We start from the raw sequence: 57,671 nt of genomic DNA, 5'->3' as shown, positions 1-57,671 counted from the left end.
GTTCGTACCGCCGTTGCAGGTCCACAGCTCGGCCAGGGCGCCGTCGGCGGTGGAGGCGCCGGTGACGTCCAGGCACAGGCCGGACTGGACGCCGGTGATGCTGCCGTCGGAATTCACCCGCCACTGCTGGTTGGCGCCGCCGTTGCAGTCCCAGATCTCCACCTTGGTGCCGGCCGCGGTCTGGTTGTCGTAGGCGTCGAGGCACTTGGTGCCGCCGTAGACGGTGATACGGCCACCGGACGCGCGGGTCCAGGCCTGGTTGACCCCGCCGTTGCAGGTCCAGATCTCTGCGGCCGAGCCGTTGGTCAGCGAGTTGTCGTACGCGTCCAGGCACTTGCCCGCCCCGACCGCGTGCACGGGCGCCGCGCCGGGCAGTGTGGTGGTACCGCCGGAGACGCGGTACATCACGGTGCCGTGCGCGGGCACCGAGGCGCTGATGGCGCCCGAGGTGCTGGACTTCGCCCCGCTCCACAGGTCGGTCAGGCCGTAGCTCGAAGCGCCGCTCTTGCCGATCGCGGCCGCGCTGGTGGTGATGGTCGCGGTCGATCCGGTCTCGTTGAACAGCACGACCGAGACGTCGCCGCCCGCGAGCGGCCTGGCCAGCACGTCGAGCCCGCCGCCGGCGACCTGGACGCCCTGGGCGCCCAGCGAGTCCTGGTCGACGGCGATGACGGCCTTGTTGGTCAGGATGGACAAGGTGGCGGAACTGGCGCTGAGGAGATTGCTGCCGTCGATGAGCGGGGCGGCCATCTCGGACCAGAGGGTGAATTCCGTGCGGTCCTCGACCGTGGTCATGCCGTTGCCGGTCTCCAGCATGTCGGGGTCGTTCCAGTGGCCGGGTCCCGCGGCCGCGGCGAGGGCCAGGTTGCTGTGGAAGATCGACAGCATGCTGCCGTAGGAGGCGTTGATGTCACCGGTGGTGCGCCACAGGTTGCCCACCCCGGCGCCCCAGTTCTGCACCGTCTCCTGGCCCCAGTCGCACAGGCTGTAGACGATCGGGCGGCCGGTGGCGGCCAGCGCGTCGCGCATCGCGGTGTAGCGGCCCAGGGCCGGCGCCCCGGTGTTGTTGCAGTTGTCGTACTTCAGGTAGTCCACGCCCCAGGACGCGAAGGACTTCGCGTCCTGCGTCTCGTGCCCGAGGCTGCCGGGGTAGCCCGCACAGGTCGCGGTGCCCGCGTCCTCGTAGATGCCCAGCTTGAGTCCCTTGGAGTGCACGTACGCGGCGGTACCGGAGATCCCGTCGGGAAATTTGGTGAAGTCCGGCTGGAGGTTGCCCGCGGCGTCCCTGGAGTGCTGGAGCCAGCAGTCGTCGATGTTGACGTACGTGTAGCCGGCCGCGGCCATCCCGGAGGAGACCATCTTGTCGGCGGTCTGCTCGATCAGTGCCTCGGAGGTGTTGCAGCCGTAGGCGTTCCAGTCGTTGAAGCCCATCGGCGGTGTCAGCGCCAGGCCGTTGCCCAGCGCGGCCGCGGGGGCGGCCGTCAGGACGGCGGCCAGCGGCACGCCGGGCAGCAGCAGCGCCGCGGCCAGGGCGAGGCCGCCGGCGCCGGACAGCGTGCGGCGGACGGTTCCGGGTGTGCGAAGCCCTCGAGATCTCACGGTGCGTCTCCTGGAGGTGGGGGGTGGAGGTGCAGGCCGCGGCGGTCGCTGGGGACAGATAACTCGTGAGGGTTTCGGTGCGTCAAGATGCGCGGAAAGGTTTTCAAAGTATTGTTTGTGCGCGCAGATCCCGGTCGACCCCGCCCCGAGTCAACATTTCCGGACAGGCTCTGACGCCGAGTGGGCCACTGACCTGCCGGGGTCGCCCGATCGGCGGCTTGTTACCTTTTCCGGTATGAGCCGATCGCGTCCCGGTGCCGAGGTGCACGCGTGGCAGCCCGCGGTGGCCGGGATCAGCGAGGTCCTGCACGCGCGCTTCGACGAGCACGCCTATCCGGTGCACACCCACGACACCTGGGACCTGATGCTGCTGGACGACGGCGCCGTCGACTTCGCGCTGGACCGCACACGGCACGGCGCGACGGACGCCGGGCGGGTGGTGCTGCTGCCACCCGGCGTGCCGCACGACGGGCGGTCGATCGGCGGCCTCGGCTTCCGCAAGCGGGTGCTGTACCTGTCGACCGCGGTACTGCCGGAGCGGCTGGCGGGACCGGCGGTGGACGGGCCGATCCTGCTCGACCCGGCGCTGCACGACCGGGTGCACCTGCTGCACGGGGCGCTGCGGCACGAGGAGGACACGCTGGAGGCCGAGTCGCGGCTGGCCTTCGTCCGCGAGCGGCTGCTGACGCACCTGGACGCCCGCAGGCCGCCCCGGCAGGAACGGACGGACCACCGGTTGGCGGTACGGCTGCGCGAACTGCTGGACTCCCGGGTGCGGACCGGCCTGTCGCTGGACGAGGCGACCGAGGTGCTGCACGCGCACCCCACGCACCTGATCCGCTGCTTCACCCGCGCCTACGGGCTGCCGCCGCACACGTATCTGACCGGGCGGCGGATCGACCGGGCCAGGGCGCTGCTGCTGGCGGGCGAGCGGCCGGTCGACGTGGCGGGCGCGGTCGGCTTCTACGACCAGGCGCATCTGAGCCGGCACTTCACCCGCCACATGGGGGTGCCGCCGGCCCGCTTCGGGCGGCGCGGCGCGTAGCTCTCACGCGCGCACCGCCGGAAGCCGGCGTACGAGTCACGGGTCACCGGTTACGGGTCACCGGTTACGAGTCAGCCGGTGGCGATGGCGGGGTCGCTCACCCCCGGCCTGCCGTTCTCCACGTGCCCGGCCAGGCGGCGCAGGAAGCCGGGGTCGTGGTCGGCCGTGACCGTGAGGTCGTACCAGCGCCTGCTGCGGTGGAGGTCGACGGTGCGGGTCTCGCGGCGGCCGGCCCGGACGGTGCAGGTCTCGTGGTGGCCGTCGTAGGAATTGCGGACGGTGAGGCGGACGTCGTCGCGGCCGGAGTTGGTGAAGGTCAGCTCGATCCGGCCGGCGGCTGCCTCGTGACGGGCGGTCACCTCGGGTCCCGCGTGTGCCGTGGAGCCCTTGAAGGCGCGCAGGAACCCCGCCGGGCCGTACGCCGTCAGGTCGTAGCTGCCGCCCTGGGCGGTGGTGTCCCAGCTGCCGGAGAGCTTCCTGCCGGCCTCCGCGGTGTAGGTCCACGGGCCGTCGGCGCGGCCGGCGGCGGTGACGTGGAAGCACACGCCGGCCGCGGCCCCGCCGCCGAAGGTGAGGGTGACGGTCCCGCTGGAGGGGGCCACGGCCGCGTCGACCTGCGGGGCGTAGGGAAGCGGGCGCGTCGGGCGGCTGCCCTTCTCCTGCACCGGCAGCACCTGGTGTGCGGGCGGCACCGGCACGTAGCTGTCGTGCCGCTCGCGGTCCGGCGGCTGGTAGGCGTCGGTGCCGGGCAGCGGCGCGGGCCTGCCGTGCGTGAGGCCGAAGTCGAAGGCCGAGGTGAGGTCGCCGCAGACGGCCCGCCGCCAGGGCGAGATCTGCGGCTCGTGCACACCGAAGCGGCGCTCCATGAAGCGGACGATCGAGGTGTGGTCGAAGACCTCGGAGCAGACGTAGCCACCGGTGCTCCACGGTGAGACCACCGTCATCGGCACCCGCTGGCCGAGACCGTAGGGGCCGGCCGCGTAGGTGCCGTTGCCCGGGAAGACCTCCAGGCCGGTGCTGACGGTGGAGGCGCCGCGGCCTTCGGCGGGCGGGGGAAACGGCGGCACGACGTGGTCGAAGTAGCCGTCGTTCTCGTCGTAGGTGATGAACAGCGCGGTCCTGCTCCACACCTCGGGGTCGGAGGTGAGCGCGTCGAGGACCTGCGAGATGTACCAGGCGCCGTAGTTGGCGGGCCAGTTGGGGTGCTCGGAGAAGGCCTCGGGGGCGGCGATCCACGAGACCTGCGGCAGCCGGCCGGCCTTGACGTCCGCGCGCAGGATGTCGAAGAAGCCGTCGCCGGCTTTGGCGTCGGTGCCGGTGCGGGCCTTCTCGTAGAGCGGGTCGCCGGGCTGGGCGTTGCGGTAGTTGTCGAAGTACAGCAGCGAGTTGTCGCCGTAGTTGCCACGGTAGGCGTCCGGGATCCAGCCCCAGGAGTTGGCGGCGTCCAGGCCGTCGCCGACGTCCTGGTAGACCTTCCACGAGACTCCGGCCTTCTCCAGGCGCTCGGGGTAGGTGGTCCAGTTGTAGCCCAGCTCCGAGTTGTCCAGCACCGGGCCCGCGCCCTTGCCGTCGTTGCCGGTCCAACCCGACCACATGTAGTAGCGGTTGGGGTCGGTGCCGCCGATGAAGGAGCAGTGGTAGGCGTCGCAGACGGTGAAGGCGTCGGCCAATGCGTAGTGGAACGGAATGTCGTCGCGGGTGAGATACGCCATCGTGCCAGCGGACTTGGCGGGGATCCAGCGGTCGTAGCGGCCGTCGTTGAAGGCGGCGTGGCTGCCGGTCCACTCGTGGTTGAGGCCCTCGATGAACTGCAGGCCCAGGTCCTCGGCGTCCGGGTGGTAGGGCAGTACGTCTTTGCCGGCCCCGTCCGGCTGGTACCAGACCGGCTTGCCGTTCGCCAGCCGCACCGGACGTGGGTCGCCGAAGCCGCGCACTCCGCGCAGCGAGCCGAAGTAGTGGTCGAAGGACCGGTTCTCCTGCATCAGGACGACGATGTGGTCGACGTCCTTGATGGTGCCGGTGCGGCGTCCGGCGGGGATGGCGGCGGCGCGGCTGATGCTGCTGGACAGGGCGGTGAAGCCCGCGGTGGCGCCGGCGATCTGCAAAAAGCGCCGCCGGGTGGGTTCTGCCATGGCTCGGAGTACCTCTTCGCATGGGAAGGTGCGGGGGCGTGCGGGGTTGCCCCCACAGCAGCGACCTCGGGCGACCTGCCCGTGTCGCCCGGGTGAAAGCCTGCGGTACGGGTCGCGAACAAGCCGACTCCCCTGTGCGGAAAGCGGAACCGGCGGCCCGGAGGGCGCGCGCCGCGGTCGGCGGCGCAGGTGCCGCCATCATCCGACGCGGTCACTGTCGCCGACCCCGCCGCCTTCCGACGCGGTCACCGGCGCCGGTCCGCCACCATCCGACGCGGTACGGACAGGCGGCGTTCAACCGCACGTCGCCGTGGGGCGCGAGTCTTCACACATTCGCAGCCCATGCACCAAGGAGCAACGATGGTCGCACATCTGGACACCCCGGAGCCGTCGGGAGACCGCCTGACCCGGCGTACCGCGGTCGGTCTGCTGGGGACGGCGGGGGTCGGCGCGGTGGCCGTGCCACTGCTGAGCGCGGGCCCCGCCGCGGCGGCGCCGGCCGGCGCGCCCGCCTTCCACCCCACCCCCGACGCCGGCGGCGCCTCCCCCGTACAGGGGCTGCATCTGACCTTCGGCAAGGACCCGTCCAGCCAGATGGTGGTGTCCTGGCTGACCGACGGCCCGGTCAACCGCCCCCGGGTGCTCTACGGAACCCTGGAGCACGGCCTGGGCTCCGGTGCCTCCGCGCACACCCGGATCTACACCGACGGCAAGTCGGGCCGGGCGGTCCACGTCCACCACGCGCCGATCAGCGGCCTGCGCCCGGACACCGACTACTACTACCTGGTCTCGCACGACGGTGCCACGCCGGACAGCGGCACCTTCCGCACCGCGCCGCGCGGCCGCCGGCCGCTGACCTTCACCAGCTTCGGCGACCAGTCGGCGCCCCAGGTGACCTGGGGCGCCGACGGCACGGCGGCCTTCGACGCGAACTCCACCCCGGCGACCAAGGACATCGTCACCGGCATCGAGCAGGTCGCGCCGCTCTTCCACCTGCTCAACGGGGACCTGTGCTACGCCAACCTGGACGTGGACCGGGTCCGCACCTGGAACAACTTCTTCACCAACAACACCCGCTCCGCGCGCTTCCGGCCGTGGATGCCCGCGGCGGGCAACCACGAGATCGAGTCGGGGAACGGCCCGATCGGCCTGGGCGCCTACCAGACGTATTTCGACCTGCCCTCGACCGAGAGCGACGACGAACTCGCGGGCCTCTGGTACGCGTTCACCGCCGGCTCGGTGCGGGTGATCGTGCTGCAGAACGACGACGTCGCGCTGCAGGACGGCGGCGACGTCTACGTCCACGGCTATTCGGGCGGACGCCAGCTGGCATTCCTGGAAAGGGAGTTGAAGGCGGCCCGGCGTGACAGCGACATCGACTGGGTCGTCGTGGCGATGCACCAGGTGATGATCAGCTCCTCCGACGCCAACGGCGCCGACCTGGGCCTGCGCGCGGCGTACGGACCGCTGTTCGACCGCTACCAGGTCGACCTGGTGGTGTGCGGCCACGAGCACAATTACGAGCGGTCGCTCGCGGTGCGCGGGGTCGTCGGCGGCAGCGAGACGCTGACCCCGAACCCGGCCTCGCCCAGGACCGACGACATCGACACGGGTCTGGGCACCGTCCACATGGTGCTGGGCGGCGGGGGTGTCTCGGGCACCACCAACCAGGCCTTCTTCAAGGACGGCACCGCGAAGGTGATCACCGCGGTGGCCGCGACCCGTCCCGAGGGCGGCAAGCGGGCGGCGACGTACGTCAAGGAGGAGGCGGTCTGGACGGGCGTGCGCGACATCGAGCACCCCTACGGCTTCGCCGCCTTCACGGTGGACCCGGGCCGCTTCCCCGGCGACACCACCCGGATGCACGTGACGTACTACAACGTGAACAAGCCGCACGGCGAGTTGTCGGTCTTCGAGAAGTTCACGCTGCACCGCAAGCGGTCGGACGGGCGCGACTGATCCCGCCCGCACCTGGGCGGCAACACAGAGGACGGCCCGCGGGAAATAATCCCGCGGGCCGTCTTCCGTCGTTATGTATACCCGGTATGATACCGGGTATACAAAGGGATGGGGAGGTCGATCCGATGAGCGTGCGCCATGCTTTGCTCGCCCTGCTGAGCGAAGGACCGAAGTACGGCCTGCAGTTGCGCCAGGAGTTCGAGGCGCGGACCGGGGAGGTCTGGCCGCTCAATGTCGGACAGGTCTATTCGACGATGCAGCGCCTGGAGCGCGACGGGCTGGTGGAGTCCGACCAGGACGAGGCCGCCGAGGCCGGTCCGCAGAAGGCCTACCGCATCACTCCGGCCGGCGGCGCCGAGCTGGCGTCATGGCTGCGCACCCCGCCGTCGCCCGACGCGCCGTCGCCCGACGCGCCGCCGCGCGACGAGCTGCTGATCAAGGTGCTGGTCGCGCTGCGGCTGCCCGGGGTGGACCTGTCCGGCCTCCTCCAGGCCCACCGCAGGGCCACGATCGAGCGGATGCAGCAGTACACCCGGCTCAAGGAGCACGCGCTCGACGATCTGTCGCTGCTGCTGGTCGCCGACGCGCAGCTCTACCGCCTCGAAGCGGTGGTCCGCTGGCTGGACGCGACACAGGCCAGGCTCAGGCACCACAGCTACGGCCCGCCGGACCGCGCCACCGGCACCCTGCCCGCCGCGCCGCCGGCCGCCGGGCCCGCGCCGTCCGCCGCGCCGTCCGCCACGCAGTCCGCCGCGCCCGGCAGTACGGGGGCCGTACGGTGACCGCACCGCTCGAACTGCGCGGGGTGTCCAAGACCTACGGCGAGGGCCCCGCCGCCGTCCAGGCGCTGATCGGCGCGGACCTCACCGTCGCCGCCGGCGAGATGGTCGCCGTGATGGGGCCGAGCGGGTCGGGCAAGTCCACCCTGCTGACCATCGCGGGCAGCCTGGAGGAGCCGACCGGCGGCGAGGTCCTCATCGAGGGCACCGTGCTGTCGGGGCTCAGCCGCGACGACCGGGCCAGGCTGCGCCGCCGCCACATCGGCTACGTCTTCCAGGACTTCAACCTGCTCGCCGGACTCACCGCGGTGGAGAACATCACGATGCCGCTGGAGCTGGACGGGGTCAGGAGCCGGCAGGCCCGCCGGCAGGGCCTGGCGGCGCTGGAGGAGCTGGGGCTCGCCGACCGCGCCGACAGTTTCCCCGACGAGCTGTCAGGCGGGCAGCGGCAGCGGGTGGCCCTGGCCAGGGCACTGGTCGGCGAGCGCCGGCTGCTGCTCGCCGACGAGCCGACCGGCGCGCTGGACTCGCACAGCGGCGAGGGCGTGATGCGGCTGATCAGGTCCGCCTGCCACGGCGGCGCCGCGGCCGTGCTGGTCACCCACGACCCCCAACTGGCCTCCTGGGCCGACCGGGTGGTCTTCGTGCGGGACGGCGAGATCGTCGACTCGACCACTCCGCTGCCCGGTCCCGAGTCGCTGCTGACCCCCGGCGGCCCGCTGACCGGCGAGGAGAGCCGCTGATGACCGCCACCCACCCGGGCCCGCGGCCGACGACCGGCGGGCTGCCGTACGGCCCGAGGCACGGCGGGCTGCCCGCCAGGGTCGCCGTGCTGCGCTGGTCCTGGCGGCTGCTGCGCCGCGAGTGGCGGCGCCAGGTGCTGCTGCTCGCGCTGATCACCACGGCCGTAGGCGCCGCGGTGTGCGGGCTCGCCGCCGTGCACGCCTACGTCCGGACGCCGGCCGGCACCTTCGGCTCCGCCTCGCAGTTGCTGCACCTGGGAGGCGGCACCCTGCCGTCTCGGGTCGCCGCCGCGCGCAAGGACCTGGCGCCGGTCGACATCGTCGCCCACCGCCCGGTACCGGTGCCCGGTTCGCTCGACCCGCTCGACCTGCGAGCCGAGGACCCGCACGGTCCGTACGGCGCAGGGCGGCTGCGGCTGGTGTCGGGGCGCTATCCCGCCGGTCAGGGCGAGATCGCCCTGACCGCGTCGGCGGCCGACCTGCTGCACGCGCGCACCGGCGGCACCGTGGACCTCGGCGGGCGGCGGTTCGCCGTCGTCGGCCGGGTGGAGAATCCCGGCCTGCTCGGCGACACCTTCGCGCTCGCCGCGCCCGGCACCGGAAGCGCCGCGGGGACGACCGTGGCCGGGCCGGCCGCCGCGTCCGCCGACGTCCTCACCGACGCGTCCGCCGACGCCGTGGACGCCTTCCGCAGGTCCGCGCCGGACCGGGCAGCACCCGTCATGGTCCAGGTGCGGGGAGACTTCGGCCGGGCCGCGGCCGACACCCTCATCCTCGCGCTGGCCACCGTGGCGCTGCTGCTGATCTCCCTGGTCGCCGCGGCGGCCTTCGCCGTGGTCGCGCAGCGCAGGCTGCGGCAGATCGGCATGCTCGGCACGATCGGCGCCACGGACCGCCAGCTGCGGCTGGTGCTCGTCGGACACGGCACGCTGACCGGCGTCCTGGCGGCCGGCTGCGGCGCGGTGCTGGGCGGTGCGGCGTGGCTGGCGCTGGCCCCGCACCTGGAGTCCGCCGCCGACCACCGCATCGACCCCTTGGCACTGCCCTGGCCGCTGCTGGCCGTGCTGCTGGTGATCGGGGTGCTCACCCCGACCGCCGCCGCGTGGTGGCCGGCCCGTGCGCTGGCGCGTATCCCGACCGCCCAGGCGCTTTCCGCCCGCCCGCCGCGGCCGGTGCCCGCCCGGCAGTCGGTGTGGGCCGCCGCGCTGCTCACCGCGGCGGGGTCCGGGGCGCTGGTCGCCTCGCACCGCACCAACGGCCTGCTGCTGGTCGTCGGCCTGGTGGCGGCGGTCCTCGGTGTGCTGCTGCTCAGCGCGCCCGCCGTCCGGCTGATGGCCGCGGCCGCGGCGCGGGCGCCCTTCACCACCCGGGTGGCGCTGCGCGACCTGGGGCGGCACCAGGCCAGGTCAGGTGCCGCGCTGGCCGCGATCACCCTGGCGATCGGCCTGCCGGTGGCGATCAGCGTGCTGGCCCCCGTCAACCAGCACACGGCCGGCACCGGCAATCTGTCCGCCCGCCAGCTGATGATCCGCTCCGGCGACCGGGACCCGGTGATCCCCGCGCTGTCCGCAGAGGCGGCACGGGCGCAGCAGGCGGCCGTGCGGAAGTGGGCCGCCGGTGCCGGCGCCACCGCTGTCCCGCTGGAGATGGCGTACGACCCGGCGGTCCCGCGGACCACCGCCCAGAGCGGCGTCGAAGGGCAGCCGGTGGTCGAGACGGGCCACCGGACCGGGGCGAACACCTGGGCCGGCGTCCCGCTGTACGTCGCCACCCCGGCGGCGGTGCGGGCCTTCGGCCTGGGCACGGCGGCGGCCGCCGCACCCCACGCCGAGATCCTCACCTCGATGCCCGGTTCCGAGCAGCTGGCCGTGCTCGGCACCGAGGGCCGCGACCGGGCCCGCAGCGCCTCGCCCACGGCGCACCTCGCGGGCAGCGCGTACACGTCGGTGCCGCGGGCCTTCCTCACCCCCGGCGCGGTCCGGGCGCGCGGCCTGCGCACCGTCACGGCGGGCTGGCTGGTCACCGCCCCGCACGACCTGACCGGCGACCAGCGCGCCGCCGCGCGCGACATGGCGGCCCTGAACGGCCTGTCGGTCGAGGTGCGCGACCGGCAGGACGGGCTGCGCACGGTGCGCTGGGCTTCGGTCGCCGCCGGCGCCGCTCTGGCACTCGGCGTGCTGGCCATGACGGTCGGGACGCTGCGCGCCGAGTCCACCGACGACCTGCGCACCCTCACCGCGACCGGCGCCACGTCACGGACCCGGCGCGCCCTGACCGCCGCGACGGCCGGCTGTCTCGCGCTGGCGGGCACCGTCCTCGGCACGCTGGGCGCCTATCTGGTCCTGCTGTCCGCCTTCGGCGACGACCTCGGCTCGCTCGGCCATGTCCCCGTCGTGCCGCTGCTCATGGCCTTCCCCGGCATCCCACTGCTGGCCACGGCCGCCGGCTGGCTGTCGGCGGGCCGCGAGCCTCCCGGCCTCGCGCGGCGGCTGCTGGAGTGAGGCGGGGGTGGTCCCGGCCGACACAGCCGCGCGGGTAGCTGTGTCGGCCACCGCCATGCGTCACCCGGCCGGGTGACACCTAGCCTGCTGGAGCCGCACGGACGGCGTGCGGGCGGACGGCGCTGATGCGGGGCGGGCGGGGCATGAGGGATCACCAGGACGTCGGTGTCGAGGTGCGGGGCGGCACGCTGGCGGTACGCCGCTGGCCCGGGGCACCGGGCGGTGGCACGGTGCTGGCGGTGCACGGCATCGCGAGCAACGGGCTGTCGTGGACCGCGGTCGCCGAAGCCCTCGACGGTGTCGAGGTGATCGCCCCCGACCTGCGCGGGCGCGGGCACAGCGGCGACGTCAAGGGCCGCAGCAGCATGGCCGCGCACGCCGACGACCTGCTCGCGGTGCTCGACCGCTTCGGGGCGGACCGGGCGGTGCTCGCCGGCCACTCGATGGGCGGTTTCGCCGGCTGCGTCGCCGCCCGGCGCGACCCGCACCGCTACCGGGCCCTGGTGCTGGTCGACGGCGGTCTGGGCTTCCCCGTCCCGGGCGACATGGACATCGACCAGGTGCTGCACGCGGTGATCGGCCCGGCGATGGCCAAGCTCGACATGGAGTTCGCCGACCGCGCCGCCTACCACGCCTTCTGGGCCGCGCACCCGGCCTTCGCCGAGCTGACCGGCGAGGCGGTGCGGACCTATCTCGACCGCGACCTCGTCGGCGAGGAGCCCCGGCTGCGGTCGGCGTGCCGCCCGGCGGCGATCCGGGAGGACGCCGAGGACGAGCTGCGCAATCCCGCGGTCTTCGCCGCGATCCACGAACTGCGCGTCCCCGCCCGGCTCCTGTGGGCCGAGCGCGGCCTGCGCGACGAGCCCACCGGGCTCTACCCCCCGGCCGTCATCGAGTCCGCCGCCCTCACCACGGCGTCACTCCACTTCGTGCCCGGTGTGAACCACTACTCGATCCTCCTCGGCCGGCGGGGGGCATCCGTGGTCGCCTCCCACATCCGCGCCGCGCTCTAGGTCAGGCGGGGGCACCATGGTGCCCGCCGACATGCCGTCCCGCCGAGGTACATGTCTCGGCCACATGTCCGCCCGGACCCCGCACTTCTACGGTGTGCGCAACATTCCACCTTTCCGGGAGCCGGTCGCCATGCGTCGCAGCAGCACATCGAGCACGAACCGAAGCAGATCCGTCCCCGCGCTTGCGCTGCTGGCCGCCGCCGTCCTGCTCGCGGGGGCGGCGGGGTGCAGCAAGGCGGGGACTGCCGGGAGCTCCTCGGACGGCGGCGGCAAGGGCGGCAGTGGCGCCGTCGACGTCGGCCTGGTCTACTCCCGCACCGGGCCGCTCGCCGCGTACGGCAAGCAGTACCTCGAAGGCTTCGAGGCCGGTCTTGACTACGCCACCCACGGCACCGGCAAGGCGGCCGGGCACGAGATCCGCGTCACCGAGCAGGACGACGCGGGCGACCCGGCCAAGGCGGTGGCCGCGGCCAAGACGCTGATCGGCAAGGGCACGAAGATCCTCGCGGGCACCACCGACTCCGGGGTGGCGCTGCAACTGGCGCCGCTGGCCGCGCAGAACCGCGTGCTGTACGTCGCGGGGCCCGCCGCGACCGACGCGCTCACCGGCCTGAACGCGTACACCTTCCGCTCCGGGCGGCAGTCGTACCAGGACATCCTCACCGCGGGCTCGCTGCTCGGCGACTCGCGCGGCAGGAAGGTCGTGGTGCTGACCCAGAACTCGGCCTTCGGGCAGGCGAACGTGGCCGCGGTCAAGCGGGTGCTGGGCCAGGGGCAGGGCGCGAAGGTCGACTCGGTGCTGGCGCCGCCGAGCGCGGGCGACCTGACGCCGTTCGCGCAGCAGGTCAGGTCGAAGAAGCCGGACCTGGTGTTCGTGGCGTGGGCCGGGGCGAGCGCGCCGGCGCTGTGGACGGCGCTGGACCAGCAGGGTGTGGTCACCTCGACCAAGGTGGTGACCGGACTGGCCGGCACCGCGTCCTACCCGCTGTTCGGCGCCGCCGGGTCCAAGGTGTCGTTCCTGGCGCACTACTTCCCCGGCGCGGGGAACAACCCGGTGGACAAGGCGATGCTGGACGGCATCACCAAGGCCGGCGGCACCCCCGACCTGTTCAGCCCGGACGGCTTCACCGCGGCGCAGATGATCGTGCACGCGGTGGAGTCGGGCAGCGCCACCGACCCGGCCGCGATGGCGAAGGCCCTGGAGGGCTGGTCGTTCCAGGGGCCCAAGGGCGACGAGCAGATCAGGACCGCGGACCACGCGCTGCTGCAGCCGATGTTCACCGCGAAGCTGACCGGGACGGGCGCCGCCGCGAAGCCCGAGCTGGTCAGCCGGCTGCCGAAGGACGCGGTCACCCCGCCGTCCAAGCAGATGGCGGGCTGACCCGTGGCCCCCGTACTGCGGCTGCGCGGCCTGGGCTGGTCGGTGGGCGGCGCGACCATCGTGGACGAGGTGTCCCTCGACGTGCGGGAGGGTGAGTTCCTGGCCTTCATCGGTCCCAACGGCGCCGGCAAGACCTCGCTGTTCAACCTGATCAGCGGTCTGGTGCCGGCCACCCGTGGGTCGATCGCCCTCGACGGCGCCGATGTGACGGCCGAGAGCGTGCCCGCCCGGGCGCGGCGCGGGCTCGGCCGTACGTTCCAGACCTCCAGCCTGTGGCCGGCGATGACCGTGGCCGACCACGTACGGCTGGCGGCGCAGGCGGCTTCGGGGGGTTCGTACCGGATCTGGCGGCGCGCGTCGGCTTTCGCGGAGCGGGTCGGGCCGGTGCTGGAGCGCACCGGGCTCGCGCACCGGGCCGGCGTGCCTTCCGCGGACCTGTCGCACGGCGAGAAACGCAAGCTGGAGCTGGCGGTGCTGCTGGTCGGCGAGCCGCGGCTGATGCTGCTCGACGAGCCGATGGCCGGGGTGAGCGCGGAAGAGGTGCCCGCGCTGACCGGGTTGATCCGCTCGCTGCACCGCGACGAGGGCAGGACGGTGCTGATGGTGGAGCACCACATGGACGTGCTGCTGGGCCTGGCCGACCGGTTGGCGGTGATGCACCACGGCACGCTGCTGGCGCTCGACACCCCGCAGGCCGTGACCGCCGACCCGGTCGTGCAGCAGGCCTACCTCGGGGAGGCGCTGTGAGCACCGAACCGCTGCTCGCCGTGCGGGGCCTGGCGGTCGTCATCGGCGGCCGGCACATCCTGCACGGGGTGGACCTGGACGTCGCGCCGTCCGGTGTCACCGCGCTGCTCGGCCGCAACGGGGCGGGCAAGACCACGACGGTGCGCGGGGTGCTGGGCCTGGTGCCGCGCACGGGCAGCGTGCGCTTCCTCGGCGAGGAAACGGTACGGCTGGCGACCCACGCGCTGGTGCGCCGCGGTGTCGGCTACGCGCCCGAGGACCGTGGGATCTTCGCCGCGCTCACCGTCGCGGAGAACCTCCGGCTGGCGGAACGACCGGGCGCGGGCGGTCCCGCCTACGGCCTGGTGCACGAACTCTTTCCCGAACTCAAGGCTCGCGCAAAGCAGTTGGCGGGCACCCTGTCCGGCGGCCAGCAGCAGATGGTGGCCATCGGCCGCACCCTGCTGAACGGCAACCGGCTGATCATCGCCGACGAGCCGACCAAGGGCCTGGCGCCCAAGGTCGTCACCGAGGTGGCGCGGGTGCTGGAGCGGGCCGCGCAGGCGGTGCCGGTGCTGCTGGTCGAGCAGAACCTGGCGATGGTGCGCAGGCTCGCCGAGCACTGCGTGGTCCTCGCCGACGGCCGCACCGCGCACCGCGGCCCCGCGGCCGACCTGCTCGCCGACCCCGAGGCCACCCGGCGGCTGCTGGGCGTCGGCCGACGTGCCGACGCCGTATCCGAGGAGAATCCCATGGCACCGCAGGACACCGGGACGGCCGCCACGTCGGCGGCGGACAGCGGAAAGGCGGGCGCGTGATGTCGACCACCGTGCTGCTCGCGGTCACCGGACTGGGCCTGGGCGCCCTGTACTTCCTGGTGGCCGCCGGCCTGTCGCTGATCTTCGGGCTGATGGACGTGCTCAACTTCGCGCACGGGGCGCTGCTTTCCGTCGGCGCCTACGCCACCTGGTGGGCGGCCGGCGGGCACCTGCCGGGCGCCGGCTCCGGCGGCTTCGGCTTCGTGCTGGCGGTGTGCTTCGGCACCGCCGTCGGCACGGTGGCCGCCGTGGTGCTCGAACTGGCCCTGATCCGCCCGCTGTACGACCGCCCGCGCGAGCAGGTGCTGGCGACCGTGGGCGTCGGGCTGGCCGTGCCGGCGCTGCTGTCGGCGATCTGGGGTCCGGACGCCCGGCCCTTCCCGGGGCCCGCCGCGCTGTCCGGCACCTTCGGGCTGCTGGGGGCGCGCATCCCGGTGAACCGGCTGGTGCTGATCGGCGCCGCCGCGGTGGTCCTGGTGGCGCTGCGGCTCTTCCTCGGCGGCACGCGGCACGGCCTGGTCGTACGCGCCGGGGTGGAGGACCGGGCGATGGTCACCGCGCTGGGCATCGACGTACGGCGGGCCTTCACGCTGGTCTTCGCGATCGGCGGGGCCGCGGCCGCGCTGGGCGGGGCACTGGGCGGGCTGTACTACGGCTCGGTCGACCCGGGCCAGGGCACCTCGCTGCTGATCTTCGCCTTCGTGGTGGTGGTGATCGGGGGCACCTTCGGGGCCGGCGGCTCCGGGGCGGCCACGGGCTCGGTGGCCGGCGCCGCGCTGGCCGCCGTCGTGGTGGGCCTGGTCCAGCAGTTCGCCAACTACTACACCGCGTCGGGCCTCGGCGACCTCGCCGTCGTCGTGCTGCTCGCCGTACTGCTGCTGCTCAAGCCGGGCGGCGTCACCGGGAGGCTCGCATGACCACCGCCACGACCGCCCGCGAGGCGGCGACCGGCGGCGACGTGGCCGCGCCAGCCGGGTCACTGCGCCGCTACGGCCGCTGGTGGCCGGCCGTGGCGCTGGCCGCGCTGCTCGCGGCGCCCTACAGCTCGCTGCCGCTGCCCGGGCTGCTCGACGGCCCGATCGGCAGCGCCGGGAGCCTGCAACTGCTGGCCCTGTGCCTGGTGTTCGGGGCGCTCGCCACCGGGTACGACCTGCTGCTGGGGCGTACGGGTCTGCTGTCGTTCGGGCACGCGCTGTATTTCGCCGCGGGCAGCTACGCCACCGAACTGATCATGGTGGAGGCCGGGTTGCCGTTCGCGGTGGCTGCGGTGCTCGGGCTGTGCTGCGGCATCGCGCTGGCCGCGGCGCTGGGGTCGGTGGCGCTGCGGGTCGGCGGTATCGCCTTCTCCATGGTCACGCTGGCCTTCGCGCAGGCCGGATCGATCCTGGTGGAGCGCGACCCGGGCGGTGTCACCGGCGGCGAGGAGGGCCGGGCCATCCCGGCGGACCGGCTGCCGGCGTCGCTTGCCGGTATCGGGAACACCGCGAACCTCTACTGGATCGCGCTGGCCTACCTGGTGCTGACCCTCGCGGTGGTGCACTGGGCGGTGCGCTCCCCCACCGGCCGGGTCTGGGAGGGCATCAAGGAGAACGAGCGCCGGGTGGAGGTGCTCGGCCTGCGCCCGTACGGCTTCAAGCTGGTCGCCTTCGTGCTGGCCGGTGCGCTGGCCGCGGTCGGCGGGATCGTGCACCTGCTGCTGACCGGTGGGGCGACACCGCAGACCACGACGTCGGACTTCACGCTGTCCCTGCTGGTGATGGTGGTGCTGGGCGGTTCCGGGTCGCGCTGGGGGCCGCTGGTCGGCGGTGTCCTCTACACCTGGGCCGACCACCGCCTCGGCGACCTCGCCGGGTCGCCGGCGGTCTCGGGCCTGCCGTCCTTCCTGCGGGTGCCGCTGTCGCAGCCGCTGTTCCTGCTGGGCGCCCTCTTCGTCGCCACTGTCGTCGCCCTGCCGGGCGGCCTCACCCGCCTGCCCGCCCGGCTGCGGCGGCGCTGACCCGCCGTCAGCGCAGGGTGGCGGTCAGGCTGCGGCCGTACAGCCCGGCGGTGTCCGCCTCGACGGTCGTACCGCCGGGGGTGGAGCGGAACCGCAGCCGCGGATCGGCGGCCACCGGGTGCAGGCGCCGTCCGCGCAGCTGGAGCGTCACGGTGGCGCGGCCGGTGGTCGGGTCTGCCACCGCGAGCGAGACGGTCCCGTCGCGGGCCTCGCGCAGCAGGACGGAGGCGGTTCCCTCGACGGTGAGGCGGTCGACCCGGTGGGAGCCGGCGGTGAAGGTGTTGGCGGCCAGCAGGCCGAGGCCGCGGTGGCCGACCGCCTGGACGGCGGTGGTGTTGGCGAGCACGGCGAGCGGGCCGCGGGCGTACGACCGCAGGGCCCGCTCGGTGGCGCCGGGGACGATGGCGTAGGCCAGCGCGGTGTGCCCGGCGCCCGGCTCCTGGTGGAAGGCCAGGGTGAAGACCTGCTTGGTGACCGGCGTGTCGGGGTTGGTGAGCCGGACCGCGCGGCGGCTGCGGGTGACGGTGTCCAGGGCGACGGTGGGCTGCGGCTGGCGCGGGTCGAGCAGGACGTAGCCGACGGCGGCGCCCTGGGCCGGGTCGGCGTACCGCAGCCAGGCCAGCGGGGCGGTGCCGGTGCCCGACCAGGGGGCGCCGCCGCGGACCTCGCCGGTGAGGGCGACCGGGTCGGCGGCGCCGGCGATCCTGGCGTCGGCGGTCGTGGTGACCGCGCGCCCCGCGCTGTCGCCGACGCCGGCGGCGAGCACCACGATCTCGTCGTCCAGCATGAACCACGACCGGGTGCCGTCGGCGCCGCGGTAGGCGACGAAGTCGGCGGGGAGCTGCCCGGCCTGCTTCGCGGCCCAGGCAGCGTCGGGCGCCAGCACCATCGCGGCGGCGCCGTACGGGCCGAGGACGGCGCCGCCGGACAGCGGGTTGGTGCCGCGCGGGAAGTAGACGTAGGTGTTCTGCGACTGGGACGAGGAGGTGAAGCCGGCGGCGGGGTTGTCGTACCACTGGGTGCCGTACAGCTCCGGGACGGTCAGCCGGGTCTCGGCGGGGGCGATGACGCCGGCCAGCCGGTCCGGGGGGACGGCGGTGAAGTAGTCGACGCCGAATGCCTGCGTCTGGTCCTGCCCCGACAGGTACAGGTAGTGGGCGCCCGCGCCCTGGAACCACGGCGCCAGGTTCTCGCCGCTCATGTACTCGTAGCCGCTGATCCGGGTGGAGCTGCGGGCCAGCGCGAAGGTCCACCCGGGGCGGCGGTGGACGCTGCGGTCCATGGCGGGGTAAGCGCTGTGCAGGGCGGCGGGGTTGATGTCGCGGGCCGGGATCGCGGGGTCGGCGAGCAGGTCGGCGTAGCGGGCGACGCTGACCGGGGAGACGAAGCCGGCCGGGTCGGGCGCGGCCTTCGTGACCTGGCGCAGGTGCTTGGCGTAGCCGGCCAGCGCGGTGGCGGCGTCGCCGGCCGCGTAGCCGGACAGGTCCACGACGGCCTCGACCACGGCGGCGACGTCGGCGTATCCGGTGCCGGTCCTGGAGACCGCCCGGCCCTTGACGATCTCGGACATCCAGCCCTCGACGATCAGCGGCGCGAAGCTGTCGGCGACCCAGCCGGTGACGGCTCCCACCAGGCGTCCGTCGCCGGGTGCGTAGCCGGTGCCGTCGAGGATCTTGACCGTCTGCACCACCCGGGTGAGCAGCCCGGTGCCGTACGAGCCGGTGTAGGCCACCGACGAGTGCTGGAGGAAGGAGCCGTCGGCGTAGAAACCGTCGGTGACGCCGTGCCGCGGGGCGTACGGGTCGACGGTCGCGTAGACGGTCAGCTGGTCGGCGACCGCCTTGGTGACACGGGCGGCGTCGCCGAGCGCGGCTCCCTGCAGGATGCGGTTGGTGGTGATGTCGGCGAGGTTGGCGCCGGTGTGGAAGCGCGAGTCGAGGTCGACGTCGCCGTCCTTGCCGTTGCGCAGGTAGGCGTCCATCGCGGCGACGTAGGTGGCGGTGAGGTCGGGTGCGGCCTGGGCGAGCACGTCGGCGAGCAGGACCAGGGTGCGGCCGGCGTAGGTCGAGATGCCGATCTCCCAGGTGAACCAGTTGCCGTAGTAGCCGGCGGCCTGGTCCCCGTAGTAGCCGTCGTAGAGCCAGGTCAGACCGTCGATGACGCGCTGCTGCACGGCCGGGTCGCCCTGCAGGGCGGAGCCGGGGGCGCGGGTGGCCAGCGCGATCTCGTACAGGTACTGGAAGGAGCCGGCCAGGTGCGGGTCGCTGGTGCCGAGGCCGAGCCCGCGGAAGAGCTCGCCGGTGCCGGCCGCGTCCATCGCGGCGAGCCTGGCGGTGGCGGTGGCCTGGAGGGCGGCGAGCTTGCCCGCGACCTCGGGGCGGGCGTTGGACTCCGGGGTGCCGCAGAATATCGCGGTGACATTGCCGAGCAGCGTGTCCCGGTCGGTGCCGGCCGGGGGTACGGCGGCGGCGCGCGTCTGCCCGGCCAGAGCCAGCAGGGTGCCGGCCGGGACGATCGACATCAGGGCACGACGGGATATCTGCACGGCGGACGCTCCGGGCGGTCGGCGGGCGGCGCCGCATGCCGGGCGCCACCCGCATTGAAGCAACCGTGGCCCCACCTGTCACCGGGAGCGACAGGAGTCACTCCGGGCAGCCATGGGCGCTGACTGCCGGTCACCTGCCGGTGGTGGCCGGCAGCCCTTCCGCCACCGGCCTGCTCCCCCGCTCACGGCACCACGATCACCGGCCAGCGCCCGGTCCTGACCAGCCGCACCCCGGGCGAGCCGAACAGCCGGTGGCGCAGGCCCTTGGACGCCCCGACGACCACGGTGTCCGCCCGCAGCTCGTCGGCGGTCTCGGCCAGCCCGGTCACCACGTCGGCGGCGCGCAGGACCTGGAACTCCCACCGCGGGGCCGGCAGGCCGACCGTGCCGGCCAGCCCGCTCGCCACCCGGTGCCGCAGCCGCTCGGCGAGCGCCAGGTCGTCCGCGGCGAGCATCCAGGACAGGCCGGCGAGCATCGCGGTGGTGTGCACCGGCAGCACGTGGACCATCACCAGCAGCGCGTCCTGCCGGCGGGCGAGACCGACGGCGTAGGCGGCGGCCCGCCACGAGGAGTCGGAGTCGTCCAGTCCGACCACCACGACACGGCCGCCGCCCCGCGGGGCGGCGGCCCGATCGAAACCCACGGCCTTGCCGTGCCGGCGCTACGCCACCGGACCGCCGGCCGGACCGCCGCCCGCGGCCTTCCCCGCCGCGGGCTGCTCCTCGTCCTGGTCGGCGAAGGCGGCCGCCGTGGTCCGCAGCGGCACCTCCTTGAGCAGCGTGGACAGCACCAGCGCGATCACCAGGACGCCGGCGCCGACCAGGAAGGCCACGTTGATGGCACCGGTGAAGCCGACCTTGAAGGGGTGGCCGAGCGCCGGGTCGATGTGGTTGAGGAATGACGTGTCGTTGAGGCTTCCCGAGCCGCCGGAGGTGAGCATCCTGAGCTGGTCGGGGTGCGCGGCCGCGGCCTTGTCGAAGGCGGCGCTGCCGCGCGCGTCGGCGTAGGCCGAGCTGATCCGGCCGCCGACCACCGAGTAGACGATGGACAGGAAGACGGCGACGCCGAGCGTGCCGCCCATCTGCCGGAAGAAGGTGGTCGACGAGGTGGCCACGCCGATGTCCTGCGGCGGTACGGCGTTCTGCATGGCCAGCACGATGGTCTGGAAGTTCAGCCCGAGCCCGGCGCCGACCACGAACATGGCGGCGTCGACGTACGGCAGGTTGCTGTCGGCGTCCATCTGCCAGAACATCAGCATGCCGGCGACCAGCAGCGCGCAGCCGATGATCGGGAAGATCTTGTAGCGGCCGGTGCGCGAGGTGATCAGGCCGGAGACCATCGACAGCACCATGATGCCGAGCACCAGGGGCAGCGTCAGCAGGCCCGCCTTGGTGGGCGAGTTGCCCTTGACCAGCTGGAGGTAGAGCGGGATGAGGGTGATGCCGCCGAACATCCCGATGCCGATGATCGCGGACTGGGCGGAACCCAGCGCGAAGACGCCGTTGCGGAACAGCCGCAGCGGCAGCAGCGCCTCGTCACCGGCCCTGCGCTCGGCGAACAGGAAGCAGACGACACCGACCGCGCCGACGACGTAACACAGCAGCGCGGTGCCGCTGCCCCAGCCCCACTCGCGGCCCTGCTCGGCGACGATCAGCAGCGGCACCAGGGCGACGATCAGCGCGAGCGCGCCGAGCGAGTCCACCTTGTGGGGGCGGCGGTCCTGCTTGACGTGCAGCACCTTGGCCACCACGATCAGCGCCAGGACGCCGATCGGCACGTTGACCAGGAAGATCCACCGCCAGCCGTCGATGCCCAGCAGCGAGTCCTGGCCGGCGAGCGCGCCGCCGATGACCGGGCCGAGCACGCTGGAGGTGCCGAAGACGGCCATGAAGTAGCCCTGGTACTTGGCGCGTTCGCGGGGCGGGATGATGTCGCCGATGATCGCGAAGGCCAGCGAGAACAGGCCGCCGGCGCCTATGCCCTGGAAGGCGCGGAAGCCGGCCAGCATGTACATCGAGGTGGAGAGCATGCACAGCGCGGATCCGACGACGAAGACCGAGATCGCGAAGAGGAAGAAGGGCTTGCGGCCGTACTGGTCGGACAGCTTGCCGTACAGCGGCGTGGCGATGGTCGAGGTGATCAGGAAGGACGTGGTCACCCAGGCCTGCGCCGTCAGGCCGTTGAGGCTCTCGCCGATCTTGTAGATGGCGGTGGAGACCACCGTCTGGTCCAGTGCGGCGAGGAACATCCCCAGCAGCAGTCCGGACAGGATGATCATGATCTGCCGGTGCGTGTAGCCCGTCGGGGGTGCGGCGGTGCCGGTCTGCGCGGCGTCTGCTTGGGCGCTCATGGGGACTCTTTCTCCGGATCCTTGCTTGCCCTGGGCAACGATACTGCGGGATGCCGGAAAGCGCCGACCCGGCGGGCGTCAATACCCGTCCCACGGCCGGGAACTGCGCATCATGCCCGTTATGATCACCCTGACGTACTCCGCCGCATTCATCACGTTCTTCTCCGTGATCGGGCCGCCGAAGGTGCTGCTGGCCTTCGCCGGGCTCGCGCAGCACCACCCGCGCGGGGACCTGCGCACCATCGCGCTGATCTCGTCGGCCGGCGCGGTGGTCATCGGGGTGGCCACCGGTTTCCTCTCGCCCTGGCTGCTCGAACTGTTCCACATCTCGACCCCCGCGCTGGCGCTGGCCGGCGGGATCATCTTCTTCCTCTACGCCATCGGCCTGGTGCTCGGCCTGCACATCGGGACCGAGGCGCAGGGCGAGGACGGACCCGACATCACCAGCGGGCTGCGGGAGTTGCTGGTGCCGTACGTGGTCAGCCCGCTGGCCATGACGGCGGTGCTGATCGAGGCGGCGGAGCGCGACGACTGGAGCTGGCGCGGCACCGTCGTCGCGGCCTTCATCTCGGTCATCGCGGTGGACCTGGTCTGCGTCCTGCTGCTCGGCGGCCTGCTGCAGCGGACCCACACCGCCGTCGTGGAGCTGGGCGCCCGGCTGATCGGGCTGCTGCTCGCCGCGGTCGGTGTCGACCTGGTGCTCGACGGTCTCTTCGACCTCGGCGTCGCCACGCTGTCGGCCCGCAAGTAGCGGCCCCCACAGGGCGCGTGGCGGGCATCTTAGGCCAACCGCCCGCATGTACCGCAGGAAAATGCCAGAACTCCCCGAAACGGATGGCACGCAGCGTAACTTGCTCGTCACCGCCTGAGCCGGGGCGGCCGCGCGGCGCGTGGATCGAGGGGAGCGGTGTGTCCGGGATCGACGAGTGCCTGCTGCGGGCGATGGCGCTGCCCGGGGCACGCGGTGCCGCCCTGGTGGAATGGGTCAGCGGGCTGGCGCTCGGCGTGATCGGCGAGGCGGCGGGCGGCGACCACGAGGCGGTCGCGGCCGAGACCGCGGCCTACGCCAGGGCGACCGCCGAGCACCCGGTCTTCACCGCGGGCCACCGCGGCACGGGAATCGCGGCCGAGGAGGCGATGGTGGTCACCGGCACCGGCTACCACCTGCTGCGCTTCCTCGAAGCACCCTACGAGGGCGGGGTGTTCCTCTACCTGTGGCTCGACCGGGACCAGGGCAACCTCGCGCTGGCGCTGCGGGGCCTGCGCGAACTCGCCGAAGGGCTGGTCCTGCTGTGAGCGCGGCGGACGGCCACTCCCCCATGCTGTTCCGGCTCGCGGAGCAGCGCGCCACCGGTGTGCTGCTGCGGGACACCGGCGCGCTCTACCTCGCCGACGGCGAGGTGGTGCACGCCGAGAGCCCGGCGGCGCCCGGCATCGAGGTGCTGCTGACCGCGGGCGGCCGGCTCTCACCGGAGACCTGGCAGGAGGCGGTGGCCGCCGCGGGCGCCGCCTGCGCGACCGGCCGCTGGCTGATCGAGCACCGCAGGCTGGCGGCGGGCGAGTTGGAGATCAGCCGGCTCGGCGCGCTGTACGACGCGGCCTACTTCGTGCTGTTACCCGCCGCGGGCCCGACCCGGTTCCGGCACGGGGTGCGGCACTGGTTCGGCTCGCTGGGCGGTGTCCCGGTGGCCAGGGTGGAGTACGAGACCCGGCGGCGCCGGCTGCTGCTCGACTCGCTGTGGCCGCACCCGCGGCTGGACGCGGCGCCGGTGACGGTGGCCAGGGCCGCGCTGCGGCCCGCGGCGTGGCCGCCCTTCGTGCCGCGCCGGCAGGCCGCGGTCCTCGACCTCGCGGACGGCGTGCGCACCCCGTCGGCGATCGCGGCACTCCTGGGCCGGCCGGCCTTCCACGCGCTGCTCGACGTACGGCGGCTGGCGGCGCTCGGGCTCGTCGAGACCCCGCGCGGCGGCACGCGGGCGCCGGCGCGGGCGCCGGCCTGGTTCCAGAACATCGGCGACGACCCGGACGCGGCGCTGCTGCGCCGGCTGCGGGTCGCGCTGGAGCGGTTGTGAAGCGGGCGTTGCAGCGGCACGCCCTGCGTGCCGAGCGGAGGAGGTCGATGGTGCACGAAGCCGCTATACGTACCGAGTTGGAAGGGCTGCGGGCGCGGTTGCCGGAGGCGACCGGGGCGCTCGCGGCGACCGCCGACGGCCTGCTGCTGGCCGCGGACGCGCCCGGAGTGCAGGCCGAAGGCTTCGCGGCGCTGACCGCCGCCGCCCTGGGCGTGGCCCTGCGGCTCACCGACGGCGCGGGGCAGCACTCGCTGCGCGAACTGCTGGTCCGCAGCGAGACCGGCTTCGTCGCGCTGCACGCGGCCGGGCGTGAGGCGGTGATCGCGGTCATCGCCGGGCCGCGCGCCAACGTCGGCCGGCTGCACCTGGAGGCCCGCCGCAGCAGCGCCCGGCTGGCGGACCTGCTCGACGGCGTCCCCACCGTGCCGGAAGGCGGCGGTGCGCCGTGACCGACCAGCCGCCCCGGCCCCGCGGCACCCGGGCCAGGCCCCGTGCCCAGGACCCCACGAAGAACCCGACAGCACAGCACACACCGTCGAAGGGAAGCACGAAGATCATGGCCAACTCCGAAACCGCGCTCAAGGACGCGATGACCTCCATCGAGGGCGTCATCGGCGTCGCGCTCGTCGACTACACCAGCGGCATGGCGCTGGGCACCCTCGGCGGCGGCAAGGACCTCGACCTGTCCGTGGCCGCCGCCGGCAACACCGACGTCGTCCGGGCCAAGGCCCGCACGATGGAGATGCTCGGCCTCAAGGACGAGATCGAGGACATCCTGATCACCCTGAGCGGGCAGTACCACCTGATCCGACTGCTGCGCGGCCGCGGCAAGAGCGGCCTGTTCCTCTACCTGGCGCTCGACCGCGGCCGGGCGAATCTGGCGATGGCCAGGCACCAGCTCAAGTCCATCGAGGCCGACCTGGAGGTGTGACCTGCCCGGGCGGGCCGGCCGGAATCCGGCCCGCCCTGGCGTACGGCGGCCTGCGGCGCGCACCGAAGGCGAGCGCCGACGGCGGAACCAGCGGCGGAACCGGCGGCCGAGGTGGCCGCCCCGATCCGGCGCCGCGCAGGCGGCCCGACAACCGTACGGCCGGACCAACCGGCCACCGGCTATTGCGCACTTCGGGTGACTGTGCACCGAGGCTGACGCCGTACGGGCCGGGGCCGTGGTCTGCTGGGCGGTGACAGACCGGGTCGAGCAGAGGTGCCGATGTGAACAGCCTCGCGGGGCAGGCGCAGACGCGGCCGGGGCTGCGCTGCCTGGTCACCGGGGCGACCGGCTACATCGGCGGCCGGCTGGTCCCCGAACTGCTGGACGCCGGCCACGAGGTGCGCTGCCTGGCCCGCACACCGGTCAAGCTGCGCGACCACCCCTGGGTGGGCAGGACCGAGGTGGTCGCGGGCGACGTGACCGACGAGGCGTCGGTACGGGACGCGCTGCGCGACATCGACGTCGCCTACTACCTGGTGCACGCGCTCGGTACGGGCGCCGGCTTCGAGCGCACCGACCGGGCGGCGGCCCGGGTCTTCGGTGAGCAGGCGCGGGCGGCCGGGGTGCGGCGGATCGTCTACCTCGGCGGCCTCACCCCGCGCGGGGTCGCCGAGAGCGACCTGTCACCGCACCTGCGCTCGCGCGCCGAGGTCGGGCGGATCCTGCTGGACTCGGGGGTGCCGGCGACGGTGCTGCGGGCCGCGGTCATCATCGGTTCCGGCTCCGCGTCCTTCGAGATGCTGCGGTATCTCACCGAGCGGCTGCCGGTGATGGTCACGCCGAGCTGGGTCCGTACGAGGATGCAGCCGATCGCGGTACGGGACGTGCTGCGCTACCTCGTCGGCAGCGCCGCGATGCCGTCGCATGTCAGCCGGGCCTTCGACATCGGCGGCCCCGACGTGGTCACCTACCGCGAGCTGATGCAGCGTTACGCGGCGGTGGCCGGGCTGCCGCCGCGGGTCATCGTGCCGGTGCCGGTGCTGACGCCGCGGCTGTCCAGCCACTGGGTCGGGCTGGTCACCCCGGTGCCCGCGTCGGTCGCCAAACCGCTGGCCGAGTCGCTGCGGCACGAGGTCGTCTGCGACGAGCACGACATCGCCGACCACGTGCCCGACCCGCCGGGCGCGCCCATCGGGGTGGACGCGGCGCTGACGCTGGCGCTGCGCCGGGTGCGGGACGCGCAGGTCAGCACCCGCTGGTCGTCGGCCGCGGTGCCCGGCGCCCCCAGCGACCCGCTGCCCACCGACCCCGACTGGGCGGGCGGCAGCCTCTACACCGACCGGCGGCAGACCGTCGTCGACGCCAGCCCCGCCGACCTGTGGCGGGTGATCGAGGGCATCGGCGGCGAGAACGGCTGGTATTCCTTCCCGCTCGCGTGGGCGCTGCGCGGCCTGCTCGACCGGCTGGTCGGCGGGGTGGGCCTGCGCAGGGGGCGCCGCGACGCGACCCGGCTGCGGGTCGGCGACTCGCTCGACTTCTGGCGGGTCGAGGAGATCGAACGCGGCCGCCTGCTGCGGCTGCGCGCCGAGATGCGCCTGCCGGGCCTGGCCTGGCTGGAGATGTCCGCCGACCGCGACCCCGCCGGCCGCACCCGCTACCGCCAGCGCGCCGTCTTCCACCCGCGCGGCCTGCTGGGCCACGCCTACTGGTGGGCCATCTCCCCCTTCCACGCCGCCGTGTTCGGCGGCATGGCCCGCAACATCGCGCAGGCGGCGGCCCGTGCGAGGACGGAGGAGGCGGCGTGAGCCGCGCGGCCGGCGCACCGGGCCGGGCCGGATGCGGCACGGCGCACGGGGCAGGGGCCCGCCGCGGAGGTCGCACGTGAGGCGCGCGGTCGTCCTCTTCACCGGGGATCTGCGCCTTCACGACCATCCGCCGCTGCGGGCGGCGCTCGCCGCGGCGGACGAGGTGGTGCCGCTGTTCGTACTGGACCCCGCCGTCGCGCGGGCCGGCTTCGACGCGCCCGCCCGGCGGGACTTCCTCGCCGGGTGCCTGGCCGATCTCGACGCCGGGCTGCGGGAGCGGGGCGGCCGGCTGGTGGTGCGGCGCGGTGAACCGGCCGCGGAGGTGTGCGCGGTGGCCGCGGAGTGCGACGCCGACGAGGTGCACGTGGCCGCGGCCGACAGCGGCTTCGGGCAGCGCCGCGAGGACCGGCTGCGGGTGGCGCTCGCCGGTTCGGGGCGGCGGCTGCACGTCCACGACACGGTGGTGACGGCGGTGCCGCCGGGCGCGCTCACCCCTCAGGGCTCCGACCACTTCGCGGTCTTCACCCCGTACTTCCGGCACTGGTCGGCGTACCGGCTGCGCGACACGCTGCCCGCGCCGCGGACGGTGCGGGTGCCGGAGTCGGTACGGTCGGCCGAACTGCCGGCGGGCGGCCCCGCCAAGGGCGGTGAGCGCGCGGCGCGGCGGCGGCTGTCGCAGTGGCTGCGCGGCGGCCTGGAGGCGTACGACACCGGCCAGGACGACCTGGCCGCCGACGCGACCTCCCGGCTGTCGGCCCATCTGCACTTCGGGACGCTGTCGGCCCTCGAGACGGTGCACCGTGCGCGGGCCGCCGGCGGTCCCGGCGCGGACGCCTTCGTACGGCAGTTGTGCTGGCGCGACTTCAACCGCCAGCTCCTGGCGGCCAGGACGGGCGTATCGGCGGCGGACTACCGCACCAGGCACGACCTTTGGCGTAGCGGCAGGGCGGCCGACGCGGACGCCGCGGCGTGGCGGGAGGGCCGTACCGGCTACCCGCTGGTCGACGCGGCGATGCGCCAGCTGCTCGCGGAGGGCTGGATGCACAACCGCGGGCGCCTGGTGGTCGCGAGCTTTCTGACCAAGACCCTCTACGTCGACTGGCGGGTGGGCGCCCGGCACTTCCTGGACCTGCTGGTGGACGGCGACATCGCGAACAACCAGCTGAACTGGCAGTGGGTGGCCGGCACCGGCACCGACACGCGGCCCAACCGGGTGCTCAACCCGGTGCTCCAGGGCCGCCGCAACGACCCGGACGGCGACTACGTGCGGCGTTGGGTCCCGGAGCTGGCCGCGGTGCGGGGTCCGGCCGTGCACGAGCCGTGGAAGCTTCCGGAAAAGGACCGCAAGGGGTACCCGGCACCTGTCGTCGCACTGCCCGACGCCCTGGACCGCTTCCGGCAAGCCCGCGGCCTGCGCTGATCCAGGTCCGGGACAAACCGGCAAGCAGCGGATCCGTCCGAGGTGTTGACCGTCCGGAATGCAGGCCTTAGGTTGCGACCGCAAGTTGCGTAACCGAGTTCGAAACATTCGAAGCCTCGCTCTGCCGGAACGCCGTCGTTCCGCCTGCTCGAAGGACCCCGCATGATCAAAATGACCCGCGTCGCCACCGTGGTCGCCGCCGCCGCCGGGCTGATGGCCGCCCTGGCGCCGAACGTGATGGCCAGCTCCCCCGGCCACCAGCACCCCGCCACGCCGGCCCCCGCCGGCTCTTCGCACGCCGGTCCGGCGCCGTCCGCCCAGACCCTGCGGGCGCTGGCACAGCGGGCCGGCATCCGCATCGGTACCGCCGTGAACGCCGACGCGCTGGCGAACGAGCCGCAGTACGCCGACCTCGTCGGGGCCCAGTTCAACTCGGTCACGCCCGAGAACGCGATGAAGTGGGACGCGGTCGAGCCCACCCGCGGCACGTACGACTACACCCAGGCCGACCAGCTGGTGGCCTACGCCCGGGCGCACGGCCAGCTCGTGCGCGGCCACACCCTGGTCTGGCACAACCAGCTGCCGTCCTGGCTGACCTCCGGCGACTTCACCGCCGACCAGCTGCGCGACATCCTGCACCAGCACATCACCGCCGAGGTCCCGCACTTCAAGGGCAAGATCTGGCAGTGGGACGTCGTCAACGAGGCCTTCAACGAGGACGGCACCCTGCGCGACTCCCTCTGGCTGCGGAAGCTCGGCCCCGGCTACATCGCCGACGCCTTCCGCTGGGCCCACCAGGCCGACCCCAAGGCCGTGCTCTTCTACAACGACTACAACATCGACGGCGTCAACGCGAAGAGCACCGCCGTCTACAACCTGGTCGCCTCGCTGCGCAAGCAGGGTGTGCCGATCCAGGGCGTCGGCGACCAGGGCCACCTGGACGTGCAGTACCCGGCGCCGCACGACATCGCCGACAACCTGGGGCGCTTCGACAAGCTCGGCGTGCAGACCGCCATCACCGAGGCCGACGTCCGCATCCCGCTGCCAGCCGACAACACCGAGGTCGAGGCCCAGAACGAGGCGTACCAGACGCTGCTCGAAGGCTGCCTGCTGACCGCGCACTGCACCGACTTCACGGTATGGGGCTTCACCGACAAGTACTCGTGGGTCCCCGGCACCTTCACCGGTGAGGGCCAGGCCAACATCTACGACGAGAACTACCAGGCGAAGACCGCCTACACCGCGATCAGCCAGGACCTCCGACTGGCCGGACGCTGACCGACTCCCCCACCGGGACCGAACACCCGGTCCCGGTGGGGGCATACTCCGTACGGCCCAGCCGCCGCGCTCCCCGGTTGCGGGTGCCCGGCCACCGGCCTTGACTCGTCGTGACATCCGCTGGGCGGCGAGAGGAGAGGCGTGGTGCTGTCGGCGCGCGGCCTGTTCACCGAGATCCTCGACAACGACGAGTCCTTTCGGCTCTTCTGCTCCATCGCCGCCAGTGGCGAGACGCAGGGCGGCTGGGAGAACGGCAGGATCGCGGCACTGGTGCCGCGGGGCCTGACCCGGCTGGCCCCCAAGATCGCCCGCCACGGCGCGGACGAGGACAAGCACGGGCGCATCTTCAACGGCCTGCTGCACGGCCGCGGCCTCGACCCGGCGCCGGTCCCCGCGGACACGGACTACACGATGCTGCTGGAGCGTGCCGGGATCGGGCTCGCCCACTCCCGGCTGCGGGCGGACCAGCCGCTCGGCGAGCAGGACATCGTCACCTATCTGGCCCACAGCCGGGTCACCGAGCAGCGGGCCTCCGAGCAGATGGCGCTGCTGCTCAAGCACTTCGGCGACCACCCGGAGATCGGCCGGGCGGTCCGCCAGATCGCCCGCGACGAGGACAACCACCTGGCCTACTGCCACGAGGAGTTGCTGCGGCTCGCCGCGGCCGGGCACGGGCGGCTGATCCACCGCACGCTGCGCGAGTGCGCGATGGCGGAGATCCGGGTCTACCGCGAGGTCAGCCTCGCGGTGATGGCGCACATGGGCCGGCTGCTGCACTGGTCCGCGCCGCGGGCGGCGGTCCTTCGCGCGGGGATCCGCGCGGTCTACGCGTACGAGCGCGCTGCCGGCTGGCGGCGGATGACGTCGCTGAGGATGCCTGAGCGCCGCGACGCGCTCGGCGGCGGCCCGGTCGCGGCCGAGGCGACGACCTGACGGACCGCCGCGGACACCGCGCGTTCGTGGCGCCCGGCACAACTGACCCGGCCGCGGTGGCCCGCGCCGGGTAGACGCCTGCGTCCCGTGCGGTGGGCGAGCCGTCAGGGGCGGGCCGAGGCGTCGCGGATCGCCTCGGCGAGCGCGCCGGGCTGGTCCAGGGCGAGCAGCGTGTAGCTGTCGGGGACGACGACCAGCCGTGCCCGGGGCAGGGCCTCGGCGAGCCGCCGGCCGTGGTCGGGCGGCATGACGCGGTCCCGCTCGGCCCACACCACCCGGGCGGGCCGGTCGAAGGCGGGCAGCGACTCCGCCGCCGCTTCCAGGACGTGGCGGTCGGCCGCGATGCCGCGCAGTACCTTGACCGCGTCGCGCCGCACCCCCGCCTGGGAGAGGATCGGCCGCATCCAGCGCGCGGTGACCGCGTCGCCGCGCTTGGTCAGCCAACCGAAGGCGATCGGCAGCCGGCGTACCGGCTTGATCCGCATCTGCTGCATGAACAGCCCGAACAGCGCCGGCGGCAGCTTGCCGGTCATGACGACGGTCCGGCCCGTCAGCCCGGGCGGGAAGTTGTCGTAGGCGTCGCAGGACGCCAGCACGACCGCGCCCACCCGCTCGGCGCCCTGCGCGATGAGCAGCTGCACCAGCGCGCCGCCGGTGTCGTTGCCCACCAGGGTGACGTCCCGCAGGTCGAGGCGCTCCAGGAACTCACCGACGAGCCGGGCGAGCCCCTTGGGCGTCAGGTCCGCGTCCTCGCGCATCGGGCGGGCGTGCGCGCCCATCGGCAGCGTCGGGACCAGGCAGCGGTGTCCGGAGCGCAGCTCCGCGGTCACCGCGTCCCACAGCGTGGCGTCCATCAGCAGGCCGTGCAGCAGGACGACCACCGGGCCGTCGCCGCCGGTGTCCTGGTAGTCGATGGTCCCGGCCGAGAGTTCGATCGCCTCGGTTGTCATCGTCGTCGACCCGTCTGTCGGTTCCAGCGTCGGTATACAGCGTATACTATACACCGTAGACCTTCCCTCCGCGCGGGACGCCGCGGATCGATCGCGAGCGCCGCGGATCGGCGCCGGCATCAGCCGCCGGGCACGGCCCGCCGGGATCGGTGACACCGCCCTCGCCGACCGCGCCGGTGAAGTGCCGTCAGGTTTCCAAACTGAGTCCGTCCCCGCTCTTGCCCTCCCCCTCGGTCCTCATTAGTTTGTTCGCTGAACTGACGAACGAACGCTTTGTGTCCCTATCGGCACCCACAGTTCCCCCTCCCTAGGCGGCAATGTGAGTTCTCCTCTGCTTCGAATGCGGGGAATTACCAAGGAGTTTCCCGGTGCCAAGGCACTGGACGGCGTCGATCTGGAGGTCGAGCCAGGCGAGGTGCACTGCCTGCTCGGCCAGAACGGCGCCGGCAAGTCGACGCTGATCAAGGTGCTTGCCGGTGCCCACCAGCCGGACAGCGGCGATCTGACCTGGGACGGCGAACCGGTGGTGCTGCCCAGTCCCACCGCGGCGATGCGGCACGGGATCTCCACCATCTACCAGGAACTCGACCTGGTGGACGGGCTGTCGGTGGCGGACAACATCTTCCTCGGCCACGAGCGCGCCCGCTACGGCCTGACCCGCCGCGGTGAGACGGCCGCCGCCGCCCGCGAACTGCTGAGCTCGCTGGGTCACCCGGAGATCGCGCCGGGCACCGAGGTCGGCAGCCTGTCCCCCGCCCAGCAGCAGATCGTCAGCATGGCCAGGGCGCTGTCGCACGACACCCGGCTGATCGTGATGGACGAGCCGTCGGCGGTCCTCACCCAGGACGAGGTCGGCAACCTCTTCCGGGTCATCGGCGAGCTGACCGCGGCCGGCGTGGCCGTCCTCTACATCTCCCACCGCATGGGCGAGATACGGACCATCGGCACCCGGGTCACCGTCCTCAAGGACGGCCGCACGGTCGCCGGCGGCCTGCCGGCCACCACCCCCACCTCCCAGCTCGTGGCGCTGATGACCGGCCGCGAGAGCGCGTACGACTTCCCGCAGCGCGGCGGTCAGCGGGCGCTGCCGGCGCGCGAGGAGGTGCTGCGGGTGGAGCACCTGACGCAGCCCGGCAGCTTCGAGGACGTCAGCTTCAGCGTCCGGGCCGGGGAGATCGTCGGCCTGGTGGGCCTGGTCGGCTCCGGCCGCTCGGAGATCCTGCACGCCGTCTACGGCGCGACGCGCCCGGCCTCCGGCTCGGTCGTGGTCGACGGCAGGCCGCTGCCGCCCGGCCGGGTGACCGCCGCGGTGAAGGCCGGCGTCGGCCTGGCTCCCGAGGAGCGCAAGAGCCAGGCGCTCTTCCTCCAGGACAGCGTCGTACGCAATGTCAGCATCTCCTCGCTGGGCCGCTTCGCGCGCTTCGGCTGGCTGGACCGCCGCCGGGAGGCGGCCGCCGCGACCGCGCGGGTCGCCGCCCTCGACCTGCGCCCGGCCGACCCGCAGCGCGCGGTCGGCACGCTGTCCGGCGGCAACCAGCAGAAGGCGGTGCTGGCCCGCTGGCTGCTGCGCGGCTGCCGGGTGCTGCTGCTCGACGAGCCCACCCGGGGGGTCGACGTCGGCGCGCGCTCCGAGCTGTACGCGCTGGTGCGGGAGTTGGCGGACTCCGGGGTGGCGGTGCTGTTCGTGTCCAGCGAGGTCCCCGAAGTCCTCGGCCTCGCCGACCGCGCCCTGGTGCTGCGCGAGGGCCGCATCGTCCACGAGGCCGAAGCCGCCTCGCTGAAGGAATCCCACGTACTCGACCTCGTGATGGAAGAGAGCCGTCCATGAGCGACCAGACCACGCCGAGACCCGCGCAGGAGGCCCCCGTGGTGCCGGCGCAGGGCCGGTCAGGCACCGGTGCCACCGGAGGGCCGTCGCTGGTGAAGGAGGGCCCCGACCCCGGGGCGGCCCGGCGGCGGCAGCTGCCGCGGCTCTTCCCGCTGCACCAGGTGCACAGCCTCGGGCTGCTGGTGGTGCTCCTGCTGCTGGGCGTGGTGGGCGCCGCGACCTCCGGCAACTTCCTGACGACCGACAACATCGTCAACATCCTGACCAGCGCGGCGGTCATCGGTGTCATCACGGTCGGCCAGACGTTCGTCATCATCGGCGGCGGCATCGACCTGTCCGTCGGCGCGATCGTCGCCGTCGCCTCGGTGTGGTGCACCACGGTCGCCACCCAGTCGTACGGGCTCGGCGGGATGGTCTTCACCGCGGTCGTGGTCGGCTCGGTCGTCGGACTGCTCAACGGCGTCCTGATCGCCTACGGGAAGATCGTCGCCTTCATCACCACGCTGGCCATGATGGCCTCGGCCCGCGGTGTCGCCGAGCGGCTGTCGGACCGGCAGTCGCAGGTGGTGACGGTGGAGTCGTTCAACCGGATCGCGACCGACAAGATCCTCGGCGTCCCGCTGCTGGTCTACCTGATGGCCGGGATCGTGGTGCTCGGCTGGCTGCTGCTGAACCGTACGACGTTCGGCCGGCGCACCTTCGCGGTCGGCGGCAACCCGGAGGCGGCCCGGCTGGCCGGTATCGCGGTACGGCGGCACACCATGCTGCTGTACGTGCTGTCCGGGGTGTGCTGCGGCATCGCCGCGGTGATGCTCACCGCCCGCACCACCAGCGGTGCCAGCAACCTCGGCAACCTCTACGAGCTGGACTCCATCGCCGCGGTCATCATCGGCGGCACGCTGCTGGCCGGCGGCCGCGGTTCGCTGTTCGGCTCGATCCTCGGCGTCCTGGTCTTCACCACGATCACCAACATCTTCGTGCTCAACAACCTGACCACGGACATCCAGGAGATCGCCAAGGGGCTGATCATCCTGGTCGCCGTCCTGCTGCAGCGCACCCGAGGTGCGCGCCCCCCGGCCTGACCGGCGCGGCTCCACCCCCGCTCCACCTCCCGCCTCCACCGCCCTTCGAAGGGAACACGTATGAAAGAGACCGGACCCACGGCCATGGGGCGCAGAAACATGCTGCTCGGCGCGGGCGCCCTGGGCAGCGGTCTGCTGCTGTCGGCGTGCACCAGCAACTCCAACGGCGAGGCGGACAAGGCCAATGTGAAGGCCGCGTCCAGCACGTCGGGCAGCACCCCGGGCAAGCACGTCACCGTCGGCTTCTCCGCGCCGGCCGCCGACCACGGCTGGATAGCGGCCATCACCAAGAACGCCAAGGCGCAGGCGGGGCAGTACACCGACGTCAGCTTCCAGGCCGCCGAGGGCACCAACGACGTCAACGCGCAGATCAGCGCCGTCCAGACGCTGATCAGCAAGAAGGTCGACGTGCTGGTGATCCTGCCCTTCGACGGCAAGGCGCTGACCTCGATCGGCGCCCAGGCGATGGACGCCGGTATCCCGGTGGTCAACCTGGACCGGGTCTTCGACAACTCGCTGGCCTACCGGACCTGGATCGGCGGCGACAACTACGGCATGGGCGTCAACGCCGGGCAGTACGTCGTCAGGACGCTCAAGGCCAAGGGGATCAGCAAGCCGGTGATCGCCGAGATCGCCGGTATCGACAACCTCGACCTGACCAAGCAGCGCAGCCAGGGCTTCAAGGACGCGCTGGCCAAGGCGGGCTTCTCGGTCAGCATCCGGCAGGCCGCGCAGTTCACCGCGGACAGCGGTCAGCAGGTGATGAGCAACGTGCTGCAGGCCCGCTCCAAGCTGGACGCGGTCTGGAACCACGACGACGACCAGGGCATCGGCGTGGAGGCCGCCATCAAGCAGGCGGGCCGCAGCGAGTTCTTCATGGTCGGCGGCGCCGGGTCCCGGCACGCGATGCAGGAGATCAAGGCGGACAGCGGGGTGCTCAAGGCCACCGTGGTCTACCCGTCGAGCATGTCGGCGTCCGCGATCACCCTGGCCCGGCTGATCGGCCAGAGCAAGGGCATGGGCGACCTGGTCGAGCAGGAGGTGCCCAGTTCGATCACGCTGTTCTCCGCGACGGTCACCAAGGACAACGTCGACCAGTACCTGCCGACGTCCTTCACCTGATCCGCCACCCCGAACCCCCTCATGGAACTGCCCCGGGCCGTCGGCCCGGGGCAGTTCCGTGTCAGCGCCGCGCGCTCACGCGGTGCCCAGGTCGAACTCCTCCCAGGGGCCGATGGCGTCCCGGTTGGCGATCAGGGCCGCCGCGCCGGCGTTCTCCGCCGTCACGTACTTGCCGTTGACCGTGGCCTTCAGGCTGATGCTGCCGTCGGAGTTGTGGATCAGCTGGAAGGTCTCCCAGGAGCCCTGCGCCGCCCGGTTGGCGATCAGCGAGGCCGCGCCGGCGTTCTCCGCCGTCACGAACTGGCTGTTGACGTGGGCCCGCAGCGCGATGTTGCCGCCGCCCAGGTCGACCTCGTCGAAGGTCTCGTTGGTGCCGACCGCGGTGCTGCTCGCGATCAGCGGCAGCGTCGTGCTCGGCGCGGTCACGTACTTGCCGTTCGCGTGCGCCTTCAGACTGATGCCGGTGCCGCCGGGGGTGCCCGGGGTGCCGACTCCGGCGCCGGCGAACAGCATCCAGTTGACGTTCATCAGCGCGCCGGGTCCGGTGTGGCCCGAGGGGTTGCGGGCGACGAAGTAGACCTTGCCGCTGCCGCTGGGCACGTTGCTCAGGCTGGCGGTGACGTCGGTGTACGTCTGCCAGGCACCGGTGGTCGGTACGGTGGCGGTGCCGAGCAGGGTGCCGGTCGGCGAGTTCCAGCGGACCTCGATGCGGCCGCCGGCGTTCGCCGAGGCCGTACGGAAGCCCACCGAGGTGATGTTGTTCAGCGCGATCGGCGACACGCTCCAGTAGTCGCCGTCCTCGATGAAGCCGATGTCCTGGCCGCCGCCCGCGCTGTCGGCGCCGTTCTCGACGGTGACGCCCGGGGTGTCGGTGCCCTGCCCGTCGCCGGCGCGGCCGGTGTCGGTGAAGAACTCGGCCTGCTTGTGCTTGGGTTGCAGGGTGATCTGGGCCCGGCCGGTGAGCGGTGCGGCCCCGCCGCTGCCGCCCTTGTCGGTGTAGCTGGCCTCGATGACGTAGAAGACGTTGTCGCCGTCGCTGTGGCCGTTGGACAGCGTCGTGGTGACGGTGGCGCTGCACCCGCTGTACTGGTCGAGCGGGTGGCCGTGGGTGTCGTGGCCCAGGATGGCCTGGATCTTGACCTGGGCGCAGTTGACGGTGCCGTCCTCGGGGTCGGTGACGGTGACCGCGAAGTTGACCTTGTCACCCCAGTCGAACAGCCCGCCGTTGGGTGGCGCGGTGATGGTGAGCGTCGGCACGGTGTTGCCCGCGGTGATGTCGATACTCGCGGTCGAGCTCTTGCCCGCACTGTTGGTGACGGTCAGTACGGCGGTGTAGTTGCCGACCGCGCTGTAGGTGTGGCTGGGGTTGGCGGTGGTCGAGGTGGCACCGTCGCCGAACGCCCACTTGTAGGTCAGGCTGCCGCCCGCCGGGTCGTTCGAGCCGCTGCTGGAGAAGGTCACCGCCAGTGGCGCGGGGCCGCTGGTGCGGTTGGCGGTCGCCTTGGCGACCGGCAGCGCGCCGCCGTTGAGGTAGTCGATGCGGTAGATGCCGGCGTCGGCGTTGTTGCCGCCGTAGCCGGTGCCCCACTCGACCATGTAGAGGGCGCCGTCCGGGCCGAACTTCATGTCCATCGGCTTCTTGAACGAGACCGACGGCAGGAAGGGCTCGATGTCGTCGGTGCCGGTGTTGTCCGACTTGATATGGAAGGTGTACACCTTGCTGGTGTTCCACTCGGAGAAGATCGCCTGGCCGTCCAGCGCGGCCGGCCACTTGCGGTCCGAGACCAGGTTGGCGTCGTAGCGGTAGACCGGCCCCGCCATCGGGGCGCCGCCGCTGAGCAGCGGGAAGTTGTTCGGGTCCGCGCCGTAGTGGTACCAGACGTTGGCCGGGGTGGCCGGCGGCAGCTTGGTCAGCCCGGTGTTGTTCGGGGAGTTGTTGGTCGGGCCGCCCGTGCAGTCGAAGGGGGCGCCGGAGGTCTTGGTGGCGAAGTTGTAGTCGATATAGGGGGTGTTGTTGCCGATGCAGTACGGCCAGCCCGCGTTGATCGGCTTGCTCAGCAGGTCCCACTCGACGGTGTTCTCCGGGCCGCGGGCGGAGTTGGCGGCGCCGGCGTCCGGGCCGTAGTTGCCGACCACCGCGAAGCCGGTCTTCGGGTCGAGGGCCAGCCGGAAGGGGTTGCGGTAGCCCATCGCGTAGATCTCGGGCCTGGTCTTGGCCGTTCCGGGCGCGAAGAGGTTGCCGGCCGGGACGGTGTACGTGCCGTTGGACTCCGGGTGGATGCGCAGCACCTTGCCCGACAGGCTGTTGGTGTTGCCGGCGGTGCGCTGGGCGTCCCAGGTGGCGCGGCCGGACTGCTCGTCGATCGGCGCGTAGCCGTCGGAGGCGAACGGGTTGGTGTTGTCACCGGTGGAGAGCCACAGGTTGCCGTTCTTGTGGTCCATGGCCATGCCGGCGCCGTGGTGGCAGCACTCGGCGCGCTGGACCGGTACCTCCATGACGACCTTCTCGCTCGTCATGTCCATCGTGGAGCCGTTGACGGTGAAGCGGCTGAGCCGGTCGACGCTCGCCGACGAGGGCGAGTAGTAGAGGTAGATCCAGTGGTTGGTGGCGAAGGCCGGGTCGAGCGCCATGGCCAGCAGGCCGCTCTCGTTCGCCGTGAAGACGTCGAGGTGCCCGGCGGTCACGGTGGTGCCACCGGTGTTGATGATCCGCACGTCGCCGAGCATGTCGATGAAGAAGACCCGGCCGTCGGCGGCGATGTCCAACTGCAGCGGGTTCCCGCCCGAGTTGTTGAGCAGCACCTTCTGGAAGCTGCTGTCGGGGACGCCGGCGACGGCCGGCTTGGCGGCAGCGGTGCCGGCCGCGCTGTGCGGCGGCGCGGCGTCCGCGGGCACGGTGGCGAGCACCGCGAGCACGGGCAGGGTGAGCACTGCGACCAGCAGCGTCAGCCAGCTGAGCAGCCGTGCGCGCGCTCGGGGGCGCAGTCGTGGTCGTGGTCGTTCGGACAGCACGTGGGTCTCCTCGATAAGCGGTGATCATGGGCATGACAGGTCACCACGGCTGCGGATGGCGAGGGCAGCCGTGCTGCCGGGCGGTGCGGGCTCAGCGGGTGGAGAGGTCGAACTCCTCCCACGGGCCGATGGCCGTACGGTTGGCGATCAGCGCGGCCGCGCCCGCGTTCTCGGCGGTCACGTACTTGCTGTTGGCCGCGGCCTTCAGGCTGATGCTGCCGTCGGAGTTGTGGATCAGCTGGAAGGTCTCCCACCCGGCCGCCGCGCCCCGGTTGGCGATGAGCGAGGCCGCGCCGGCGTTCTCCGCCGTCACGAACTGGCTGTTGACGTGGGCCCGCAACGCGACGTTGCCGCCGCCCAGGTCGACCTCGTCGAAGATCTGGCCGGTGCCGACCGTGGTGCTGCTGGCGATCAGCGGCTGCGTCGTGCTCGGCGCGGTGACGTACTTGCCGTTTGCGTGTGCCTTCAGGCTGATGCCGTGCTCCACGGGCGGCGGGGTGGAGGTGACCGAGCAGTCGGCCGGCACCACGCCGGCCGCCGTCTGGATGCCGCCGAGCAGCAGGTGCAGGAAGTTCGCCTCGGTGTAGCTCTCGTTGGTGTGCCCCATGCCGGTGTACCAGGCGCGGCCGCCGTCGTAGGTGTGGCACCAGGTGGTGGGGTGGTCGGCGCCCATGGTGGAGCCGGTGTAGGAGTTGTCGTCCACCGACGTCAGGACGTGCACCTTCGAGCGCGGGTCGGTCTGGAAGTCGTACCACTCGTCGGTGTGGGTGTACGAGTTGGGCAGGCCCTGGGTCGAGGGGTGGGTGTGCTCCTCGACGGTGACGGTGGCCGGCTGGATGGCGGGGTGCTGCTTGAAGTACGCGCCGACCAGGTCGCCGTACCAGGCCCAGGTGTAACCGCTGTCGGAGGCGGCGTGGATGCCGACGTAGCCGCCGCCGTGCTCGATGTAGCGCTGGAAGGCGTCCTTCTCGGCCTGCGTGGTCACCGGGTCGCCGGTCGCGGACAGGAAGATCACGGCCGCGTACTGCGCCAGGTTGGCGTCGGTGAACTGCGTGTCGTCCTCGGTGGCGACGACGGTGAAGTTGTTCTGCTGGCCGAGCTGCTGGATGGCGGCGATGCCGGCCGGGATGGAGTCGTGCCGGTAACCGGTGGTCTTGGAGAAGACCAGGACCTTGAAGGGCGCCGCCGCGGCCCGGCCGGCGGACGGCGGGGCCGGGGCGGGGGCGGCGCTCACCGCGGGGGCGGCGGCGGTCAGGACGGCTGCCGCGGACAGGCTCAGTGCCGCGAGCAGGGCGGGACGGGTGCGTGGACGGGGCGTGCGCATGGCGGCTCCTCGGGTGACGCACTGCGGGGGGATGGTGCCGCAGGGTGGAGCGGACGGACCGCTTCGGGGCGCGGCGAAGCACGTCTGCTCGCGCCGGGCGGCGACGGGTCCGTCCTGCGGCATCGCGGCATCGCCTTGGAACGTGGTGGTGACAAGGGATGCCTCAGCTCCGACGCGGCGGGCTGATCAGCGCAAACCGCGAGCGGAGTGATGAATTGGTTCGTTGGTTCAAAAAACTAATTGGCAGGGCGCGGAGCGTCAAGGGTTGTCACAGACAAGCCACGAAGCGCTTGCGCCCCGGCCTTCACCGCCGGGCAGGGAATCAACGGGCCCTGCGGCAGCGAAAACTGATGTCCCCTCAGAGCACCGGGCTGGTCAGGTCGATGTACGCCGACGGGTCGCGCAGGATCGCCTGCACTCCGGCCCCCGCCGCGCCCCTGACCGCCGCCTCGGTGCCGAGCCCGGAGACCCGGAGCCGGTCGGAGCGCCAGCGGCCCGAGGTGACCCGCTCGTGCAACTGCACCTGGAGGCTGGGGATCAGCCAGGGCGCCAGCCTGGCGTATATCCCGCCGATCACCACCTCGGGCGGGTCGAGCAGGTTCACCGCGCCGGACAGCGCGACACCCAGCGCCCGGCCGGCCACCGCGAGCGCCCTGACCGCGGCGTCGTCGCCCTCGGCGGCCAGCGCCGCGAGCCGCTCCACCGGGGCGCTGCCCTCGGTCGGCGCCTCCTGCAGGGCGTGCCGCCCCGGTCCGCCGCCGGTACGGGTCGCGGTGGCGGTCACGGCGGGCGCCGAGCCCAGCCGGGTCGCGCTCACCGAGTCCAGCGCCGCGGCCTCCAGCAGCGCGTCCTGCCCCGCGTAGCGCTCCAGGCAGCCGCGCGCGCCGCAGCCGCACTCGGGTCCGTCCGGGATCACCGTGACGTGGCCGATCTCGCCGGCGAAACCGCCGCCGCGGAAGAGCTCGCCGTCCACCATCAGGCCGGCGCCGATGCCGATCTCGCCCGAGACGTACAGGAAACTCGCCCCGGCGCCGGGCGGCCTGGCCTGGAACTCGCCGATCGCCGCGAGATTGGCCTCGTTGTCGACCGACACCGCGAGCCGCTGGCGGCCCAGGCCCCGTACGAGCAGGTCGCCGGCGGGGACGTGGCGCCAGTCCAGGTTGGGCGCGTGCAGCACCCTGTCGTCGTGGACCAGCCCCGGGACGCCCAAGGTGACCTGAACCGGGGCGAGTCCGGCGCGGCGGGCAGCGGCGCAGGCCCTGGCCGCGAGCCGGCCGGCCGAGTGCAGCGTCTCCTCGGCGCCGCGCCCGCGGTTGTCGGCGCGCTCGGTCAGGCGGACCCGGGGGGCGCCGGTCAGGTCGGCGACACAGACCGCGGTGTAGTCGACGTTGACCTCGACGCCGACGCCGGCCGCGCCCCGCGGGTTGAGCGCGAGCGCGCCGCCCGGACGGCCGACCCTGCCCTGGTTCTCCGGCACGTGCTCGATGACCAGCCCGGCCAGCCGCAACTCCTCGACCAGCGAGGAGACGGTGGCCTTGGTCAGGCCCACCCGGGCGGCGACGGTGGCCCGGGAGGCGCTCTCGCTGGCCGCGACCTGACGGAGCACCAAGGCCAGGTTGTGCCGGCGCATGCTCTGCTTGCTCGCCGGCTGCCCGCCGCCGTTCATCACGCTGCGACCTTTCTCCGCCGGCGCGGACCACGACGGGTCCTGCCCGGCAAACCTCTCTGGCCCATTTATTCGTTCACCAAACTAATAGACGCTCCACCGCAGGTCAACGGCCTTCAGCACACTCACAGGAAAGCCGGGACGCAGGGGGCACCGTACGGCGGCAGCCGCGGCGGGCCGCCGTGGAGCGCCAACGGTGATCGCTTACGGATGCCGGGGATGCACCTTACGCGCCGACTTCCACGGACTCGACCCCGACCCCCGGCGCGCCGGGGACACCGCATCAGAGTTTCCCAAGTCACCACGGCGCGCACTGCGTTCAACGGATTCTTGACTGCCTCTTGCCGCACGGGGAGGGCGTGATTAGTTTATTCGCTGAACTGACGAACAGCTCCGTCGGCGCCGCGAGCGCGGGCTCCCCCGCCACACCGGGAGGTCCCGGCGGACGTGCGTCCCACTCTCCTTCCCGGCCTTGAGGGCACGCTTCTCCGAACGCTCCGCAGCAGGTGACACACGGAGGTGAAGGCATGGGTTCGACCCCTGCACACGGTCCCCGTCTCGGGGTGTGGATCATCGGCGCACGCGGCTCGGTCGCCACGACGGTCGTCGTCGGCGCCGCGGCCGTGGCGGCGGGTCTCGCCCCGCCCGTCGGCTGCGTCACCGAACTGCCCGACTTCCGCGACGCAGGACTCACCCCGCTCGGCGACCTGGTCTTCGGCGGCTGCGACATCACCGGCATCCCCTTGGCCAAACGGGCCGAACAGCTGGTCGCGGCCGGTGTCGTACCGGCCGATCTACCGGCCTCGCTCCAGCGGGCGCTGGCCGCCGCCGACCGGGAGATCCGCCCCGGCGTCGGCGCCGCGGCCGGCTCCCAGGCACCCCAGGCCGCCGCGATCGCCGGCCAGCTGGCGGACTTCCGCGAACGCCACGGGCTGGACCGGGTCGTGGTGGTCAACCTCGCCTCCACCGCCCCGCAGCCCGACCCGCACCCCGCCTTCACCGACCTGGCCGCCCTGCGCGCCGCACTGGCCGGACCCGACCCCGTACTGCCGCCGCACGCGCTCTACGCCTACGCCGCACTCGGCGCCGGGTGCGGCTACGTCGACTTCACCCCGTCCGGCGCGATGCGGCTGCCCGCACTCGACGAACTCGCCCGCAGCATCGGTGTCCCTTACACGGGCAACGACGGCAAGACCGGTGAGACCCTGGTCAGGAGTGCGCTCGCCCCGATGTTCGCGCACCGGGCGCTGCGCGTACGGGCCTGGTTTGGTACGAATCTGCTCGGCGGCGGTGACGGGGCGACGCTCGCGGACCCGTCCGCCGCGGCGAGCAAGAACGCGTCCAAGGCCCGCAGCCTCACCGAACTCCTCCCCGACCCGGTCGAGGGCCAGGTCCACATCGACGAGGTGCCCGCGCTGGGCGACTGGAAGACGGCGTGGGACCACATCGCCTTCGACGGCTTCCTCGGAGTGCGGATGACGATGCAGTTCACCTGGCAGGGCTGCGATTCGGCTCTCGCCGCGCCGCTGGTCCTCGACCTGGTGCGACTCCTGGGCCGCGCCATGGCCCGCGGGGCGGTGGGGGTGCAGCCGCAGTTCGCCTTCTTCTTCAAGGACCCGATGGGGGCGCGGGAGCATCGGCTCGTGCCCCAGTACGAACGCCTCCTGGCTTGGACCAGGACCCCGTTATGACCCCTCGGCCGGCGTCCGGGCCTCTTGCGACCTCCCCGCGCACCCGCCCCCAGGAGGCTGCCCCTTACGGTGCGTCACTTGCCTGCGGCCGCACCGTGGTTACGCGCGCAGTTCCCCGCGCCCCTGGGGTGGTGGCTGCCCGTTCCCACACGACGGTTCGTGGGAGCTGGGCACGCAGGGCCTTTCGCCGCGACCGCACGGGGCCAATGCCCGGCAGAGGCAGGCGCCCCAAAGGGGCGCGAGGAACGGCGCGCGCAACCACGACGGCGGAAACGCCAAACGCCTACCTGAAGGGGGCATCCCCTGGGGGCGCGGGGGACTGCGCGGGCCACCACAGCCGGGCCGCAGGCAAGCGACCGCGCGGGACGGCCCGGTGCTGATCTGCTCCGACCCGGCGTACGGCCGGGACCGCTACCACGTCACCGAGGTCAGGGACCTGCTGCTGCGGCTCGCGGGCCTGGAGCCGCACGGCTGAGTCGCGCGCGGCGACCGGTCAGGAGCCCGACCCCAGCAGGCCCTCCGCCGTGCGGGCGACCTTCGCCAGCGCGTCCATCAGGCATGCCAGCTCGGCCTCGGTCAGGTCCGCGGTGACCTGCTGCTCCAGATCGCGCCGGGCGGTTTCCACCGGTTCCTGCAGCGCGCGTCCCGCGTCGGTGAGCCACAGCCTGACCAGCCGGTTGTCCCGGTCGTCGCGGCGGCGTACCAGCAGGCCCGAGGTGGTCATCCGGTCGGCCATCTTGACCACCGTAGGGGTGGTGACGTGCAGTTTCGCGGCGACCTCGCCCGGCGTCCTGCCGTCCTGCCGCCACAGTGCGGCGAGCAGGTGGTGCTGGCCGTAGTGCAGACCGTTCGCGCGCATCGCCTCGTCGGCGAGCGCCCGCAGCACCTTGGTGGTCCTGCTGTGCAGGTCGAGGAACTCGGGCATCGCGACCTTCCGGCGGCGGGCGCGGCACAGGCCGCTCCCGGAATCGATTGACGGCTAATGATTAGGCGGCTAGCGTTCTCCCCCGTCAGGTCATTAGACGGCAAACGACCTCAGGAGATCCCGATGATACTCGTTACGGGCGGCACCGGAAACATCGGCCGCGAGCTGGTCGGGCAACTCGACGCGGCGGGCGCCGAGGTCCGCGTCCTGGTACGCGACCCAGCCCGCGCCGCCGCGCTGCCCGCCGGCGTCGAGCGCGTCACCGGCGACCTCACCGTGCCGGCCTCACTGACCGCCGCCTTCGCCGGCGCCGACCGGCTGTTCCTGCTCACCCCGGGCATCGCCGTCGACACCGCGGCCCACGCGGTCGCCGCCGCGCAGGCCGCGGGCGTACGGCACATCGTGTTCCTGTCCTCGACCAACGTGCTGGGCGAACCGATGCCGGCGATGGGCCGGTGGCACCACACCCGCGAGCAGATCGTCCGCGGCTCGGGCATCCCGGCCACCGTACTGCGGCCCGGCGGCTTCATGACCAACGCGCTGGACTGGCTTCCCACCATCCGCGACGGCGGCTACGTCCTCGACCCGGTCGGCCCCGGCCGCCTGGCGCCGATCGACCCGGCGGACATCGCCGCGGTCGCCGCGCACGTGCTGACCACCGACGGGCACGAGGGCGAGAGTTACGCCCTCACCGGCGCCGAGTCCTTCACGGTGGCCGAGCAGGTCGCGATCATCGCGGCCGCCGCCGGCCGGCCGATCGAGGTGCGCCCCGCCGGGACCGCCGAGGAGGTGGTGGCGGCCCGCTTCCCCAACGGCGCGCCGCCCGCGCTCGCCGACGCCGTCATCGGGGGCTTCGCACTGATGCGGGCCGACACCGTGGGGCTGCGCACCGACACCGTCGAGCGGCTGCTCGGGCGCAAGCCGGCCACCTTCGCCGACTGGTGCGCCCGCCACGCCGACGTCTTCAGGGCCGCCTCAGCGGGCCAGTGAGGCCGCGTCACCCATGACGACGACCGGGTGCAGGGCCGGGTCGAGGGTGGCGAGCAGCTGCTTCATGTACGGCGCGGAGACGCTGACGCAGCCGTGGGTGGGGCCGCCGTGGTCGACGTGCAGCCAGATGCCGCCACCCCGCGAGGCGCCCATCGGGCGGGTCCAGTCCAGCGGGGACACCCCGGTCTTCCGGTTGTAGTCGATCGCGATGACGTAGTCGAAGGACCCGGCGAGCGGCTCGCCGCGGAAGCCGCGCCCGCCGGTGTCGAAGCCGCCGGAGTGGTGGTACGGGAGTTTCGTGCCGGGGTCGGACAGCAGGCCGCCGGCGTCGGAGAGCGTGAACACCCCGATCGGGGACCGCAGATCGCCCGAGTGGTGGTCGGCGGTCCAGCCGTCCCTGGCATTGTGCGCGGGCCAGGCGGCGCCCGGCTGCCAACCTCCGTCCGCGGCCCGCCGGTAGAGGACGACGGTGGCGTCCGGCGAGTTGCGCGAGCGCCCGGTCACCAGGACGACCTGCCGGGTTTGCGCGGGTATACGCGCCAGCGTCTGCGGTCCGAGCCCCGGCAGTTGCCGCGGCGCTGCACCCGTACGGCTCGGCGCCGGCGCGGTGGCGGCCGGACCGGCCGGCCTGCCGTCCGTGACGACCGGGGCGGCCCTGTCCTGCGCGGCCGTGCCGACCGGGGTGCCGCAGCCGGCGATGACGGCGATCGCCGCGGCGCCGAGACCGGACAGCAGGACGCGGGGGGATGGGGAAGGCATGGGGTGGAGCCCTTCGGTGCAAGAGGTCGCGGACAACGGGGTGTTGGGCCTGCGGGGCGCCCCGCGGCCGCCCGCAGGTCGCTCCCCCGGGCCGCGGCGGCCCGGTCGTACGTCAGTACCCATACCCCTGCAACCGTTCGGCACCGCCTGAAGGTTGCCCGGGCATCCCGTGGGTGACCCACACCACCGCCACTACCGCCGCCCTGCCACGCTGCCACAGCGCCCGCACAGCCTCCGTACAGTCCCGCGGGCCACTTCACGCCGAGACCCTTGACGCGCCCTGTGCGCGAGTGTTCACTTCCGCATTGGAGAGCGCTCTCCCGTCATCGCATCCCTCGCCCCACCGCAACATCCCTCCCGGCGGCCGCCGTTCAGAGTCCTCCTGCCTTCCCCCACCTCCTTGAGGGAGACTCATGTATGCCAGCAACAGGGTCAGACCCCGTGCTGCCCGCACCACCCGCGCCGCCTGGCTCGCCTCGGCCGCCGTCCTCGCGCTGATCGCCGCACTCTTCACCACCGCACGGCCCGCCCACGCCGCGCCTTCGCTGCTGTCGCAGGGGAAGACCGCGACGGCCTCCTCCACCGAGAACGCCGGGACCCCCGCCTCGGCAGCCGTCGACGGCAACACCGGCACCCGCTGGTCCAGCGCGGCCGCCGACCCCCAATGGCTCCAGGTCGACCTCGGCGCGACCGACACCCTCAGCTCCGTCACCCTCAACTGGGAGACGGCCTACGCCACCGCCTTCAAGATCCAGGTCTCCGACAACGCCCAGACCTGGACCGACGCCTACTCCACCACCACCGCGACCGGCGGCGTACAAACGGTCCCCGTAAACGCTTCCGGCCGCTACGTCCGCGTGTACGGCACCGCCCGCGCCACCGGATACGGCTACTCCCTCTGGGAATTCCAGGTCTACGGCACCACCGGCACCACCGGACCGGGCACCTGCGGCACCGACAACGCCGCGCTCGACCGCCCCGCCAGCGCGTCCTCCACCGAGAACGCCGGCACCCCGCCCGCCGCCGCCGTCGACGGCAACACCGGCACCCGCTGGTCCAGCGCGGCCACCGACCCCCAGTGGCTCCAGGTCGACCTCGGCAGCAGCGTCCCGGTCTGCCAGGTCGTCCTCAACTGGGAGGCCGCGTACGGCACTTCCTTCCAGATCCAGCTCTCGGACAACGGCACCACCTGGACCCCGGTCTACTCCACCACGACCGGAACCGGCGGCATCCAGACCCTGACGGTGGCCGGCACCGGCCGCTACGTCCGGATGAACGGCACCGCCCGCGCCACCGGATACGGCTACTCCTTGTGGGAGTTCCAGGTCCACACCGGCGGCAGCGGCACCTCGGGCGGAGGCACCACCGGCGGCACGACCACCGGAGGCGGCACCGGCACCGGCACCTGCGGCACCGAGAACGCCGCGCTCGGCCACCCGGCCACCGCCTCCTCGCTCCAGGACGACGACCCCGGCTACTCCGCCGCCTACGGCGTCGACGGCAGCACCATCAGCCGCTGGTCGAGCGCCTCGTCCGACCCGCAGTGGTTCCAGGTCGACCTGGGCGCGAGCCTGCCCGTCTGCCAGGTGGTGATCACCTGGGAGAACGCGTACGCGAAGGCCTTCCAGATCCAGCTCTCCGACAACGGCACCGACTGGCACCAGGTCTACTCCACCACCAGCGGCGCCGGCGGCAAGCAGAGCATCGCCGTGACCGGCAGCGGCCGCTACATCCGGATGTACGGCACCGCCCGCGCCACCGCCTACGGCTACGCGCTGTGGGAGTTCGCGGTCTACACCGTCGGCGGAGTCACCGCGACCATCCCGCCGCCGCCGTCGCAGCCCGCGCCCGGCAACTGCCCGTGGCTGAACTCCACGGCCGCCACGTCCACCAGGGTCGCCCAGCTGATGGGGCAGATGTCGCTCCAGCAGAAGGTCGCCATGCTGCACGGCACCGACGCCCCCGACTACATCGGGAAGATCATCGGCATCCCGGCGCTGTGCATCCCCGACGTCAACTTCGAGGACGGGCCGGCCGGTGTCGGCGACGGGCTCGGCGGGGTGACCCAGATGCCGTCCGGCATGGTGTCCGCCGCGACCTTCGACCCGCAGTGGCAGCAGAGTTACGGTGACGCGGTCGGCCAGGAGTTCGCCGCCAAGGGCGTGCACGTCGCCCTCGGCCCGACGGTGAACATCATCCGCGACCCGCGCTGGGGCCGGTCGTACGAGACCTTCGGCGAGGACCCGTACCTGTCAGGCCAGATGGGCGCCGCCGACATCAGGGGCATCCAGGAGCAGGGCGTGATGGCGGAGGTCAAGCACGCCGCCGCGTACAACATCGAGCAGCCGGCCGGCACGGTGAACGTCGACGCGCGCACCCTGCAGGAGATCTACCTGCCCGCCTTCCAGACCGCGATCAAGGAGGGCGGCGCGGCGGCGGTGATGTGCGCCTACAGCAACGTCAACAACCAGCCGTCGTGCCAGAACCCGGACATCCTCAACAAGGGCCTCTACCAGCAGGCCGGCTTCACCGGTTTCGTGACGTCCGACTGGGGCGCCATCCACTCCACCGTGGAGTCCGCGAACGCCGGCCTGACCGTGGAGATGCCCGGCGGCTACTACTACGCCGACTTCCTGATCCAGGCGGTGCAGGACGGCCGGGTCAGCCAGGCGACCGTGGACACCATGGTCTCCCGGGTGCTCACCCAGATGTTCCGCTTCGGGATGTTCGACAAGGCGCCCACCGGCAGCAACAAGGCCATCGTCACCACTCCCGCGCACAACAAGGTGGCCCTGCAGGGCGTCGAGGAGGGCACCGTCCTGCTCAAGAACAACGGCGTGCTGCCGCTGAACCCGGCGGCGCTGCCGTCCGGTGTCGCGGTCATCGGCACCGACGGCGGTCCCGGCACCCAGACCATCGGCGGCGGCAGCGGCACGGTGACCAGCAGCGGCACGTACACCCCGATCATCGGCATCCAGCAGCGGCTCGCCGACACCGGCACCAAGGTGACCTACGACGAGGGCACCGACGTGACCGCGGCGGCGAACCTGGCCCGCAACTCCAGCGTCGCGGTGGTCTTCGCCAGCGACAACTACGGCCACGAGGAGGCCGACAACGCCTCGCTCAACCTGCCGGGCAACCAGGACGCGCTGATCTCCGCGGTGGCCGCGGCGAACCCGCACACCATCGTGGTGCTCAACGACAACTCGGCGATCCTGATGCCGTGGCTGAACCAGGTCGCGGGCGTCTTCGAGGGCTTCTACGACGGCCAGCAGTACGGCCAGGGCATCGCGGCGCTGCTGTTCGGCGACGTGAACCCCTCCGGCCACCTGCCGGTGACCTTCCCCGCCGCGCTGTCCCAGGTCCCGGCGAACACCGCCGCCCAGTGGCCGGGGACGAACGGCCAGGTCAGCTACTCCGAAGGCCTCAAGGTCGGCTACCGGTGGTACGACACCAACAACCTGGCCCCGCTGTTCCCGTTCGGCTTCGGGCTGTCGTACACCAGCTTCTCGTTCGGCAACCTCCAGGTCGGCGCGGTCTCGGGCGGCCAGGCCACGGTGAAGGCGACGGTCACCAACACCGGCAGCCGGGCCGGCACCGAGGTGGCGCAGCTCTACGTGGCCGACCCGGCCGCCGCGGGTGAGCCGCCGCACCAGCTGAAGGGATTCCAGCGGATCAGCCTGGCCGCGGGCGCGTCCGGCACGGTGACCTTCACCGTCCCGGTCCACGCGCTGGCGTCCTGGTCCACGACGGCGGGCCACTGGGTCGCCGGCGCGGGCACGTACCAGATCCTGGTCGGCGACTCGTCCCGCAACCTCCCGCTGAGCGGCGCTCTGACGCTGCCGTCGGCGGTGACCGCGGACTGACGGCGGCCGCTGTGGCCCGGGGGCCCGCCGGGTCCCCGGGTCACAGTGCCCAGACGCCCTTCCCGAGCGTGGTCAGGCCGCCCGCCAGGGCGAGCAGCAGGACGGTCAGCCGGCCCCGCGCTCCGGCACCCGGTCGGCGCGTACGCGGCCCGCCAGCGTCCCGGCACCCATGCCGCCGACGGCCGGCGCCCAGACCGGTGTCGATCAGGCCCACCGCGCTGATCAGGCCGGACGCGCAGTTGGCCAGCGCGATCCCGTGCGCCGGGCCGATCAGCAGCACCAGCGAGGGCACCGCGACCAGCGCGAAGCCCATGCGACATCCGCTGCACGGTGGAGCCGGCCAGCACGATCCCGGCCAGCGCCAGCGCGTCGGCCCAGCCGTTCAGACCGCGCTCCTGCGCCGCCCCCGTGCGGTACGTGCCACCGCCGCGTAACAGGCCAGGCCCACCGCGGCGCCGGCTCCGCCGCCGAAAGCGACGGGCGGCACCAGGTCGAGGACGCCGGCGCCGCGCAGCGAGCCACCGTCCCGGCGGGCGACGCGGGCCGCCGCTCCGGCCGCCGCGGCCGCGCCCACCAGGACGGTGGCGGCGAGCCTGGTACGGGCGGACGGCCGCGGCCGCGGCGGCGCGTCCGCGGGCGCCGCGCGCAGGGTGCGCGCCACGTACCAGCCGACGACGCCCAGCCCCAGGACGGACGACCCGAACTGCAGGTCGTAGTAGAGGGGGCGGCCCAGCACCGTACGGTCGAGCACCGGCAGCAGCCGGACGCCCGCCCGGCCGCCGTGGGTGAAGGCGTCCCAGGCCACGTGCGTCCCGGCGCCGACGGCCGCGGACAGCGCGAAGCGGCCGGCGCCTGCCAGGCCCCGGGTCCGCCCGGTCGGCGCGGTCATGGCGTCGGCGGCGTCCGCCCACCGGCCGGGCAGCAGCGCGACCAGCGGCTCGCGCAGCAGCCAGTGCCAGCCGGCGGTGAGCACCGCGGCGATCGCCACGTCGGCGGTGGGCACGCCGAGCGGGCTGTGCGTGAACACCCCGAAGCCGAAGGTGCCGTGCACCAGCGAGTCGGTGAAGTACGGGACGTCGGGCGCCAGCGAGCCGGCGACCAGCGCCGAGGCCACCAGGGGTCCGCGCGGCCGCCCGTCGCGCAGCATCGGCAGCACGGCGGCGGGATGACTGAGTGTGAACGGCATCCCGCCATCTTCCCCGGGCCGGTGCGCGGTGGACGGACGGGGGGCGCCGTGTCCCCCCGTCCGCGCCGGTCGGCGGGCCGGGTCAAAGGGTGGTCAGGGGGTGTAGACCTGCGGGCGGGGCGGGGTCGCCATGCCGTTGCCGAGGAAGAAGCTGGGGTGCGGGGGCTGGTTGTAGGCGGTGTTCTGCCAGGCGACGGCTTCGCGGTACTGCGTGTCGTGCATCAAGGTGGTGATGCGCTGGGTGGTGGGGTCGGGGGTGGAGTAGATGCGCAGGGCGTGGTTGTCGGTGGTGGGCCAGACGGCCTCTTCGCGCCAGTCGCCGAACAGGTCGGCGGTCAGGGAGGGGGTGGCCTTGGTGCCGTTGTTCGAGTGGACGCCGGAGGCGGTCAGCAGGCGGGTGTCGGAACCGGTGCCGTATTTGTCGATGTGGGTACCGTCGAGGAGTTCGCGGACCGGGTCGCCGTCCCACCAGATGGTGAAGTTGGCCGAGCCGGGTTTGCGGCCGATGTTCTGGCCTTTGGTGTTGTAGACGCCGTCGACGGCGGCGGACCAGGACTCGGCGCCGGGGCTGCCGGCGTACACGTCGTCGGAGACGCCGCGGCCGTTGTCGCAGGCGCAGTCGGGCTGGTGCCAGAAGATCTGCCCGGTGCGGGCGTCGGCGAACCAGGCGGAGTACTTGTCGGTGTTCTCGTCGACCTTGAATTCCTCCAGGCCGGGGCGTGCCGGGTCGAGGTCGCCGACGTGCAGGGCGTCGCCGTGGCCCTGGTTGGTGTTCCACAGGCCGTGGCCGTTGTCGTCCACGGCCATCGAACCGTAGATGATCTCGTCCTTGCCGTCGCCGTCGACGTCGGCGACCGAGAGCTGGTGGTCGCCCTGGGAGGCGTAGGCGCCGTTGCCGGAGTCGTTGGTGTCGAAGCGCCAGCGTTCGGTGAGCTTGCCGTCGCGCCAGTCCCAGGCGGCGATCACCGTACGGGTGTAGTAGCCGCGGGCCATGATGATCGAGGGGCGCTTGCCGTCGAGGTAGGCGGTGCCGGCCAGGAAGCGGTCCACCCGGTTGCCGTAGGAGTCGCCCCAGGCCGAGACGGTGCCGCGCGGCGGATCGTAGTTCACCGTCTGCATCGCGGCGCCGGTCCGCCCGTTGAAGACGCTCAGGTACTCGGGGCCCGACAGGACGTAGCCGGAGGAGTTGCGGTAGTCGGCGCTGGAACTGCCGATCACCTTGCCGGTGCCGTCCGTGGAGCCGTCGGCGGTCTTCGTGACGACCTCGGCCTTGCCGTCGCCGTCGTAGTCGTACACCTGGAACTGCGTGTAGTGCGCGCCCGAGCGGATGTTGCGGCCCAGGTCGATACGCCACAGCCGGGTGCCGTCGAGGGTGATGCCGTCCAGGATGGTGTCACCGGTGTAGCCGGACTGGGAGTTGTCCTTGGCGTCGGTGGGATACCACTTCAGTACGAGGTCGAGCCGGCCGTCGCCGTCGAGGTCGCCGACCGAGGCGTCGTTGGCCTCGTAGGTGTAGGCGACGCCGTCCGGGGTGGTGCCGCCGGCGGGCGGCGAGATCGGCACATCGTGGTAGCCGTTGGCGAACGACAGCGACGCGGGCGAGGCGGCCTGCTCGGCGCCGTTCACCACCGCCCGCACGGTGTACGACGCGTCGGCCGCGGCGCCGGAGTCCAGGTAGTCCGTCGCGCCGGTCAGCGGCGCCGGGTTGACCTTGGTGCCGCCGCGGTAGACGTTGAAGGCGACGTCGTCCGGGTCGGTGCCGAGCCAGCGCCACGACACGAGGTTGGCGGAGCCACTGCGGACCGAGACGACCCCGCGGTCGAGCTTCTCGACCTGGCGGCCCTGGCCGGACGGGGGCGGCGTGGTGGTGGGCGGTGTCGTCGGGGGCGTGGTGGGCGGCGTGGTGGTCGTACCGCCGGTGCAGGCGACGCCGTTGAGCGTGAAGGCGGTCGGAGCGGTGGGCGTACCCGAGCCGGTGATGGCCCCGTTGAACCCGAAGGAGGCCGAACCTCCGGTCGCCAGCGCGCCGTTGTAGCTGACGTTCGTCGCCGTGACCTGGCTGGTGTTGAGCGTGACGTCCGCGTTCCACGCCTGCGTCACCGTCTGCCCCGACCCGAAGGTCCACTTCAGGCTCCACGACGACACCGCGTCGCCGAGGTTGGTGATCGTGACGGCGGCGCCGAAGCCGCCCTGCCAGGTGTTGGTGATCGTGTAGCCGACGCTGCAACCGGCCGCGGCGGGTGCGGCGGCCGCGCTCACCGGAACGGCCTGGACGGCCCAGGTGGTGCCGGCCGCGATGAGCGCGCCGACCGCCGACGCCGCCCAGGCGCGGCGGCGCGCGCGCTTCCTACGGGTGGTCATGGATCCTCCAAGGTGGGGGGAAGGAAGCCGTGGGTTGGAACGTTTTAACGTTCCAACCCAAGTGTGGGAGCGCTCCCACGGGGCGTCAACGGTTGGCCCGAAAATTTTCGCGGCCAACCGCCGCCGGCGGAAGGGTGGATGCGCGGGCGCGCGGGCGGACCGGCGAACCGGCGGGCAGACGGACGGACCGGCGAACCGGTGGGCGGTCAGTCGGGCGCCAAACGGGCACGCCGGCGGGCAGACCGGCGGGGCCGCGGGCAAGTCAGTCCGGCGGCAGGCGGGCACGCCGGCGAGGTCGCGGGCAAGTCAGTCCGGCGGCAGGCGGGCACGCCGGCGGGCAGACCGGCGGGGCCGCGGGCAAGTCAATCCGGCGGCAGGCGGGCACGCCGGCGGGGCCGCGGGCAAGTCAATCCGGCGGCAGGCGGGCACGCCGGCGGGCGGACCGGCGGGGCCGCGGGCAAGTCAATCCGGCGGCAGGCGGGCACGCCGGCGGGCGGACGGGCGAGGTCGCGGGCACGCCGGCGGGCGGACCGGCGGGGGCGCGGGCAGTCAGTCTGGCAGCGGACGGGCAGTCGGGCGGACCGGCGGGGGCGCGGGCACGCCGGCGGGCGGACCGGCGGGCAGTCGGACCGGCGGGGGGAGAGAGACGGACCCGCCGACAGGCGAGCGCGCGGGCGGGCGGACCGGACGACGAGACGCCCGTCTCACCGATCGGCGCGCTCTGAAGGTCGATTCACCTCTTCGCGGGCGAAACGGCAGGCCGGCGCGCACCCTGAGAGGCCGTCACCGGGGTACCGGGGGTGCCTCTGGGGGTGGGGTGGCGACGGCCCGCCGGGAGCGGGTGGCGCCGGTAGAGTGAGGGCCTGGCAGCCGGATCCGAGGTCCGCCGCAGCCACACCCGACGCGCGGAGGAGTGACCGGTTTGGAGTTCGGTGTACTCGGGCCACTACGGGTCCGTGACGCGGACCGTGACCACACGCCCACCGCGCCCAAGCAGCGCCAGCTGCTGTCGCTGCTGCTGCTCGACGCGGGCAAGGTCGTCCCGGCCGGCACCTGCGTGACCGAGCTGTGGGGCGGCTCCCCGCCGAACAGTGCCGCGGCCACCCTGCAGTCGTACGTGCTGTCCCTGCGCCGGATGCTGACCGCGATGCCGAGCGTCGGCAGCGCGCCCGCGGCCCGGCGGTTGCTGGAGACCCGGGAGAACGGCTACTCGCTCGTGGTGCCGGTCGACGCCCTCGACCTGGAGCGGTTCAGGGCGCTGGCCCGCCGCGGCACCGCGCTGATGCACCGGGACGACCGGGGCGCCTCCCGGCTGCTGCGACTGGCACTGGCGCTGTGGCAGGGTCCGGCGCTCGCCGGGGTTCCGGCGGGTCCGGTGCTCGCCGGGCGGCTGCGGGTGCTGCACGAGGAGCTGCTCAGCGTACGGACGCAGCGCATCGACGCGGACCTGAGCCTCGGACGGCACCGCGAACTGCTCGACGAGCTGGACGCGTTGGCCGCTGGACAGCCCGCGGAGGAGTACGTCCAGGTGCAGTACATGCTGGCGCTGTACCGCTCGGGCCACCGCGACCGGGCGCTGGTGGTGATGGCGCGGCTGCGCCAGGTGCTGCGTGACGAGCTGGGGCTCGAACCGTCCTCCTGGGTGGAGAACCTGCACCACTCGATGCTGGAGGGCGGGCCGCCCGACCGGTGCGGTCCCGGTGGGGCCGACCCGCCGGGGCGGTGACGCGAGGGCCGCGAGGGACGCGTCACCTTCCGCTGTCGCCGATGGCGTCGATCTCGGCCATCAGCATGAGTTCCGTCCGGGTCAACGGAATTTCCCGGCACATCCGCTCGGGGTGCCCGGCGGGGGGCCCGTCCAGACTTGCCGGCGACGGCAATTCCGGATAAGCCAACTCCGGATCGGGCATGTGGAACCAGAACATGGCGAGGCTCCCGAGCCCCGCGGTCAATTGCCTCAGCAGCCACCGGGAGATGCGTCTCATCCGGCGAAGATAGAGCGCGGCTGCAAAGCCGGCATTAAGCGGAGCCCCGGCCCCGCTCGCCCCGCGCAATTCGGCCCCGCCGGGCAGCTGTGCCGGCGATTCGCCTGACGTGTCGCGCCGGCTGGCGGGCATGGCCGCCCGTAACGGCTGTCGCTGCCGGAAAAGAATGCGTCCCTTCGCGCCGGGAACCGTAGGCAGCACGACGGCCGCTCGGTAAACTCGCTGCGTCAGTCAGACCACGGTGACCAGTTCGTTCGACACGTCACACCCTGTCCGTATGCGCAACAGCACAGCCCGGTGGCCCGGTTCGCAGCTTCCGGGCGACAGGCCACTCCGTCACGGGGACGGGGTGCATGCGATCGTTCAGAGGGGACCACGTGGACAGCCTGGAGGTCTTCGAGCCGGCGGCGGGGCATGAGCCGGCGGCGCCCACGGTGTCACTGCGGCTGCTGGGGCCGCTCGAAGTGGTCGCCGGTACGACGGAGGTGCCGCTCCCCCAGCGCAAGCTGCGGCAGTTGCTCGCCACTTTGCTGATCCGGCCGAACGCCACCGTCTCCAGCGACTCGCTGATCCGCGACCTGTGGGGCGACCGGCCGCCGGCGACCGCGGTGTCGGCGCTGCGGGTGTACGTCTCGCAGCTGCGGAAGTTCCTGGCACGCCACGGGCTCGACAGCTGGTGCGTGCTGCGGACCAGGACACCCGGCTACCAACTCGCGGTGGACGACGGCGTCCTGGACACCGTCAGGTTCGAGCGGCTGTGCCGGCTCGGCCGCGAGCGTGCCGACGCCGGCGACCTGGAAGCCGCCTCCCGCCTCTACCGCGAGGCGCTGGCGCTGCGCCGCGGCCCGACACTGGAGGACCTGCGGGACGGCCCCGCGCGGGCCGGCGCCGCCCTGCAGTACGACGAGGCGTGGATGACCGCGCTGCGCCGCCGTATCGACGTCGACCTGACGCTGGGCGGGCACCACGAACTGGTCGGGGAACTGCGCCGGTTGACGGCCGAGGATCACCTCAACGAGGGCTTGTGCGCCCGCCTGGTGCTCGCGCTGCACCGCAGCGGCCGCAGTGGCGAGGCGCTCGACGTCTACCGGCGCGCCCGGGCGCAGCTCATCAAGGAGCTGGGCATCGAGCCCGGTGTGGAGCTGCGGACGGCCCACCGGACCGTTCTGTCCGACGGCGCCCTCGCCCCGGCGGTCTCCGCGACGGCCTGAGGGCAGTCGGCGTCCCGTGACCGCCTGAGACCGGGCGCGTCGGCGACGGTCGGGGGCCGGCGGGCGGGCGGGGTCAGCGGCCGGGCGCCGCGGGGCGCCGTGCGGCCACGAGCCGGTCGAGGACCAGGCTGCCGATCTCGGGCCAGCGCTCCGACAGGAAGAAGTGGCCGCCGGAGTAGGTGCGCACCTCGCAGCCGGCCGCGGTGTGCCGGGTCCAGGCGCGCGCCTCCTCGTCGGTCACCCGCGGGTCGCTGTCCCCGGTCAGCACGGTGACCGGGCACTCCAGCGGGGGCCCCTGCGGGTGCCGGTAGGTCTCCACCGCCCGGTAGTCGCTGCGCAGCACCGGCAGCGACATCCGCAGCACCTCCTCGTCCGCGAGCACCTCGGGCGGTGTGCCGTCCAGCGCGCGGATGTCGGCGAGCAGCGCGTCGTCGCCGGCGAGGTGCAGCCTCTCGTCACGGTATGCCGAGGGTGCCCGCCGCCCGGACGCGAACAGTCGTACGGGCCCGGCGCCGTCGGCCGCCATCCGGCGCGCGACCTCGTAGGCCACGACCGCGCCCATGCTGTGCCCGAACAGCGCGAGGCGGTCCCCGCGCCAGGGGGCCAGGGCCTCGGCGGCGCCGTCGGCGAGCCGGGCTATGTCGTCCAGCAGTGGCTCCCGACATCGGTCCTGGCGGCCTGGGTACTGCATACAGAGCACATCGGTCCGCTCCCGCAGTTCCGCGGAGAGCGGGTGGAAGAAGCCGGCCGCCCCGCCGGCGTGCGGGAAGCAGACGAGTCGCACGGACGCGGCCGTGTACGGGTGGAAGCGGCGCACCCACGTCCGGGTGGCTGCGCCGGTGAGTGTAGGCGGCACGATTTTCCTCACGTCATGGTCGTTGGCGCCCCGAGCGGGGCGTGGGATTCCTGCGATTCCGCTGCGCCGGCGTGTGCTTCGACCGGGCGTGGGGGCCTGTCCACGGTGGCGGTCCGGTCGCGCGCACGGAGCGCCGGCCGCACCTCGGACGCGGTCCCGGGCCCCTTCGGGACGTCCTCACCTCAGGGGGTCAGGTGACGGTCCAGGTGTCGGTGCCGGTGAGGAGGGTGGTGAGGTCGCCTGGGCCTTGTTGGGTGGTGGCGTGGTCGATCTGGTCGGCCATGTCGGTGTCGTAGACGGGGCGGGTGGTGTCGCGCAGGACGCCGATGGGGGTGTGGTGGAGGGTGTCGGGGTCGGCGAGGCGGGTCAGGGCGAAGGCGGTGGTGGGGCTGGTGGCGTGGGCGTCGTGGATGAGGATCTGGTCGGGGTTGGTGGTGGTGGTGTCCACGACGGTCAGGTCGCCGGTCGCGGGGTCGCGGATGACGCCTTTGGAGCCCAGGCCGTCGGGTGCGGGGGTGCCGAAGCGGATGGGTTGGCCGTGTTCGAGGCGGATGAGGGCCTCGTGGGCGGTCGCGGAGTCTTTGAGGGCGTCGAAGGCGCCGTCGTTGAAGATGTTGCAGTTCTGGTAGATCTCCACCAGTGCGGTGCCGGGGTGGTCGGCGGCGGCGCGCAGGACGGACTGGAGGTGTTTGCGGTCGGAGTCGATGGTGCGGGCCACGAAGCTTGCTTCGGCGCCGATGGCCAGGGAGAGGGGGTTGAAGGGGGCGTCCAGGGATCCCATGGGGGTGGACTTGGTGATCTTCCCGGTCTCCGAGGTGGGGGAGTACTGG

General features: G+C 73.0%; 44 protein-coding genes and 1 pseudogene (1 of these 45 running past the window's edge). 28 read left to right on the top strand and 17 right to left on the bottom strand.

Features of this window, described 5'->3' with window-relative positions:
* Positions 1-1,599, bottom strand: partial view of a glycoside hydrolase family 27 protein gene (locus tag BUE44_RS24065; RefSeq protein ID WP_079190026.1) — the 5' portion only. It extends 15 nt beyond the left edge of the window; the window shows 1,599 of its 1,614 coding nt (coding positions 1-1,599); it begins with the start codon at positions 1,597-1,599; its stop codon lies off the left edge, out of view.
* Between the two features lie 235 nt (positions 1,600-1,834).
* On the opposite strand from BUE44_RS24065, the gene BUE44_RS24060 reads away from it, so the two are divergent.
* Positions 1,835-2,644 (top strand): helix-turn-helix domain-containing protein, encoded by an 810-nt coding sequence (locus BUE44_RS24060; protein WP_073501071.1) that lies wholly within the window; start codon positions 1,835-1,837, stop codon positions 2,642-2,644.
* 71 nt (positions 2,645-2,715) lie between these two features.
* On the opposite strand, the gene BUE44_RS24055 is transcribed toward BUE44_RS24060, so the two are convergent.
* On the bottom strand, positions 2,716-4,776 hold the full coding sequence (locus tag BUE44_RS24055) for a phosphocholine-specific phospholipase C (RefSeq protein ID WP_073501070.1): 2,061 nt from the start codon (positions 4,774-4,776) through the stop codon (positions 2,716-2,718).
* A 360-nt stretch (positions 4,777-5,136) separates the two neighbouring features.
* Between BUE44_RS24055 and BUE44_RS24050 the strand changes: the two genes are divergently transcribed.
* The 10 genes from BUE44_RS24050 to BUE44_RS24005 all read left to right on the top strand — a co-directional run bounded on the left by BUE44_RS24050 (position 5,137) and on the right by BUE44_RS24005 (position 16,692).
* Positions 5,137-6,735: a purple acid phosphatase family protein gene (locus BUE44_RS24050; RefSeq protein ID WP_073501069.1), complete on the top strand. Its 1,599-nt coding sequence runs from the start codon at positions 5,137-5,139 to the stop codon at positions 6,733-6,735.
* Between the two features lie 125 nt (positions 6,736-6,860).
* Positions 6,861-7,517, top strand: coding sequence for a PadR family transcriptional regulator (locus BUE44_RS38800; RefSeq protein ID WP_073501068.1), 657 nt, complete (start codon positions 6,861-6,863; stop codon positions 7,515-7,517).
* Positions 7,514-8,257, top strand: a complete 744-nt coding sequence (locus BUE44_RS38795; protein WP_073501067.1) for an ABC transporter ATP-binding protein — start codon at positions 7,514-7,516, stop codon at positions 8,255-8,257. Before BUE44_RS38800 ends, BUE44_RS38795 begins: the two co-directional genes overlap by 4 nt.
* Positions 8,257-10,758, top strand: a complete 2,502-nt coding sequence (locus BUE44_RS24035) for an FtsX-like permease family protein (protein ID WP_073501066.1) — start codon at positions 8,257-8,259, stop codon at positions 10,756-10,758. The genes BUE44_RS38795 and BUE44_RS24035 overlap by 1 nt, the downstream gene beginning before the upstream one ends.
* Positions 10,759-10,901: 143 nt before the next feature.
* Positions 10,902-11,771 carry an alpha/beta hydrolase gene (locus BUE44_RS24030; RefSeq protein WP_073501065.1) on the top strand — a complete coding sequence of 290 codons (870 nt, stop codon included), beginning with the start codon at positions 10,902-10,904 and terminating at the stop codon, positions 11,769-11,771.
* Positions 11,772-11,901: 130 nt separating this feature from the next.
* Positions 11,902-13,152 carry a substrate-binding domain-containing protein gene (locus BUE44_RS24025; RefSeq protein WP_073501150.1) on the top strand — a complete coding sequence of 417 codons (1,251 nt, stop codon included), beginning with the start codon at positions 11,902-11,904 and terminating at the stop codon, positions 13,150-13,152.
* 3 nt (positions 13,153-13,155) lie between these two features.
* Positions 13,156-13,899, top strand: a complete 744-nt coding sequence (locus BUE44_RS24020) for an ABC transporter ATP-binding protein (protein ID WP_073501064.1) — start codon at positions 13,156-13,158, stop codon at positions 13,897-13,899.
* Positions 13,896-14,696 (top strand): ABC transporter ATP-binding protein, encoded by an 801-nt coding sequence (locus BUE44_RS24015; protein WP_079190024.1) that lies wholly within the window; start codon positions 13,896-13,898, stop codon positions 14,694-14,696. The genes BUE44_RS24020 and BUE44_RS24015 overlap by 4 nt, the downstream gene beginning before the upstream one ends.
* Entirely contained in the window at positions 14,696-15,613 is a 918-nt protein-coding gene (locus tag BUE44_RS24010) for a branched-chain amino acid ABC transporter permease (RefSeq protein ID WP_073501063.1), read from the top strand. Before BUE44_RS24015 ends, BUE44_RS24010 begins: the two co-directional genes overlap by 1 nt.
* The gene (locus BUE44_RS24005) at positions 15,610-16,692 is read left to right on the top strand and encodes a branched-chain amino acid ABC transporter permease (protein WP_073501062.1); all 1,083 of its coding nucleotides are present in this window, start codon (positions 15,610-15,612) and stop codon (positions 16,690-16,692) included. The genes BUE44_RS24010 and BUE44_RS24005 overlap by 4 nt, the downstream gene beginning before the upstream one ends.
* Positions 16,693-16,699: 7 nt before the next feature.
* On the opposite strand, the gene BUE44_RS24000 is transcribed toward BUE44_RS24005, so the two are convergent.
* The 3 genes from BUE44_RS24000 to BUE44_RS23990 form a co-directional block, all read right to left on the bottom strand.
* Positions 16,700-19,237, bottom strand: a complete 2,538-nt coding sequence (locus tag BUE44_RS24000; protein ID WP_073501061.1) for a polysaccharide lyase family 8 super-sandwich domain-containing protein — start codon at positions 19,235-19,237, stop codon at positions 16,700-16,702.
* Between the two features lie 182 nt (positions 19,238-19,419).
* The gene (locus tag BUE44_RS23995) at positions 19,420-19,881 is read right to left on the bottom strand and encodes a universal stress protein (RefSeq protein WP_073501060.1); all 462 of its coding nucleotides are present in this window, start codon (positions 19,879-19,881) and stop codon (positions 19,420-19,422) included.
* A gap of 18 nt (positions 19,882-19,899) precedes the next feature.
* Positions 19,900-21,588: an MDR family MFS transporter gene (locus BUE44_RS23990; protein WP_073501059.1), complete on the bottom strand. Its 1,689-nt coding sequence runs from the start codon at positions 21,586-21,588 to the stop codon at positions 19,900-19,902.
* A 121-nt stretch (positions 21,589-21,709) separates the two neighbouring features.
* Here BUE44_RS23990 and BUE44_RS23985 point away from each other — a divergent pair, with 121 nt between their 5' ends.
* From BUE44_RS23985 to BUE44_RS23945, 9 genes are all read left to right on the top strand, one after another.
* On the top strand, positions 21,710-22,339 hold the full coding sequence (locus tag BUE44_RS23985; protein ID WP_073501058.1) for a MarC family protein: 630 nt from the start codon (positions 21,710-21,712) through the stop codon (positions 22,337-22,339).
* Between the two features lie 158 nt (positions 22,340-22,497).
* Positions 22,498-22,884 carry a hypothetical protein gene (locus BUE44_RS23980; RefSeq protein ID WP_073501057.1) on the top strand — a complete coding sequence of 129 codons (387 nt, stop codon included), beginning with the start codon at positions 22,498-22,500 and terminating at the stop codon, positions 22,882-22,884.
* A gap of 23 nt (positions 22,885-22,907) precedes the next feature.
* Positions 22,908-23,660, top strand: a complete 753-nt coding sequence (locus BUE44_RS23975; protein ID WP_073501056.1) for a hypothetical protein — start codon at positions 22,908-22,910, stop codon at positions 23,658-23,660.
* A 47-nt stretch (positions 23,661-23,707) separates the two neighbouring features.
* Positions 23,708-24,109 carry a roadblock/LC7 domain-containing protein gene (locus BUE44_RS36660; RefSeq protein WP_073501055.1) on the top strand — a complete coding sequence of 134 codons (402 nt, stop codon included), beginning with the start codon at positions 23,708-23,710 and terminating at the stop codon, positions 24,107-24,109.
* Positions 24,110-24,216: 107 nt separating this feature from the next.
* Positions 24,217-24,591, top strand: a complete 375-nt coding sequence (locus tag BUE44_RS36655) for a hypothetical protein (RefSeq protein ID WP_073501054.1) — start codon at positions 24,217-24,219, stop codon at positions 24,589-24,591.
* A 281-nt stretch (positions 24,592-24,872) separates the two neighbouring features.
* Positions 24,873-26,396: an SDR family oxidoreductase gene (locus BUE44_RS23960; RefSeq protein WP_073501053.1), complete on the top strand. Its 1,524-nt coding sequence runs from the start codon at positions 24,873-24,875 to the stop codon at positions 26,394-26,396.
* A gap of 76 nt (positions 26,397-26,472) precedes the next feature.
* A complete protein-coding gene (locus tag BUE44_RS23955; RefSeq protein WP_107415817.1) occupies positions 26,473-27,816 on the top strand; it encodes a cryptochrome/photolyase family protein in 1,344 nt (447 codons plus the stop codon).
* Positions 27,817-27,978: 162 nt separating this feature from the next.
* Positions 27,979-29,094 (top strand): endo-1,4-beta-xylanase, encoded by a 1,116-nt coding sequence (locus BUE44_RS23950; protein ID WP_079190021.1) that lies wholly within the window; start codon positions 27,979-27,981, stop codon positions 29,092-29,094.
* A 144-nt stretch (positions 29,095-29,238) separates the two neighbouring features.
* Positions 29,239-30,027: a hypothetical protein gene (locus tag BUE44_RS23945; protein ID WP_073501147.1), complete on the top strand. Its 789-nt coding sequence runs from the start codon at positions 29,239-29,241 to the stop codon at positions 30,025-30,027.
* 104 nt (positions 30,028-30,131) lie between these two features.
* On the opposite strand, the gene BUE44_RS23940 is transcribed toward BUE44_RS23945, so the two are convergent.
* Positions 30,132-30,977, bottom strand: coding sequence for an alpha/beta fold hydrolase (locus BUE44_RS23940; RefSeq protein ID WP_073501051.1), 846 nt, complete (start codon positions 30,975-30,977; stop codon positions 30,132-30,134).
* Between the two features lie 340 nt (positions 30,978-31,317).
* Between BUE44_RS23940 and BUE44_RS23935 the strand changes: the two genes are divergently transcribed.
* The 3 genes from BUE44_RS23935 to BUE44_RS23925 are packed head-to-tail and all read left to right on the top strand — an operon-like array spanning position 31,318 to position 35,009.
* Positions 31,318-32,805 carry a sugar ABC transporter ATP-binding protein gene (locus tag BUE44_RS23935; protein WP_073501050.1) on the top strand — a complete coding sequence of 496 codons (1,488 nt, stop codon included), beginning with the start codon at positions 31,318-31,320 and terminating at the stop codon, positions 32,803-32,805.
* Positions 32,802-33,887: an ABC transporter permease gene (locus BUE44_RS23930; RefSeq protein ID WP_073501049.1), complete on the top strand. Its 1,086-nt coding sequence runs from the start codon at positions 32,802-32,804 to the stop codon at positions 33,885-33,887. The genes BUE44_RS23935 and BUE44_RS23930 overlap by 4 nt, the downstream gene beginning before the upstream one ends.
* Positions 33,888-33,947: 60 nt before the next feature.
* A complete protein-coding gene (locus BUE44_RS23925; RefSeq protein WP_073501048.1) occupies positions 33,948-35,009 on the top strand; it encodes a substrate-binding domain-containing protein in 1,062 nt (353 codons plus the stop codon).
* Positions 35,010-35,084: 75 nt separating this feature from the next.
* Here the strand turns inward: BUE44_RS23925 and BUE44_RS23920 are convergent, their stop codons facing one another.
* The 3 genes from BUE44_RS23920 to BUE44_RS23910 all read right to left on the bottom strand — a co-directional run bounded on the left by BUE44_RS23920 (position 35,085) and on the right by BUE44_RS23910 (position 41,011).
* A complete protein-coding gene (locus BUE44_RS23920) occupies positions 35,085-38,021 on the bottom strand; it encodes a PQQ-dependent sugar dehydrogenase (RefSeq protein ID WP_107415816.1) in 2,937 nt (978 codons plus the stop codon).
* Between the two features lie 91 nt (positions 38,022-38,112).
* Entirely contained in the window at positions 38,113-39,345 is a 1,233-nt protein-coding gene (locus BUE44_RS23915; protein WP_073501047.1) for a ThuA domain-containing protein, read from the bottom strand.
* Between the two features lie 358 nt (positions 39,346-39,703).
* Entirely contained in the window at positions 39,704-41,011 is a 1,308-nt protein-coding gene (locus BUE44_RS23910) for an ROK family transcriptional regulator (protein ID WP_073501046.1), read from the bottom strand.
* Positions 41,012-41,538: 527 nt separating this feature from the next.
* Here BUE44_RS23910 and BUE44_RS23905 point away from each other — a divergent pair.
* On the top strand, positions 41,539-42,702 hold the full coding sequence (locus BUE44_RS23905) for an inositol-3-phosphate synthase (protein ID WP_073501045.1): 1,164 nt from the start codon (positions 41,539-41,541) through the stop codon (positions 42,700-42,702).
* A 493-nt stretch (positions 42,703-43,195) separates the two neighbouring features.
* Here BUE44_RS23905 and BUE44_RS23900 read toward each other — a convergent pair whose 3' ends face one another.
* Positions 43,196-43,627: a MarR family winged helix-turn-helix transcriptional regulator gene (locus tag BUE44_RS23900; RefSeq protein ID WP_073501044.1), complete on the bottom strand. Its 432-nt coding sequence runs from the start codon at positions 43,625-43,627 to the stop codon at positions 43,196-43,198.
* A 123-nt stretch (positions 43,628-43,750) separates the two neighbouring features.
* On the opposite strand from BUE44_RS23900, the gene BUE44_RS23895 reads away from it, so the two are divergent.
* Positions 43,751-44,617, top strand: a complete 867-nt coding sequence (locus BUE44_RS23895) for an NAD(P)H-binding protein (protein WP_073501043.1) — start codon at positions 43,751-43,753, stop codon at positions 44,615-44,617.
* On the opposite strand, the gene BUE44_RS23890 is transcribed toward BUE44_RS23895, so the two are convergent.
* Positions 44,603-45,376 (bottom strand): L,D-transpeptidase family protein, encoded by a 774-nt coding sequence (locus BUE44_RS23890; protein WP_073501042.1) that lies wholly within the window; start codon positions 45,374-45,376, stop codon positions 44,603-44,605. The genes BUE44_RS23895 and BUE44_RS23890 overlap by 15 nt on opposite strands.
* 413 nt (positions 45,377-45,789) lie before the next feature.
* Between BUE44_RS23890 and BUE44_RS39625 the strand changes: the two genes are divergently transcribed.
* Positions 45,790-49,242 carry a discoidin domain-containing protein gene (locus BUE44_RS39625; protein WP_079190020.1) on the top strand — a complete coding sequence of 1,151 codons (3,453 nt, stop codon included), beginning with the start codon at positions 45,790-45,792 and terminating at the stop codon, positions 49,240-49,242.
* A 40-nt stretch (positions 49,243-49,282) separates the two neighbouring features.
* Here BUE44_RS39625 and BUE44_RS39805 read toward each other — a convergent pair whose 3' ends face one another.
* From BUE44_RS39805 to BUE44_RS23865, 3 genes are all read right to left on the bottom strand, one after another.
* Positions 49,283-49,555 carry a hypothetical protein gene (locus BUE44_RS39805; RefSeq protein ID WP_073501041.1) on the bottom strand — a complete coding sequence of 91 codons (273 nt, stop codon included), beginning with the start codon at positions 49,553-49,555 and terminating at the stop codon, positions 49,283-49,285.
* 69 nt (positions 49,556-49,624) lie between these two features.
* The gene (locus tag BUE44_RS23870) at positions 49,625-50,428 is read right to left on the bottom strand and encodes a DUF4184 family protein (protein ID WP_073501040.1); all 804 of its coding nucleotides are present in this window, start codon (positions 50,426-50,428) and stop codon (positions 49,625-49,627) included.
* A gap of 93 nt (positions 50,429-50,521) precedes the next feature.
* Positions 50,522-52,789 carry a rhamnogalacturonan lyase family protein gene (locus BUE44_RS23865; RefSeq protein WP_073501039.1) on the bottom strand — a complete coding sequence of 756 codons (2,268 nt, stop codon included), beginning with the start codon at positions 52,787-52,789 and terminating at the stop codon, positions 50,522-50,524.
* A 922-nt stretch (positions 52,790-53,711) separates the two neighbouring features.
* On the opposite strand from BUE44_RS23865, the gene BUE44_RS23860 reads away from it, so the two are divergent.
* Positions 53,712-54,515 carry an AfsR/SARP family transcriptional regulator gene (locus BUE44_RS23860; protein WP_073501038.1) on the top strand — a complete coding sequence of 268 codons (804 nt, stop codon included), beginning with the start codon at positions 53,712-53,714 and terminating at the stop codon, positions 54,513-54,515.
* 22 nt (positions 54,516-54,537) lie between these two features.
* Here the strand turns inward: BUE44_RS23860 and BUE44_RS23855 are convergent, their stop codons facing one another.
* Entirely contained in the window at positions 54,538-54,774 is a 237-nt protein-coding gene (locus BUE44_RS23855) for a DUF6059 family protein (protein WP_143172571.1), read from the bottom strand.
* 353 nt (positions 54,775-55,127) lie between these two features.
* Between BUE44_RS23855 and BUE44_RS23850 the strand changes: the two genes are divergently transcribed.
* Positions 55,128-55,985, top strand: coding sequence for an AfsR/SARP family transcriptional regulator (locus tag BUE44_RS23850; RefSeq protein WP_079190018.1), 858 nt, complete (start codon positions 55,128-55,130; stop codon positions 55,983-55,985).
* A gap of 73 nt (positions 55,986-56,058) precedes the next feature.
* Here the strand turns inward: BUE44_RS23850 and BUE44_RS23845 are convergent, their stop codons facing one another.
* Both BUE44_RS23845 and BUE44_RS23840 read right to left on the bottom strand, forming a co-directional pair.
* Entirely contained in the window at positions 56,059-56,841 is a 783-nt protein-coding gene (locus tag BUE44_RS23845) for a thioesterase II family protein (RefSeq protein ID WP_073501036.1), read from the bottom strand.
* 190 nt (positions 56,842-57,031) lie between these two features.
* Positions 57,032-57,671, bottom strand: a pseudogene (locus BUE44_RS23840) (2-oxoacid:ferredoxin oxidoreductase subunit beta); the annotation flags it as partial.

Source organism: Actinacidiphila paucisporea, from assembly GCF_900142575.1.
Classification (GTDB): Bacteria; Actinomycetota; Actinomycetes; order Streptomycetales; family Streptomycetaceae; genus Actinacidiphila; species Actinacidiphila paucisporea.
Note: the sequence above shows the minus strand (reverse complement) of the source record. Positions and strands in the feature narration are given on the sequence as shown.

What these genes read in the sequence shown, in the direction of transcription:
- BUE44_RS23865 (WP_073501039.1), bottom strand. Translation starts at nt 52,789, where the DNA reads ATGACCACCCGTAGGAAGCGCGCGCGCCGCCGCGCCTGGGCGGCGTCG.
- BUE44_RS23890 (WP_073501042.1), bottom strand. Translation starts at nt 45,376, where the DNA reads ATGCCTTCCCCATCCCCCCGCGTCCTGCTGTCCGGTCTCGGCGCCGCG.
- BUE44_RS39625 (WP_079190020.1), top strand. Translation starts at nt 45,790, where the DNA reads ATGTATGCCAGCAACAGGGTCAGACCCCGTGCTGCCCGCACCACCCGC.
- BUE44_RS39805 (WP_073501041.1), bottom strand. Translation starts at nt 49,555, where the DNA reads ATGGGCTTCGCGCTGGTCGCGGTGCCCTCGCTGGTGCTGCTGATCGGC.
- BUE44_RS23930 (WP_073501049.1), top strand. Translation starts at nt 32,802, where the DNA reads ATGAGCGACCAGACCACGCCGAGACCCGCGCAGGAGGCCCCCGTGGTG.
- BUE44_RS24060 (WP_073501071.1), top strand. Translation starts at nt 1,835, where the DNA reads ATGAGCCGATCGCGTCCCGGTGCCGAGGTGCACGCGTGGCAGCCCGCG.
- BUE44_RS23985 (WP_073501058.1), top strand. Translation starts at nt 21,710, where the DNA reads ATGATCACCCTGACGTACTCCGCCGCATTCATCACGTTCTTCTCCGTG.
- BUE44_RS24030 (WP_073501065.1), top strand. Translation starts at nt 10,902, where the DNA reads ATGAGGGATCACCAGGACGTCGGTGTCGAGGTGCGGGGCGGCACGCTG.
- BUE44_RS24055 (WP_073501070.1), bottom strand. Translation starts at nt 4,776, where the DNA reads ATGGCAGAACCCACCCGGCGGCGCTTTTTGCAGATCGCCGGCGCCACC.
- BUE44_RS23900 (WP_073501044.1), bottom strand. Translation starts at nt 43,627, where the DNA reads ATGCCCGAGTTCCTCGACCTGCACAGCAGGACCACCAAGGTGCTGCGG.
- BUE44_RS23915 (WP_073501047.1), bottom strand. Translation starts at nt 39,345, where the DNA reads ATGCGCACGCCCCGTCCACGCACCCGTCCCGCCCTGCTCGCGGCACTG.
- BUE44_RS24005 (WP_073501062.1), top strand. Translation starts at nt 15,610, where the DNA reads ATGACCACCGCCACGACCGCCCGCGAGGCGGCGACCGGCGGCGACGTG.
- BUE44_RS23950 (WP_079190021.1), top strand. Translation starts at nt 27,979, where the DNA reads ATGATCAAAATGACCCGCGTCGCCACCGTGGTCGCCGCCGCCGCCGGG.
- BUE44_RS23855 (WP_143172571.1), bottom strand. Translation starts at nt 54,774, where the DNA reads ATGAGACGCATCTCCCGGTGGCTGCTGAGGCAATTGACCGCGGGGCTC.
- BUE44_RS23850 (WP_079190018.1), top strand. Translation starts at nt 55,128, where the DNA reads ATGCGATCGTTCAGAGGGGACCACGTGGACAGCCTGGAGGTCTTCGAG.
- BUE44_RS38800 (WP_073501068.1), top strand. Translation starts at nt 6,861, where the DNA reads ATGAGCGTGCGCCATGCTTTGCTCGCCCTGCTGAGCGAAGGACCGAAG.
- BUE44_RS23905 (WP_073501045.1), top strand. Translation starts at nt 41,539, where the DNA reads ATGGGTTCGACCCCTGCACACGGTCCCCGTCTCGGGGTGTGGATCATC.
- BUE44_RS23935 (WP_073501050.1), top strand. Translation starts at nt 31,318, where the DNA reads ATGCGGGGAATTACCAAGGAGTTTCCCGGTGCCAAGGCACTGGACGGC.
- BUE44_RS36655 (WP_073501054.1), top strand. Translation starts at nt 24,217, where the DNA reads ATGGCCAACTCCGAAACCGCGCTCAAGGACGCGATGACCTCCATCGAG.
- BUE44_RS24025 (WP_073501150.1), top strand. Translation starts at nt 11,902, where the DNA reads ATGCGTCGCAGCAGCACATCGAGCACGAACCGAAGCAGATCCGTCCCC.
- BUE44_RS24050 (WP_073501069.1), top strand. Translation starts at nt 5,137, where the DNA reads ATGGTCGCACATCTGGACACCCCGGAGCCGTCGGGAGACCGCCTGACC.
- BUE44_RS24010 (WP_073501063.1), top strand. Translation starts at nt 14,696, where the DNA reads ATGTCGACCACCGTGCTGCTCGCGGTCACCGGACTGGGCCTGGGCGCC.
- BUE44_RS36660 (WP_073501055.1), top strand. Translation starts at nt 23,708, where the DNA reads ATGGTGCACGAAGCCGCTATACGTACCGAGTTGGAAGGGCTGCGGGCG.
- BUE44_RS23910 (WP_073501046.1), bottom strand. Translation starts at nt 41,011, where the DNA reads ATGAACGGCGGCGGGCAGCCGGCGAGCAAGCAGAGCATGCGCCGGCAC.
- BUE44_RS24035 (WP_073501066.1), top strand. Translation starts at nt 8,257, where the DNA reads ATGACCGCCACCCACCCGGGCCCGCGGCCGACGACCGGCGGGCTGCCG.
- BUE44_RS23940 (WP_073501051.1), bottom strand. Translation starts at nt 30,977, where the DNA reads ATGACAACCGAGGCGATCGAACTCTCGGCCGGGACCATCGACTACCAG.
- BUE44_RS23925 (WP_073501048.1), top strand. Translation starts at nt 33,948, where the DNA reads ATGAAAGAGACCGGACCCACGGCCATGGGGCGCAGAAACATGCTGCTC.
- BUE44_RS23975 (WP_073501056.1), top strand. Translation starts at nt 22,908, where the DNA reads ATGCTGTTCCGGCTCGCGGAGCAGCGCGCCACCGGTGTGCTGCTGCGG.
- BUE44_RS23870 (WP_073501040.1), bottom strand. Translation starts at nt 50,428, where the DNA reads ATGCCGTTCACACTCAGTCATCCCGCCGCCGTGCTGCCGATGCTGCGC.
- BUE44_RS23895 (WP_073501043.1), top strand. Translation starts at nt 43,751, where the DNA reads ATGATACTCGTTACGGGCGGCACCGGAAACATCGGCCGCGAGCTGGTC.
- BUE44_RS23990 (WP_073501059.1), bottom strand. Translation starts at nt 21,588, where the DNA reads ATGAGCGCCCAAGCAGACGCCGCGCAGACCGGCACCGCCGCACCCCCG.